General features: G+C 71.6%; 40 protein-coding genes and 1 tRNA gene. 9 read left to right on the top strand and 32 right to left on the bottom strand.

Annotation, left to right across the window (positions count from 1 at the left end):
* Positions 1-172: 172 nt before the first annotated feature.
* Together KK087_RS15130 and KK087_RS15125 are read right to left on the bottom strand one after the other, a co-directional pair.
* On the bottom strand, positions 173-1,282 hold the full coding sequence (locus KK087_RS15130; protein WP_214544103.1) for an aminotransferase class V-fold PLP-dependent enzyme: 1,110 nt from the start codon (positions 1,280-1,282) through the stop codon (positions 173-175).
* A gap of 123 nt (positions 1,283-1,405) precedes the next feature.
* Positions 1,406-2,191 carry an isoprenyl transferase gene (locus KK087_RS15125; protein ID WP_307860091.1) on the bottom strand — a complete coding sequence of 262 codons (786 nt, stop codon included), beginning with the start codon at positions 2,189-2,191 and terminating at the stop codon, positions 1,406-1,408.
* Positions 2,192-2,287: 96 nt separating this feature from the next.
* On the opposite strand from KK087_RS15125, the gene trhA reads away from it, so the two are divergent.
* Complete coding sequence (gene trhA, locus KK087_RS15120; RefSeq protein WP_250892838.1) at positions 2,288-3,007, top strand: PAQR family membrane homeostasis protein TrhA; 720 nt, start codon at positions 2,288-2,290, stop codon at positions 3,005-3,007.
* 220 nt (positions 3,008-3,227) lie between these two features.
* Here the strand turns inward: trhA and KK087_RS15115 are convergent, their stop codons facing one another.
* Together KK087_RS15115 and mca are read right to left on the bottom strand one after the other, a co-directional pair.
* Complete coding sequence (locus tag KK087_RS15115) at positions 3,228-3,533, bottom strand: hypothetical protein (protein WP_214566391.1); 306 nt, start codon at positions 3,531-3,533, stop codon at positions 3,228-3,230.
* The gene (gene mca, locus KK087_RS15110; protein WP_214528965.1) at positions 3,530-4,420 is read right to left on the bottom strand and encodes a mycothiol conjugate amidase Mca; all 891 of its coding nucleotides are present in this window, start codon (positions 4,418-4,420) and stop codon (positions 3,530-3,532) included. Before mca ends, KK087_RS15115 begins: the two co-directional genes overlap by 4 nt.
* 19 nt (positions 4,421-4,439) lie before the next feature.
* Between mca and KK087_RS15105 the strand changes: the two genes are divergently transcribed.
* Together KK087_RS15105 and greA are read left to right on the top strand one after the other, a co-directional pair.
* Entirely contained in the window at positions 4,440-4,931 is a 492-nt protein-coding gene (locus KK087_RS15105) for a DUF4307 domain-containing protein (protein ID WP_214528964.1), read from the top strand.
* A 71-nt stretch (positions 4,932-5,002) separates the two neighbouring features.
* The gene (greA, locus tag KK087_RS15100) at positions 5,003-5,491 is read left to right on the top strand and encodes a transcription elongation factor GreA (RefSeq protein ID WP_214528963.1); all 489 of its coding nucleotides are present in this window, start codon (positions 5,003-5,005) and stop codon (positions 5,489-5,491) included.
* A gap of 195 nt (positions 5,492-5,686) precedes the next feature.
* Here greA and KK087_RS15095 read toward each other — a convergent pair whose 3' ends face one another.
* The gene (locus KK087_RS15095) at positions 5,687-6,514 is read right to left on the bottom strand and encodes an SDR family NAD(P)-dependent oxidoreductase (protein WP_214566389.1); all 828 of its coding nucleotides are present in this window, start codon (positions 6,512-6,514) and stop codon (positions 5,687-5,689) included.
* Between the two features lie 100 nt (positions 6,515-6,614).
* Here KK087_RS15095 and KK087_RS15090 point away from each other — a divergent pair, with 100 nt between their 5' ends.
* On the top strand, positions 6,615-7,232 hold the full coding sequence (locus KK087_RS15090) for a TetR/AcrR family transcriptional regulator (protein WP_214566387.1): 618 nt from the start codon (positions 6,615-6,617) through the stop codon (positions 7,230-7,232).
* A 178-nt stretch (positions 7,233-7,410) separates the two neighbouring features.
* Here KK087_RS15090 and ilvA read toward each other — a convergent pair whose 3' ends face one another.
* Positions 7,411-8,670: a threonine ammonia-lyase gene (gene ilvA, locus KK087_RS15085; protein ID WP_111096026.1), complete on the bottom strand. Its 1,260-nt coding sequence runs from the start codon at positions 8,668-8,670 to the stop codon at positions 7,411-7,413.
* Positions 8,671-8,718: 48 nt separating this feature from the next.
* The gene (locus tag KK087_RS15080; RefSeq protein ID WP_250892837.1) at positions 8,719-9,978 is read right to left on the bottom strand and encodes an AI-2E family transporter; all 1,260 of its coding nucleotides are present in this window, start codon (positions 9,976-9,978) and stop codon (positions 8,719-8,721) included.
* Between the two features lie 92 nt (positions 9,979-10,070).
* On the opposite strand from KK087_RS15080, the gene KK087_RS15075 reads away from it, so the two are divergent.
* Positions 10,071-11,408, top strand: a complete 1,338-nt coding sequence (locus KK087_RS15075) for a winged helix-turn-helix domain-containing protein (protein ID WP_250901169.1) — start codon at positions 10,071-10,073, stop codon at positions 11,406-11,408.
* A gap of 4 nt (positions 11,409-11,412) precedes the next feature.
* Here the strand turns inward: KK087_RS15075 and KK087_RS15070 are convergent, their stop codons facing one another.
* Positions 11,413-12,312, bottom strand: a complete 900-nt coding sequence (locus KK087_RS15070; protein WP_214545401.1) for a M48 family metallopeptidase — start codon at positions 12,310-12,312, stop codon at positions 11,413-11,415.
* Positions 12,313-12,331: 19 nt separating this feature from the next.
* Complete coding sequence (locus KK087_RS15065) at positions 12,332-12,913, bottom strand: LemA family protein (protein WP_214528961.1); 582 nt, start codon at positions 12,911-12,913, stop codon at positions 12,332-12,334.
* A 217-nt stretch (positions 12,914-13,130) separates the two neighbouring features.
* Here KK087_RS15065 and KK087_RS15060 point away from each other — a divergent pair, with 217 nt between their 5' ends.
* Entirely contained in the window at positions 13,131-15,521 is a 2,391-nt protein-coding gene (locus KK087_RS15060; protein WP_214566385.1) for an Ig-like domain-containing protein, read from the top strand.
* 179 nt (positions 15,522-15,700) lie between these two features.
* Here the strand turns inward: KK087_RS15060 and KK087_RS15055 are convergent, their stop codons facing one another.
* The 8 genes from KK087_RS15055 to KK087_RS15020 all read right to left on the bottom strand — a co-directional run bounded on the left by KK087_RS15055 (position 15,701) and on the right by KK087_RS15020 (position 24,264).
* Complete coding sequence (locus KK087_RS15055) at positions 15,701-17,041, bottom strand: threonine/serine exporter family protein (RefSeq protein WP_214566383.1); 1,341 nt, start codon at positions 17,039-17,041, stop codon at positions 15,701-15,703.
* A gap of 290 nt (positions 17,042-17,331) precedes the next feature.
* Positions 17,332-17,405: transfer RNA gene (locus tag KK087_RS15050), tRNA-Leu, on the bottom strand.
* Positions 17,406-17,480: 75 nt separating this feature from the next.
* Positions 17,481-18,956, bottom strand: coding sequence for an NAD(P)/FAD-dependent oxidoreductase (locus KK087_RS15045; protein WP_214528958.1), 1,476 nt, complete (start codon positions 18,954-18,956; stop codon positions 17,481-17,483).
* 40 nt (positions 18,957-18,996) lie between these two features.
* Positions 18,997-19,545 carry a DUF501 domain-containing protein gene (locus KK087_RS15040; protein WP_027464495.1) on the bottom strand — a complete coding sequence of 183 codons (549 nt, stop codon included), beginning with the start codon at positions 19,543-19,545 and terminating at the stop codon, positions 18,997-18,999.
* A gap of 101 nt (positions 19,546-19,646) precedes the next feature.
* Positions 19,647-20,180, bottom strand: coding sequence for an FtsB family cell division protein (locus KK087_RS15035; protein ID WP_214566381.1), 534 nt, complete (start codon positions 20,178-20,180; stop codon positions 19,647-19,649).
* A gap of 466 nt (positions 20,181-20,646) precedes the next feature.
* A complete protein-coding gene (eno, locus tag KK087_RS15030) occupies positions 20,647-21,930 on the bottom strand; it encodes a phosphopyruvate hydratase (protein WP_214545406.1) in 1,284 nt (427 codons plus the stop codon).
* A 123-nt stretch (positions 21,931-22,053) separates the two neighbouring features.
* A complete protein-coding gene (hisS, locus tag KK087_RS15025; RefSeq protein ID WP_214566379.1) occupies positions 22,054-23,298 on the bottom strand; it encodes a histidine--tRNA ligase in 1,245 nt (414 codons plus the stop codon).
* A gap of 270 nt (positions 23,299-23,568) precedes the next feature.
* Positions 23,569-24,264 (bottom strand): MazG family protein, encoded by a 696-nt coding sequence (locus KK087_RS15020; protein ID WP_214566377.1) that lies wholly within the window; start codon positions 24,262-24,264, stop codon positions 23,569-23,571.
* A gap of 90 nt (positions 24,265-24,354) precedes the next feature.
* Here KK087_RS15020 and nhaA point away from each other — a divergent pair, with 90 nt between their 5' ends.
* On the top strand, positions 24,355-25,533 hold the full coding sequence (nhaA, locus tag KK087_RS15015) for a Na+/H+ antiporter NhaA (protein ID WP_214528953.1): 1,179 nt from the start codon (positions 24,355-24,357) through the stop codon (positions 25,531-25,533).
* 187 nt (positions 25,534-25,720) lie between these two features.
* Here nhaA and mfd read toward each other — a convergent pair whose 3' ends face one another.
* The 15 genes from mfd to KK087_RS14940 all read right to left on the bottom strand — a co-directional run bounded on the left by mfd (position 25,721) and on the right by KK087_RS14940 (position 43,948).
* Positions 25,721-29,329: a transcription-repair coupling factor gene (mfd, locus tag KK087_RS15010; RefSeq protein WP_214528952.1), complete on the bottom strand. Its 3,609-nt coding sequence runs from the start codon at positions 29,327-29,329 to the stop codon at positions 25,721-25,723.
* Positions 29,330-29,398: 69 nt separating this feature from the next.
* Positions 29,399-29,983, bottom strand: a complete 585-nt coding sequence (pth, locus tag KK087_RS15005; RefSeq protein WP_214566372.1) for an aminoacyl-tRNA hydrolase — start codon at positions 29,981-29,983, stop codon at positions 29,399-29,401.
* A gap of 45 nt (positions 29,984-30,028) precedes the next feature.
* On the bottom strand, positions 30,029-30,652 hold the full coding sequence (locus KK087_RS15000) for a 50S ribosomal protein L25/general stress protein Ctc (protein ID WP_214528950.1): 624 nt from the start codon (positions 30,650-30,652) through the stop codon (positions 30,029-30,031).
* A gap of 329 nt (positions 30,653-30,981) precedes the next feature.
* On the bottom strand, positions 30,982-31,956 hold the full coding sequence (locus KK087_RS14995) for a hypothetical protein (protein WP_214566371.1): 975 nt from the start codon (positions 31,954-31,956) through the stop codon (positions 30,982-30,984).
* 8 nt (positions 31,957-31,964) lie between these two features.
* A complete protein-coding gene (locus KK087_RS14990; protein WP_214566370.1) occupies positions 31,965-32,621 on the bottom strand; it encodes a response regulator in 657 nt (218 codons plus the stop codon).
* Entirely contained in the window at positions 32,618-33,880 is a 1,263-nt protein-coding gene (locus KK087_RS14985; RefSeq protein WP_214566369.1) for a sensor histidine kinase, read from the bottom strand. The genes KK087_RS14990 and KK087_RS14985 overlap by 4 nt, the downstream gene beginning before the upstream one ends.
* Positions 33,881-33,964: 84 nt before the next feature.
* Positions 33,965-34,879 carry a hypothetical protein gene (locus KK087_RS14980; RefSeq protein ID WP_214566367.1) on the bottom strand — a complete coding sequence of 305 codons (915 nt, stop codon included), beginning with the start codon at positions 34,877-34,879 and terminating at the stop codon, positions 33,965-33,967.
* 104 nt (positions 34,880-34,983) lie between these two features.
* On the bottom strand, positions 34,984-36,336 hold the full coding sequence (gene manD / locus KK087_RS14975; RefSeq protein ID WP_250901167.1) for a D-mannonate dehydratase ManD: 1,353 nt from the start codon (positions 36,334-36,336) through the stop codon (positions 34,984-34,986).
* On the bottom strand, positions 36,333-37,616 hold the full coding sequence (locus tag KK087_RS14970; RefSeq protein ID WP_214566365.1) for a mannitol dehydrogenase family protein: 1,284 nt from the start codon (positions 37,614-37,616) through the stop codon (positions 36,333-36,335). Before KK087_RS14970 ends, manD begins: the two co-directional genes overlap by 4 nt.
* Complete coding sequence (locus KK087_RS14965) at positions 37,613-38,500, bottom strand: sugar phosphate isomerase/epimerase family protein (protein ID WP_214566363.1); 888 nt, start codon at positions 38,498-38,500, stop codon at positions 37,613-37,615. The genes KK087_RS14970 and KK087_RS14965 overlap by 4 nt, the downstream gene beginning before the upstream one ends.
* On the bottom strand, positions 38,497-39,708 hold the full coding sequence (locus tag KK087_RS14960) for a Gfo/Idh/MocA family oxidoreductase (protein WP_214566359.1): 1,212 nt from the start codon (positions 39,706-39,708) through the stop codon (positions 38,497-38,499). The genes KK087_RS14965 and KK087_RS14960 overlap by 4 nt, the downstream gene beginning before the upstream one ends.
* Positions 39,705-40,544, bottom strand: a complete 840-nt coding sequence (locus KK087_RS14955; protein ID WP_214566358.1) for a sugar phosphate isomerase/epimerase family protein — start codon at positions 40,542-40,544, stop codon at positions 39,705-39,707. Before KK087_RS14955 ends, KK087_RS14960 begins: the two co-directional genes overlap by 4 nt.
* Before the next feature lie 73 nt (positions 40,545-40,617).
* Positions 40,618-41,574: a carbohydrate ABC transporter permease gene (locus KK087_RS14950; RefSeq protein WP_214566357.1), complete on the bottom strand. Its 957-nt coding sequence runs from the start codon at positions 41,572-41,574 to the stop codon at positions 40,618-40,620.
* Positions 41,571-42,593: a carbohydrate ABC transporter permease gene (locus tag KK087_RS14945; RefSeq protein WP_214528943.1), complete on the bottom strand. Its 1,023-nt coding sequence runs from the start codon at positions 42,591-42,593 to the stop codon at positions 41,571-41,573. The genes KK087_RS14950 and KK087_RS14945 overlap by 4 nt, the downstream gene beginning before the upstream one ends.
* Positions 42,593-43,948 carry an ABC transporter substrate-binding protein gene (locus tag KK087_RS14940; protein WP_214566352.1) on the bottom strand — a complete coding sequence of 452 codons (1,356 nt, stop codon included), beginning with the start codon at positions 43,946-43,948 and terminating at the stop codon, positions 42,593-42,595. Before KK087_RS14940 ends, KK087_RS14945 begins: the two co-directional genes overlap by 1 nt.
* Before the next feature lie 120 nt (positions 43,949-44,068).
* Between KK087_RS14940 and KK087_RS14935 the strand changes: the two genes are divergently transcribed.
* Together KK087_RS14935 and uxaC are read left to right on the top strand one after the other, a co-directional pair.
* Positions 44,069-45,220 carry a LacI family DNA-binding transcriptional regulator gene (locus KK087_RS14935; protein ID WP_439647699.1) on the top strand — a complete coding sequence of 384 codons (1,152 nt, stop codon included), beginning with the start codon at positions 44,069-44,071 and terminating at the stop codon, positions 45,218-45,220.
* Positions 45,221-45,254: 34 nt separating this feature from the next.
* Positions 45,255-46,694 carry a glucuronate isomerase gene (uxaC, locus tag KK087_RS14930; RefSeq protein WP_214566351.1) on the top strand — a complete coding sequence of 480 codons (1,440 nt, stop codon included), beginning with the start codon at positions 45,255-45,257 and terminating at the stop codon, positions 46,692-46,694.
* Positions 46,695-46,743: the final 49 nt, after the last annotated feature.

The following is a 46,743-nucleotide window of genomic DNA, read 5'->3' as shown; positions in this document are numbered from 1 at the left end:
GTCCGTCCGTCGGTCACGACTCGTCGCGCGGGTGACGCCGAGCGGTCACGAACCGTCGGCGGCGACGGCGCCGGCCGACAGGTGGTGACCATCCGGCGGACGTGAGCGGGGTGTCGTGACCGCTCGCCGGCCCCGGGCGGGCTGCGGACAGGAGACAGCAGCCGCGCCGCTGCTACTGCATGGTGGCGTACGAGACGCAGGCGTCGCGGAACATGTCCAGGGTCTCGTCGGTCGTCGACGGGAACACGGACACGCGCGCCACACCGAGCCGCGTCGTCGCGGTGACGCCGTGGTTGTGCATCGCCGCGGACAGGGCGGTCACCCGACCCTGCGTCGGCCGGAGCACGACGATGCCGGCGCGCTCGGCCGGGTCGCGGCTGGACTCGACCTCGAGTCCGAACTCGTCGGCGATCGCGAACACCCGCTCGACGCGGTCGGCGACACGCTCCTGCACGGCGGCGACCCCGACGGCGGTCAGGCGCTCGAGCGACACCGCGAGCCGGGCCTGCGCGACCGGGTCGATGCGGGACATCTGGAAGCCGGCGGCGCCGGGGCGGACCGCGGGCACCTCGGTGGGCCAACCGGACGTGCCGTGCGGGCCGGACAGCGCGGGGCGGATCCGGTTGAGGGCGCGGTCGCTGAAGGCCACGAACCCGGTGCCCCACCCGGCGTGCAACCACTTCTGACCACCGGTGGCGACGACGTCGGCGACCTCGTACGGGGCGTCCACGACACCGAAGCCCTGGATGGCGTCGACGATGAGCAGGCGGTCGCCGATGACCTCGCGGATGGCGGCGAGGTCGGTCAGGTAGCCGGTGCGCCAGTCGACCAGGGACACCGCGACGGCGGTCACCTCGTCGGTCAGGCGCTCACGGATGAGCTCGGGCGTCACCCAGCCGGCACCCGACTCGATGACGACGGGCTGCACCCGTCCGCCGGTGGCCGAGGCAGCGCTGGCCAGTGCGAGCGGCAGCGACGGGTACTCGTCGGCGGACACGAGCACGCCCCCGGTGAGGCCGAAGGCGGTGTGCAGCAGACCGGGGGTCGTCGCGGCCTGCGAGACGACCTGGTCCTCGCGCCGGCCGACCAGACGCGCGGCGACGGCGCGGACGCGGGCGTCCTGCTCGTCGAGGGTCTCCATCGCGCCGAAGCGCATGTGCGCCTGGATCGTGCCGAGCACACGCTGCTCCTCGAGCACGGCGGTCTGCACGGGGCCGAACGCAGCGTGGTCGAGGTATCCGGGGTCTTCGGCGAAGCCGGCGGCGTACTCGTCGATGTTCACAGGTGGTGCACCTTTCACAGGGTTGAACCCTGAGAGCCTACTGGGACGTGGCTCCGCCGACGAACCGGGTGCGGGAGGTGGCTGGTCGCTGGTGGCTGGGCAGCCAGCCGCGCCCGACCGCCCTCAGCCGCCGAAGCGACGGGAGCGGAGTCCGAAGTCGCGGACCGCCCGGAGGAAGTCGACCTCGCGCAGGTCCGGGTAGAACGCCTCGACGAAGTAGAACTCGCTGTGCGCGCTCTGCCACAGCATGAAGTCGGACAACCGCTGCTCGCCCGAGGTCCGGATCACCAGGTCGGGGTCGGGCTGGCCCTGCGTGTACAGGTGGTCGCCGATGAGCTCGGGCGTCAGCACCTCGGCCAGGGTGTCGATGGTGCCGCCGCCTGCGCCGTGCGCCTGCACGATGCTCCGCATGGCGTCCGCGATCTCCCGACGACCGCCGTACCCGACGGCGAGGTTGACGTGCAGCCCCGTGCGGCCGGCGGTGCGCTGCTCGGCCTGTTCGAGCGCGGTCACCAGGTTCTCCGGCAGCCCCTCGTTCGACCCGACGTGCTGCACGCGCCAGTCACGGTTGTCGGCCAGGACACCGGCCAGGTCGGCGATGATGCCGACGAGTTCCTCGAGCTCCTCGCCGCCACGGCCCGTCAGGTTGTCGGCGGACAGCAGGTAGAGCGTCACGACCTCGATGCCGAGGTCGTCGCACCACGTCAGGAACTCCGGGATCTTCGCGGCCCCGGCACGGTGGCCGTGCGCGGCGGACTCGAGTCCGAGCTGCTTCGCCCAGCGACGGTTGCCGTCCACGATCATGGCGACGTGCTTCGGCTTCGCGGCCCCCTCGAGCTGGCGGCGGAGTCGGCGCTGGTAGGCGCGGTAGAGGATCCCCCGCCCTGTCCATCCCGCCGTCCCGGTCACGCACCGAGCGTAGTGCACCACCGACACCGGATCCCTGAGGCTCCCGCTCTGCGGACACGTGGCTGTCGTTCGGGGTCAGGCCCTATGGTCGGGACCATGCAGGACGAGCACGAGACCGGAACACTCCCCCACGTCCCGTTCACGGAGGAGGCCTCGGCGACGGCGACCACGACCGCCGCCGAACCCCGTCCGGCCTGGCGCGGCTGGATCCACCTCGGTGCGTTCCCGTTCGCGGTCGCGATGGGGGTCGTCCTCATCACCCTCGCCGACAGCACCGCGGCGAAGGTCGGCAGCGCGGTGTTCATGGCGACGTCGCTCGCGATGTTCGGCGTCTCCGCGACCTACCACCGGTTCCCCTGGGGGCCGAAGGTGAAGGCCGTCCTGAAGCGCATCGACCACACGAACATCCTGCTGCTCATCGCCGGCACCTACACGCCCGTCGCGATCTGTGCCCTGCCGCACACGCTGATGGTCGTCGTGCTCTGGGTGATGTGGTCGGGCGCCGCGCTCGGCATCGCGTTCCGCGTGCTCTGGATCAACGCGCCCCGCTGGCTGTACGTGCCGATCTACCTGGTGCTCGGCTGCGCCGCGCTCGGGCTGCTGCCGCAGTTCTTCGCCGCGAGCGTCCCGATGACCGTGCTCATCCTGTCCGGCGGCGTCGCGTACATCATCGGCGCACTGGTCTACGGCTTCAAGCGGCCGAACCCGGTGCCGACCCAGTTCGGTTTCCACGAGGTGTTCCACGCCCTCACGGTCGTGGCCTTCGGTGCGCAGTGGGTCGGCGTGCTCATCGTGGCCCTCGACCCGGTGCGCTGACCGTCGTACGTTCCTTCCCAGAACGCGTGCGATGCCTGGTGGTTCCGGGCGTACTCACCCGAAAGTTCCGACCAGGTACGCCCGATTCGAGCAGGTACGCCCGGTTCCGGCAGGTACGCCCGATTCGACCAGGTACGCCCGGTTCCGGCAGGTGGACACAAGGCGGACTGGAGGCCCGTGGCGGGATCGCCACGGGCCTCCAGTCCGCCTTGTGGTCGCGTCAGCCGCGCTCGGTGTCGTCGCCGACGTCGGCCCGGCCGTCCTCGGCCGCACGCCGGTCGGGCTCGTCGGTCGCCGCGCCGTCGCCCGCGGTGCCGTTCACCTCGGCCTCGAGCCGCTCCCGCACCTCCGCGCGGTAGCGGGTGCGGCGGATGCGTCGGGTCATGTCCAGGACGAGCAGGATCGTCACGATGGCGACGAGCGCGATCGCGATGAACCCGACGACACCCGGGGTGACGTCGACGTCGGGGACGACCGAGGGGCTGGGGCTGGGGGTGGCGGCGAGTGCCGCCGCGATGGTGCTCACGAGGTCGGTTCCTTGTCGGCTGGGATCCCGGCGAACAGGTCGGTCTCCGGGAGCTCGGTCGGCACACGGGCCTCCACGAGCTGGTAGTCCTCGGTCGGCCACACCGTCGCGAGGAGGTCGTTCGGCCAGTAGAAGAAGGCGCTGTCCGGGGCGACCTGGCTGGCGTGCGCGCGGAGGGCGGCGTCGCGCTGGTCGAAGTACTCGTGCACGTCGACGTGGGTGGTGGCGAGGTCGGGTCGGTCGGCGAACCGCTCGACCCACTCGCGCAGCTGCTCGACCGCGGGGCTGTCCGGGTCGCGCTCCTGGAGGGCCTCGAAGATGGTGCTGAAGCGGCGCGGGTTCATCGTGCGCTCGTAGTAGAGCTTCGCGATCGACCACGGTGCTCCGGCCGAGGGGTACGCGGTCGGGTCGGCGGCGGCGGTCCACGCGGCCATCGACACCTCGTGCGTACGGATGTGGTCGGGGTGCGGGTAGCCGCCGTTCTCGTCGTAGGTGACGAGCACGTGCGGGCGGAACCGGCGGACCACACGGACGAGGGCCTCGGTGCTGTACTCGAGCGGCACCGTCGAGAACGTGCCGGGTCGGACCGTCTCGCCCTTCTCGGCGTCGGGCAGCCCGGAGTCGTGGTAGCCGAGCCACACGTGGTCGATGCCGAGCGCTCGCTGCGCGGCAGCCATCTCGGTGCGGCGGTACCCGGCCATGTCGCGGTGCGCGCGGCTCGTCGCGGGTTCGCCGAGCTGGTCGTTCAGGATGTCCCCGGCCTCGCCACCGGTGCAGGACACGACGAGCACCTGGTGCCCGTCGGCCACGTACTTCGCGGCGGTCGCGGCACCCTTGCTCGACTCGTCGTCGGGGTGGGCGTGGACGGCCAGCAGACGGTAGGGCACGTGGGGTTCCTCACTGCGGGTGAGCGGCGTCGGACGCGGGCAGCGCACAGCATGGCGTGAACTACCCTGGGATCAGGATATCCACCCCGGGAGCCCCGAACTGTCCGAACAGCACCAGACCGCCACCCTCGACGAGCGCTACGGCCGCACCCCGGCCCGTAGGCGCCGCAGCCGCCTCATCGCGATCGTCGCGGCCATCGCCGTCGTCGTGGTCTTCGGTGCTTGGGTGATCTGGGCAGGCCTCGACCAGTCCGACCGCGGCCTCGACCACGACGTCATCGGGTACGAGGTGCTGTCCGAGCACAGCACCGTCGTCCACTCGCAGGTGTCCGTCGACCCGGGGGTCGAGGCGAAGTGCGCCGTGCAGGTCCTCGACAAGGGCTACTCGATCGTGGGATGGAAGGAGATCACCGTGCCGGCGTCCGAACAGCGCAGTCGGAGCATCTCCACGCAGGTCACCACGACGACCCGGGGCGTGACCGGCTTGATCCACGACTGCTGGATTCCCTAGACTGTCCTGATTCGCCTCTCGAGACCGACCACTCGGCCGGTCTCGTTTTTTCATGGTCGAAGGGACAGAACATGAGCAACGACACGCAGGTCACCTGGCTGACCCAGGAGGCGCACGACCGTCTCAAGGCGGAGCTCGACGAGCTGAGCGGCGAGGGCCGTGCCGAGATCGCGCGCCGCATCGAGGCCGCGCGCGAAGAGGGCGACCTCAAGGAGAACGGCGGCTACCACGCCGCGAAGGACGAGCAGGGCAAGATCGAGGCCCGCATCCGCGTCCTCACCGAGCTCCTCAAGCACGCCACCGTGAGCGAAGCCGCGTTCGACGGGACCGTCGAGCCGGGCACCGTCGTCACGGCGGTCATCGCCGGTGACGAGTCGACGTTCCTGGTCGGCAGCCGCGAGATCGTCGCCGAGGGCTCCGACCTGACGGTCTACAGCCCGGTCAGCCCCGTCGGCGCGGCCATCGTCGGCCTCAAGGCCGGCGACAAGGCCACCTACACGGCGCCGAACGGCAAGGAGATCGCCGTCGAGGTCGTCAAGATCGAGCGCTACGAGCCGTAGACCCGGCCCACTGCAGACGGGAGGCCCGTGGCGACACCGCCACGGGCCTCCCGTCTGTCCGCTGGTCGCGTGACGGGCGCGGACCGCGATTCCGACGCTCCACGCGTCGAACGACGCGTGGTACGTCGCGGACCAGGCCGTGTTGCGTGGCGCGAGCCTCCTCGCGACACGGGGGCTCCGTCGAGGGGCGGGAGGTCAGCGGGACACGATGCGGTCCATGAGACGGGTCGGCAGGACGCGGTTGAGGGGGAGAGTGGTCGCCGCATCGGGGCCGAGGGCGTACCGGGCCCGGGGACGTTTGGCGGTGGTGATCCGTGCGATCTCGGCCGCTGCCTTCTCGGCGGTGATGGCGTGGCGCAGGAACGAGGACTGGAACTCGACGGTCGACCTGACCAACTCGCCGTAGAGGTTCGCGTGTTCCGTGGTCATGCCGGCGGCCAGCTCGAGGGACAGGGGCCCGCTGCGGTCGGCCATGGGGGTCTTCACTCCGCCGGACTGCACGATCACGACCTGTACCCCCTGCGAGCGGACCTCTCGTCGGAGCGCATCACTCGCGGACTCGAGTGCGGCCTTGGAGCCTGCATAGGCGCCGTAGATGGGGAGCGCGACCTCGGCACCGACGGAGCTGATGTTGACGATGCGCCCTCGGCTCCTCCGCAGAGCGGGCAGGAGTGCCTGGATGATGCGGATGGGCCCGAACAGGTTGACGTCGAACTGCTCGCGCCAGATCTCGAGCGGGAGGACCTCGACGGGAGCGTTGATCTCGATGCCGGCGTTGTTGATCACTGCCCGAAGGGGACGGCGCCGCACGTCGTCGGCGATGCGGGACGCGAGTGCTGCAACGTGATCCTCGATGGTGACGTCGAGGATCACGGGTTCGATGCGTTCGGCACGGATGGAGGCTGCGTCTTCTTCCCGGCGCACTCCGGCCAGGACGTGGTACCCGCGGTACGCGAGCTCGCGGGCGGTCGCCTTCCCGATTCCTGACGATGCTCCCGAGACGACGATCAGCTTCTCGGTCATCGTTGCGCGCCGTCGTTCGAGCCGGAAGGAGTCATGACATCAAAGTAGACACTGACTACTCAAGTTGTCAACGACTACTTCCTCCCCTACGCTCAAGGCCATGAGCGTCCGTTCTGACCAGCCGTCGGAGCAGCGTCGGTTCCATCACGGTGATCTGCGCGCCGCCCTCTTGGAAGCCGCCGAACGCACGCTGCGCGCTCGCGGAGCGGCGCAGTTGTCGTTGCGCGACCTGGCGAGAGAGGTCGGCGTCAGCCATGCCGCACCCCGGCGGCACTTCCCGGAGCGCCAGGATCTGCTCGACGCCCTGGCTGAGACCGGCTACGTCCGGCTGAGGGAGCGCCTCTGTGACGCGGTCGCTCCTCACGATCCGGACTTCCCCACCCGGATCCGGCGGGCAACGTCGGCCTTTGCGCACTTCGCCACGGAGAATCCCTCGCTGCTCGAGTTGATGAACGCGGCGAAGCACCAGCCCCAGGGATCACGTGTACCCCGGTCGGCCGCGAAGGCCTTCGAGCCATTGGTCGATCTGATTCGCGAGGGGCAGGCGAAGCGACTCCTCCGGGAGGGTCCGTTCGAGGACGTCGGGGTCGTCCTCTACGCGACCATCAACGGTCTCGCCACACTCGTCAACACCGGGGCGATCGACGTGGAGCGGCTGGATGAGCTGACCGACATCGCTCTCGACCAGTTCCTGACCGGCGCGATCACGCAACGGTAGCGACGCCCCGGAACCGCCACGCCGTCACATCGACCGTGCGCCCATCACGGGCCGCCGTCCCCGCGTCCCCGCCGGCGGGAACACATCCTGGATCGCCTCCCAGACGTCACGCACGACGAGATCTCGCCGCACACCTCGAGGACCGCCCGCGCCCCGCAACCGCATGCAGCAACACGGCCTAGTGCTCGAGGAGCTCCGGACGGAAGCCGACCTCGTGCAGTCGCTGGATGACCTCCTGCGCATGCTCCGGGCCGCGCGCCTCGATGGACAGGTCGAGGGCGACCTCGTTGATGACCAGACCCTGCCCGTGGCGGGTGTGCAGCACCTCGACCACGTTCGCGCCGGCGTCGGAGATGACCTGCGCGACGCGAGCGAGCTGGCCCGGACGGTCCGGGAGCATGATGCGGATGCCGATGTAGCGGGACGCCGCCACCAGGCCGCGGGTGATCACGCGCTCCATCATCAGCGGATCGATGTTGCCTCCGCTCAGCAGCACCACGGTGCGGCCGGTGTCGCGAACGGCCCCGGACATGATCGCCGCGACGCCGACGGCCCCCGCTGCCTCGACCACGAGCTTGGCGCGCTCGAGCAGGACGAGCAGGGCGCGGGCGGTGTCGTCGTCGGAGACGGTGACGATGTCGTCGACCAGGTCGCGGATGATCGGGAAGTTCAGGTCCCCCGGCCGTGCCACCGCGATGCCGTCGGAGATGGTGGGCTTCGTGGTGATGGTGACGGGTTCACCGGCGGTGATCGACGACGGGTACGCCGCGGCGTTCTCCGCCTGCACCCCGATCACCCGGATCGGCCGGCCGAGTCGCTCGGCCATGCCCTTGACGGCGAGTGCGATGCCCGAGATGACGCCGCCGCCACCGATCGGCACGACCACGGTGTCCACGTCCGGTACCTGGTCGATGATCTCGAGGCCGAGGGTGCCCTGGCCGGCGATGACGGCCGGGTGGTCGAACGGGGGGATGAACACGGCACCGGTGTGCGCGGCGAAGTCCTTCGCGGCGCTCAAGGCCTCTTCCACGGAGTGGCCGCGCAGCACGACGTCGGCGCCGTAGTGGCGGGTGGCCTGCAGCTTCGGCAGGGCGACCCCGACCGGGGTGAAGATCGTCGCGGGGATCCCGAGCTCGCGGGCGGCGAGGGCGACGCCCTGCGCGTGGTTGCCCGCGCTCGCGGCGACGACGCCCTTGGCACGCTGTTCTGCAGAGAGGGTGGAGAGCCGGTTGTAGGCACCGCGCACCTTGTACGCACCGGTGCGCTGCAGGTTCTCGCACTTCAGGTGCACCGGGGACCCGAGCAGTTCGGCGAGGAACTGCGACGTCTCCATCGGGGTCACCCGCGCGACGCCCTTGATGGTCTCGCGCGCCGCCTCGATGTCCGCGAGGGTCGGGATCGCGGTGAGCGTGTGCGGGGAGGCGCTGGTGTCGGTCACTCCCCCATCATCGTCGTTCCGGGGCCCGGCGGCGAACTCGTGTGACGCTCAGTTGGTGCTGGCGGTGCCTTCTTCGGCGGAGGGCCCGGCGTCCACGCCGGGAGCCGGGACGTCGTCACCGACCTTGTGCCGTCGCCAGCGGAGCAACTGGATCTGCCCGTGCTGCCCGCGCTTCGGCGTCGCTTCGAGCACGTGGTCGGAGTCGAGCCGCCGCCAGCGTCCGCTCGCGATGGTGGTGACCATGGCGTTCAGCGTCGCGATCAGCGGCACGGCGAAGAACGCCCCCGCGATGCCGGCGAGACCGGAGGCCGCGGTGACCCCGAGGACGACCGCCAGCGGGTGCACCTTGACCGCGTTGCCCATCACGAGCGGCTGCAGGATGTGCCCCTCGATCTGCTGGACGAGCAGCACGACACCGAGCACCAGGACCGCAGCGAGCGGACCGTTGAAGATCAGGGCGACGAACACCGCCAGGAAGCCCGTGACGATGGCACCGACGACCGGGATGAAGGCGCCGAGGAAGACGAAGGCGGCGATCGGGATGACGAGCGGCATGCCCCCGAAGAAGAGCCCGACGATGAAGGCGCCGAGCCCGATGCCGACCGCGTCGACGAAGGCGACGAAGATCTGCACCCGGATGAAGCTCGTCAGGGTGATCCAGCCGGCGACACCCGCACCGTCGACCGCCGCGCGGGCCTTCTTCGGGAAGAGGCGGACGGACCAGCGCCAGACGTTCTTGCCGTCGATCAGCAGGAAGATCGTGGTGAACAGGGTGATGAAGAGCGCCGCGAACACGTGCGTCGCGCCCGAGCCGGCGCTGGCGACCCCGGACAGGATCGAGGCGGAGTTGTCCTGCAACCACTTCGTGCCGTCGTCGAGCCAGCCGTTCACGTCGGACTGGCTGATGCCGAACCCGGAGTTGAGGACGAAGTCCTTGATGTTGGCGTACTGGTCGATCGTCCGGTCACGCAGGGACGGGTACGACGCGACGATCTGGTCGACGACGAGCCAGATGAGGCCACCCAGGGCCGCGACGCCGCTGAGCAGGCTCAGCACGACGGCGAGCCACTTCGGCACGTGGTGCCGCTGCAACCAGTTCGAGACCGGGACCAGGAGCGCCGACACCACGATGCCCACCAGGAACGGGATGAGGATCTCGCTGAAGACCGTGACCAGCCAGATGAAGACGGCGATCACGCCGACGACGACGAGCGCCCGCCACGACCACGCACCGGCGATGCGGACGCCGATCGGGACCGATTCCTCGACCACGGGGTCGGGGTGTGTCTGCTTGCTTCCCCATGCCATGGCCCGAGTGTAGCGATGTGCCTCCCGTCAGGTGCCAGATGCGGCATACGTTCGTGGACGCTCATGTCGGCGGCGTTCGGTAGCGTCGCGGCATGCCCAGGTCGACGCTCTCCGCCGCCGAGGCCCGCCGGGTCGCACTCGCCGCACAGGGGTTCGGGCGACCGCCGACGGACCCCGTCTCGACCCGTGCCCTGAACACCGCGTTCGGGCGGCTCGGGTTGCTGCAGATCGACTCCGTCAACGTGTTCGAGCGCAGCCACTACCTGCCGCTGTTCGCCCGCCTCGGCGCCTACGACCGGACCACGCTCGACCGGCTGACGCTCGGTCGTTCCGGGCCGTACACCGAGTACTGGGCACACGAGGCCGCGTTCATCCCCCGCGACGACCTGCGGCTGTTCCGGTGGCGGATGGACGCCCTGCGCGAGCGTGACGCCGGACCGACGCGGGTCGACGGGGTGGCCCGGACCGCTGCCGTCCGACGCGAACTGCACGCGCTCCTCCGCGCCGAGGGGCCGATGCCGGCGAGCGCGGTGGAGCACGAGTCGAACGTGCGACGTGGTCCCTGGTGGGGCTGGAGCGACGTGAAGCTCGGGCTCGAGCAGATGTTCCGCTGGGGCGAGGCGGTGAGCGCCGGACGTGCCGGGTTCGAGCGGGTCTACGCCCTGCCCGAGCACGTGCTGCCCGCCGGGTTCCTCGAGACCGCCCCGCCACGCACCGATGCGGTGCTCGAGCTCGTGCGCCGGGCCACCCGTGCGCTCGGCGTCGGCACCCGTGCGGACATCGCGGACTACTACCGGCTGCGCGCCGACGACACCGCGGCCGCGATCGCCGAGCTCACCGCCGCCGGCGAGCTCGTGCCGGTGCAGGTGGAGGGCTGGGGCGAGCGGGCCTGGCTCGACGTCGGCGCTCGGGTCCCCCGGCAGCTCAGCGCCGATGCGGTCCTCAGCCCGTTCGACCCGGTGGTGTGGTTCCGGCGCCGGGCCGAGCGGATGTACGGCTTCCACTACCGGATCGAGATCTACACGCCCGCACCGAAGCGGGTGTTCGGCTACTACGTGCTCCCGGTGCTGCAGGACGACCGGCTCGTCGGTCGGATCGACCTCAAGAGCGACAGGCAGCGCGGGGTGCTCCGGGTCCGGACCGCATGGCAGGAACCCGGCGAGCACCTCGACGCAGAGCGGCTCGCCGAGACCCTGCGGCGGACCGCGGCCTGGCAGGGCCTCGGCGGGATCGAGGTGACCGACCGCGGCACCGCTGTGGCGTCCGTCGCCGGAGCACTCGGGCTGCCGCTGGTGCCGCACGTGTCCGCCGACGACGCGGACGCACCCGAGCCGGTCGCGACCCCGGAGGTCGAGGGCGCAACCGAGGTCGAGGGAACAGCCGAGGTCGAGAGCGCAGCCGACGTCGCGGCCGCCGGCCCCTCCAGCTGAGCCGTCAGAAGCGGTCGGCGTCGGCCCGCAGGCGCGCGATGCGGTCGGGCAACGGCGGGTGCGTCGAGAAGAGCCGGTCCATGACCCCGGGGCGCATCGGGTCGGCGATCCACAGGTGCGCCATCGAGGAGTTCTGCGTCTGCATCGGTCGGCCGTGTGCGCCGAGCTTCTCGAGCGCGCGGGCCAGCCCCTCCGGGTACCGGGTCGTCATCGCCCCCGTCGCGTCGGCCAGGTACTCGCGCTGCCGGGACACCGCGGCCTGCACGCCGGCCGCCGCGATCGGTGCCACGACGACGGCGACGATCCCGGCGACGAGCAGCACCGGGTTGGCGCCGCCGCTGTCGGAGTTGCGGTTCCGTCCGCCGGACAGGCCGCCGAAGATCGAGATGCGCAGCAGGACGTCTGCGATGAGTCCGACAGCCACGACGAGACCGAAGACCATCGTGGAGACCCGGATGTCGTAGTTCCGGACGTGCCCGAGCTCGTGCGCCATCACACCCTGTAGCTCCTGGTCGTCCATCAGCTCGAGCAGTCCGGTCGTCGCCGCCACCACCGCGTGCTCGGGGTCACGGCCGGTGGCGAAGGCGTTCGGGGACGGGTCGGGGATGACGAACACCCGGGGCATCGGCATGCCGGTCGCGATGGCGAGGTTCTCCACGGTCCGCCAGAGGCGCGGCTCCGAGTTCCGGTCGATCTCGACCCCGCCGGCGATGGCTGTGGCCTGCCGTGCCGCCAGGAAGTACTGGAGCACCGCGTAGCCGAGGGCGACCACGAGGACGATGAACCCGATCGAGACGTTGCCGGCCAGGTACCCGCCGAGGAACCCGAGCCCGCCGATGATCAGCAGGAAGACCAGGACGATGACGACGGTGTTCCGTTTGTTCCGCGCGATGGCGCTGTACACGTCGGCTCCGACGCTGGGGTCAGAACTGGACGCGCGGCGGCTCGGCGATGGCCGCCGGCTCGTTCGTCTCGAAGAACGGTGCCTCGGTGAAGCCGCGGTTCTTCGCGAACGTGGAGTTCGGGAACACCCGGATCTTCGTGTTCAGCTCGCGCACGCCACCGTTGTAGAAGCGACGGGCGGCCTGGATCTTGTCCTCGGTGTCCACGAGCTCGGACTGCAGCTGCAGGAAGTTCTGGCTCGACTGCAGCTGCGGGTACCCCTCGGCGACCGCGAACACGCTCTTCAACGCCTTCTGCATGTGTCCTTCGGCCGCGGAGGCCGTGTCCGCGTCTCCGGCACTCAGTGTCTCGGCGCGGGCCTTCGTGACGTCGTCGAAGACCGCCTTCTCGTGCGTGGCGTACCCCTTGACCGTGTCGACGATCGTCGGGATGAGGTCGGCGCGCCGCTTGAGCTGCACCGAGATGTCGCTCCAGGCCTCGTCGACCCGCACCTTGAGCGTGACGAGCGAGTTGTACGTCACCCAGAGGTAGATCCCGATGATCACCAGGACGACCACCACCACTCCGACGACGATGAGCGTCGTGACGAGTCCGGTGTCCATGGGGCGTACTCCTTTGCGCGTCGGGATCCGCGGTGCTGCGATGGCCTGAACGGCCATCGTGAAGTCTATCGACGCGCTGACCGTCCTCCGTTCCGTGAGCACTGTTCACGGGCGATTCCCGAGTCACGCACACCGGGCATTCGGACTGCGATCCGATCCGCAACCTCATCCGCGAGGTGTATTGACCCGGGGCCGCCGATCCCGTGGGATGGGTCCGGTGAACGCGCGCGGGGAGAACGTGGACGGGGCCGTCGGGGGCGACGGCCCCCGTCGTCGTCCCCGCTCCGCCCTGCTCGCCGCGGCGACGATGCTCCTCACAGCGACCTTCCTCGGCACCGTCGCCGCTCCGGCCGCCGCCGCAGGCGCAGCCGCAGCCGCTCCGACCGTCGCAGCCCCAGCCGTCGCCGCGGCCGGCACCACTCACACCGCCACACCGGCGCCGAGCGAGATCGCCCCGCCGAGCACCGGCCGACCGGGCGCTCCGACGCCGACACCGACCCGTCCGGCCGTGCGTCCCACCATCGCCGACCCCGGCGACGTCACGACGGGCACCACCCGCTTCCACGGCACCGGTACCCCCGGGCACGCGGTCCAGGTGACCGGTCCGGCAGCGGCCGGAACCTCCGGGTGCACGACCCGGGTGGGGTCGAACGGCTCGTGGGCCTGCCTCGGCACGGTGCGCTCGGGTCCGCAGCAGGTCTTCACGGTGCACGACCTCGTCGCCACGACCCTCCCGCCCGCGAGCGCACCGGCCTCGGACGTCATCGTCCCGCCGACCATGGTGGCCGGCGGCCCCACCGGCGGCACGGTCTCGGGCACGGGGTACCCCGGATCGACGGTGACGCTGTCGGTGTCCGGCTCCTCGACGCAGCAGACCGCCCGCGTGGGTGCCGACGGCCGGTGGGTCGCGGCCCTCGGCGCCCGTGCCGACGGCCGGGTCACCGTCACCGCGACGCAGACGGCCAGCACCGCCCGCGGCTACCGGTCGGACCTGCGGAGCGCTGCCTCCGCGCCCGTGTCGATCACGGTCGACCGCACCGCCCCGGCTGCTCCGCGCATCACGGCTCCGGACGACGGCCAGCGGATCGGCGCACGCGCGACGACGGTGCGCGGCACCGGCGAGCCCGGCTCCCGCGTCACGGTGTACGTCGACCGGGCTCCCGTGTGCGGCGTCGTGGTCGCGGCCGATGCCTCGTGGTCGTGCTCCACCGCGGGGTCGACGTTGCGCACCGGCGGGCACCAGCTGACCGCGACGCAGCACGACCCCGCGGGCAACTACTCGCGGTCCTCGGCAGCCGTGCGGGTCACGGTGTGGTCGACCACCTCGGCGCCGGCCGGCACGGCGACGCCGGACGCCACGGACGGCCCCGGCACGCCGGGCGCCTCGACGCCGGAGTCGGGTGCCTCGGCGCGGACCCCCGGTGTGACCGACAACGACGGCGGCACCGACGACTCGGGCGACGGCGACGCCGCGAACGGCACCGACGCGAACGGCGGCGGGGGCGACACCGGCAAGGGCAGCGGAGACGACGGCGGAACCGCAGCCGGCACCGGCAGCAGCCCCGGCACCGGCGGCAGCGCCCCGGCAGGCGTCGGCAGGTCCGGCGGTCACCCGGACTGGTCCGGCCCCGCCGGCGACTGGACCGCCGCGACCACCTACGACCGCACCGTCCCGACCATCCAGGCCGCGTTCTCCTGGCGCACCGTCCTGATCGCCACCGCCGTCGCCGCCGGCTTCCTCGTGCTGATCGCCGCACCGCTCGCCCTCGTCGCCGCCGTTTCCCGTGGCCGCCTCCGGTCACCCTTCGCCGGGCTCCTCGGCCGGAACCGCTCCCGGTCCGACCGTGCCCGCGGCGACGACGTCCTGCCGACCTGGGCGTCCATCGCCATCGCTGTGTCCGTCGCCGCGCTCTGCACCCTGCTCGGCGTCGGTGTCGAACTCGAGGCCCGCTACGTCCGACTCACGATCGCCGTCCTGCTCGGCACCGCGGTCCTCACCGCCGCGGTCGTGTTCGCGACCCGCTGGGCAGCCGGAGCCGACCACCGGACCGTCGGCTTCCGGGTGTCGCCGTGGCTCGTGCTCGCGGCGCTCGTCGCGTGCGGCATCACGCGTGCAGCCGACCTCTCCCCCGCCCTCATCGTCGGGGTCGTCCTGGTGCCGTCCGCCCGCCCCGACCTCGGGACCGGCCCGCTCCGCCTCGGGTCCGGGATAGCCCAGAGCGCCCGCGGGGCGACCTGGCGGGTCCTGGCCCTGCTCGGACTCGCAGCGGCCGGCTGGGTGCTGCACAGCCTCCTGTCCGGCGGGGGCTTCTGGGTGTCGCTCGGCTCGGAGTTCGCCATCACCCTGTGCGTCGGCGGCCTCGGTGCCGTCGTCGCGACCCTGCTGCCGGTCGCGGGGTCCGCCGGCAGCGCGCTCCTCGCCGCCTCCCGTGGTCGGTACGTCGCGCTCGCGGTGGTCGCCGTGGCCCTGACCACCGCCGTCTACTCGGGCACGACCGGCACACACGCCGCTCCGGCCCTGCTCGTCGGCATCGCCGCGACCTGCGTGGCGGCCGCGATCGCCGCCATGGTCTGGGCGCGCACCGCGCGACGGGCGACGGGCGCCTGAGCCGCACCGTGCCTCCAGGCCGTCCGTCGGCGGATCCGTGACCTGCCGGACGACCGGCACTCCAGGACGAAGACCGCGGCCGACGGGCAGACGGCCGGCTCATCGGGCCGGAGCAGGCCCGACACCTGGCCGGGTGGCGGTCGGGAGGCCCGTGGCGGCGTCGCCATCGGCCTCCGGTCTCAGCCGGTCGCGTCCACCGCGCGCCGGGGCGCGTTGCGGGCGAACAGGCCGGGCAGGAGCCCGCCGATCTTCGTGCCGATGCACAGGCTGACGAAGGTCGCGAGCGGGGTCGCGAGCGCCTCCGGGTCGAAGGTCGCGACCGCCACGAGCCCGACCGTCCCCGGCACGAGGAGCAGGAACGCCGGGAAGAACGACACCGTCGCCGGGATCGCCGGCACGAGCCGCTCGAGCAACCGTGTCGCGACGAACAACAGCGCCGCTGCGGCGCCGGTCGCGACGACACTGCCCCAGAGCGGCGTCGTCACGCTCACCACGGCGTAGGCGGTGACCATGACCGCCACCGACACGAGCGTCAGGCGCCACCCGGACCGGAAGACCAGGCCGAGCCCGACCGCCAGCACCACGACGGCGACCCACGACACCCAGTAGACCGGGACGGACTCCCACCCGGCCAGGTCGGTGCCGACCCCGGCGACCTCGCCGACGAGCGCGGCCGAGGACGGGTCGACGTGCAGACCGGTCAGGGCGCTGCCGGAGGCGATGCCCGCGGCCATGAAGCCGAGCATGATGAGCCCCTGCACCAGCCGTGAGGACCCGGTGACGATGTCGGCGGCGGTGAGCTCGAGGAGCGCGTTCGTGATGAGCGCGCCGGGGACGAACACCGCGACGGGGGCGCAGACCGCGAACAGCGGGACCTGCTCGAAGCCGCTGCCCGCCGCGACCAGGCCGACGATCGCCGTCGACACGAACGCGGCCAGGAACGGGATGATCGCGACGGCCTCGCGGAAGCGCCGGAGCAGCAGGCCGATCACGCCGACCAGGGCGCCGACGACCAGCGCCAGGACGATCGCCCACCACGGGCAGCGGAAGACGACGGCCAGGCCGGCGGAGGTCAGGGCGTTGCCGAGGATCCACGGCAGGGCGGGCGGCGGGACGGTGCCGGCGCGGATGGCCCGGACGCGGGCGGGGATCTCGGCGAGGGCGATGGAGCCGCTCTCGAGGCCGAGCACGACGCGGTTCGCGCGGGCGGCCTGACGGGAGGACAGTTCGACGCCCTCGGCGTTGACGATCGTGGCCGCACCGGTCGAGACCTCGCTCACCATCACCAGGGCGGGCAGGACGCCGATCGCGAGCGTCGGTCCGACCCCCGCGGCGTCACGGGCCTTCTCGAGCGCCGACCGGACGTCGGTGACGGAGCTGCCGGCGTCGAGGAGCAGGGCTCCGAGGGTGCCGAGGAGCATGCCGACGGGGACGCTCTCGCCGTCGACGACCTCGACGTGGGCCTCGGGTCGGCGGAGGGCGTTCTGCAGGTTGGCGAGTGCGCTTCCGAGTCCGACCACGATCGTCGATGCTACTGGGCTGCGAGCCGGTCGTGGCGTCGGGCCGTCTTCGCGGGAAGGCGACGGTCCGCGGGCCGGGAGGCACGTGGCGGGCCGGTCCCGCGCCTCCAGTCCGATGCCCAGGGCGACCCGACCGCACCGTCGAAGCGACAGATGGCAGGACCAGCGCTCGGTCTGTGCGGCCGGAGCGACAGGACGACGCGAACGGTTCGCGGAGTTCTGTCGCTTTCGCAGCGGCACGCGTCGGGCGCCGCGCCGCGCAGCGCCGTGCGCGTGCCGGGTCTCGGCGGTACCCCCGGTGGGACTCGAACCCACAACTCGGCGATTTTAAGTCGCGTGCCTCTACCGATTGGGCCACGGGGGCGGGCCGCAACAGCCTACCGATGCACGAAGGCGGCCACCCGTCGCAGGTGACCGCCTTCGTGACGAACGCGTGGTGCTACTTGGCGTCGGCCGGGGCCGTCACCGGCTCCGCGGCGTTGGAGACGTCCTTCGCGGGCTCGCCGTACACGGGGCCGGCGGCACCGGCGACCTTGCCCTCTTCCGGAGCCTGGGCAGCGGCGGGCGCGGCCGGGGCCTCGGCAGCGGGCTTCGGACGCGACGCGAACGCCTCGAACGCGGCACGAGGGGTCTCGCGGTCGTCGAGCGACACGATGTCGCGGCCGAGGAAGAAGCCACCGACCCAGTCGCCGATGACGCGCCACTTGCGCTCCCACGACGGCATGGCCAGGCCGTGGTAGCCGCGGTGCGCGCCCCAGGCCAGGAAGCCCTTCATCGCGAACTTGCCGGACTGGAACACACCCGTGCCCAGACCGAGGCCCGCGACGGCGCCGAGGTTCTCGTGCTTGTAGTCGGTCGTCGCCTCGCCACGGATGGTCGCGACGACGTTCTTCGCCAGCTGCTTGGCCTGGCGCACCGCGTGCTGGGCGTTCGGCACGCAGAACCCGCCGACACCGCCGCCGGTGAGGTCCGGGACGGCTGCGACGTCGCCGCAGGCCCATGCGTCGGCGATCACGCCGTTGTCGTCGACCACGCGCAGGTCGGGCTGCACACGGATGCGGCCACGCTGCTCGAGCGGGAAGTCGGTGCCCTTGACCATCGGGTTCGCCATGACGCCGGCGGTCCAGATGATGAGGTCGGACGGGATGGTCTCGATGGCGCCGTCGCTCGTCTTGAGCTCGCAGACACCGCCGACGGCCGAGGCCAGCTGGGTCTCGAGGTGCACGGTCGCACCGCGCTCGGCGAGGTTCTTGAGCACCCAGTGCGAGGTCTCGAGCGAGACCTCGGGCATGATGCGGCCCATCGCCTCGACCAGGTGGAAGTGCGTGTCGTCGAAGGACAGCTGCGGGTGGCTCTTCAGCAGGTCGGTGACGAAGGAGCGGAGCTCGGCGAACACCTCGATGCCGGCGAAGCCACCACCGACGACGACGACGGTGAGCAGGCGGTCGCGCTCGGGACCGGCCGGCAGGTTCGCCGCCTTGTGGAAGTTGCTGAGGATGCGGTCGCGGATCGACGCGGCTTCCTCGATGGTCTTCAGGCCGATGGCCTCGTCCGCGACGCCCGGGATCGGGAACGTGCGGGACACCGCACCGGCCGTCATGACGATCTGGTCGTAGGACTCCTCCCACGCCTCGCCCTCTGCCGGGGTGATCGTCGCCGTCTTGGTGGCGTGGTCGACCTTGGTGACCTTGGCCGTGACGACGCGGGTCTTCTTGAGGTGACGACGGTGCGCGACGACCGCGTGACGCGGCTCGATGGAACCGGCGGCGACCTCGGGCAGGAACGGCTGGTACGTCATGTACGGCAGCGGGTCCACCATGACGACCTCGGCTTCGCCCTGGCGAAGGTGCTTCTCGAGCTTCCATGCGGTGTAGAAACCGGCGTAACCGCCGCCGACGACGAGGATCTTGGGCACGGGGGATGATCTCCTTGGATGGGGGTGTGCGGGAGTCGAGTCAGACTTCGCCGCCACCCGCCCCGACTCCAGCGTCTGCACCGTCATCATACGCCCGGCATGCACACCGGGAGGGCGACCAGTCCGCGCGCTCGAGCGCGAGGTCGCCGATGGGGTTGACGCCGGGTCCGGCGGCGAGGGCGTGGCCGACGAGGGCGTGCAGGCACTTCACGCGGGTGGGCATGCCACCGGCGCTGATGCCGTCGATCTCGTCGACGTGTTCGATCGACTCGCGATCGGCCAGGTAGGACTCGTGGGCCGCGCGGTACTGCGCGGCGACTTCGGGGTCCTCGAGCAGGGCTGCCAGCTCGGGCATCACCTGGTTGGCCTCGAGGGTGCTGACCGCAGCGGTGGCCGCGGGGTGGCACAGGTAGTAGAACGTCGGGAACGGGGTGCCGTTCGACAGCCGGGGCTTCGTGGAGACGACGGTGGGGTTGCCACAGACGCAGCGTGCCGCGATCCCGATGACGTCACGTGCCGGTCGGCCGAGCTGCGCCGACACGACCTGGACGTCGCGGTCGGAGGGCGGGTCGAAGGGAGGGGTCGTCACGGGAACGTGAGCCTACCGGAGAAGCGGAACCCCTCGCACCGTCGGGCCGGACGGCGCCGCGCCCTGCGGTCCCCCGGGCTCCTTGCTCTCGGCTACCCGCGCTACTTGCTCTCGCCGGTGCCCGAGACGTCGGGGGCGACGAGGTCGGCCGCGCGCTCGTCGGTCAGCCCGGACTGCAGCACCGACGAGAGCATCGCCTGCACCCAGTCGACCTTCGGCGTCTGCACCTTGGCGCTCACGGGCGTGCCGGAGTCGGTGGTCGGGGTCTTCTCGGCCTGCTTGTCCTCGGCGCCCATCACGAGGTAGCTCTCCTCGCCCGGGTAGACGTAGAGCAGTCGGTCACGGGCCTGCGCCTCGATGTACGCCGGGTCGTCCCAGCGGGCGACGTCCTTCTTCTTCTGCGCGACGTCGGCCTTCTGGCTCGCCACCTCCTGCTGCTGCTGCGCGATCTGCTCCTGCTGCTGGATGAGGGTGCGGAGCGACGGCGCGAGCACCACCACGAACAGCACGATGATCGCGAGCATGAGCAGGCTGAACCCGGAGAAGTGGATCGAGCGGTACCAGGGCTGTGCGGGTGCGGTGCCGTCGGGCATCGCCACGGGGACGCGGCGGACGCGGGGCTTCTGGCTGGGCACGCTCCGACGATAACCCGACGCCGCCGGACGGGCCGCCCGGCACGCGGCCGTTCGGCGCCCTCCCAGCGTCTCGCGTTCGACGGTTCTGCCCGCCAGAAGACGCCGTCGTCTCGTCGAGACGCCTCCGCATTCGGCGGCGTCTCACGGACATCGCGGCGTCAGGCTGACACGACGGCGTCCCGCAGACGGCGGGCGGGTCCGGGTCCGGTCGAGGCAGCCGGGAGGCACGGTCTCCGTCCGCCCGTCCGTCCCGCACCTGGAGTGGTCACCGCACACCGCCCGGCGCACGTCCGGTGGGCACGTCCTGTCGGCCAGGCCCGAGCCAGCCGACGACTCGTGACCACTCGACGCCGCGCGAGCGGCACGTCCTGACCGCTCGGCACCTCGGGGCCGCGCACACGACGAGACGCCGCCCTCCCGGAGGAGGACGGCGTCTCGGTGGTGCGGGTACTGCTGGCCCGGCTGGTTACAGCGACGCGGCGCGCGGGAAGGCCGAGCGACCGGCGTACACCGCGGCGTCGCCGAGCTCTTCCTCGATGCGGAGCAGCTGGTTGTACTTCGCGACGCGGTCCGAGCGGGCCGGGGCACCGGTCTTGATCTGGCCACCGTCGACCGCGACCGCGATGTCCGCGATCGTGGTGTCCTCGGTCTCGCCGGAGCGGTGCGACAGGATCGAGGTCAGGCCGTGACGGTGCGCGAGCGAGACCGCGTCGAGCGTCTCGGTGAGCGTGCCGATCTGGTTGACCTTGACGAGGATCGAGTTCGCGGCCTTCTCGTCGATGCCCCGCTGCAGACGCTTCGGGTTCGTGACGAACAGGTCGTCGCCGACGATCTGGACCTTGTCGCCGAGCTCGGCGGTCAGGTGCGACCAGCCTTCCCAGTCGTCCTCGGCCAGGGGGTCCTCGATGGTGACGAGGGGGTAGTTCGCGGCGAGCTCAGCGAAGTACGCGGTGAACTCTGCACCGGAGAGCTGCTTGCCCTCGAACTGGTACTTGCCGTCCGAGAAGAACTCCGTGGCTGCGACGTCGAGGCCGACGGCGATGTCCTTGCCGGGCGTGTAGCCCGCCTTCTCGATCGCGGTCAGCAGGAAGTCGAGCGCAGCACGGTTCGACGCGAGCTCCGGCGCGAAGCCGCCCTCGTCGCCGAGGCCGGTCGCCAGACCCTGCTTCTTCAGCTCGCCCTTGAGGGCGTGGTAGGTCTCGACGCCCCAGCGGAGGGCCTCGGAGAAGGACTCGGCGCCGTAGGGCACCAGGAAGAACTCCTGGATGTCGACGTTGGTGTCCGCGTGGGCACCGCCGTTGACGACGTTCATCAGCGGGACCGGCAGCGTGTGCGCGTTCGGGCCGCCGAGGTAGCGGAACAGCGGCAGGTCGACCGAGTCGGCTGCGGCACGGGCGACGGCGAGCGAGGCACCGAGGATCGCGTTCGCGCCGAGGCGGGACTTGTTCTCGGTGCCGTCGAGCTCGATGAGCGCGGCGTCGACGAGACGCTGGTCGGTGGCGTCGAAGCCCTCGAGCGCCGGGCCGATCTCGTCGAGGACGGCGTCGACGGCCTTGAGCACGCCCTTGCCGCCGTAGCGCGAGGCGTCGCCGTCGCGGAGTTCGTACGCCTCGAAGGCGCCGGTGGATGCACCGGACGGGACGAGCGCGCGGGACACGACGCCGTCGTCGAGGAGGACCTCGACCTCGACCGTCGGGTTGCCTCGGGAATCGAGGACTTCGCGTGCGCCTACGGCATCGATCAGGGCCACGGGGTACTCCCTACACATTGGTTGTGGTGATTGCGGTGTCGATCCTAGCGAGCGGAGGTGAACACGACGTCGGCCGTGACGCCGGGCTGTGGACGAGTCCGCGCTGGATCGGGGACTGGGTGCTCAGTCGAGCGGGCGGAACTCGACACCCTCGAGCGACGCGGTGTCCGCCGAGACGGTCGCGAACGCCGTGAACCCCTGGGCGGCGAGGCCGGCGAGCAGGTTCTTCGTGTTCTTCGTGCGGCGCTCGAGCCGGACGCGTCGGTGGGACGCCAGCGCCTCGGTCTTCAGCGCGGCGAGCCGGACCGGGTCGGTGTCCTTGTCGTACACGAGCACGACGGCGTCGGCCTCGGCGGACTCGGGGAGGGTCACGAGGTCGACGAGCCGCTCGAACCCGAGCGAGAACCCGACCGCCGGGACGTCCTGCCCGAGGAACCGGCCGATCATCCCGTCGTAGCGGCCGCCACCACCGAGGCTGTACCCGAAGTCGGGGTGCGCGACCTCGAAGATCGTGCCCGTGTAGTAGCCCATCCCGCGCACGAGCGTCGGGTCGAAGCGCAGGTCGACACCCGGCAGCGCCGAACGGAGTCGGAGCAGGTCGGCGAAGGCCTCGGCGTCGAGCCACGCCGCACCCTCGACCGAGGTCCAGTCGGCGGCCTCGAGCGCGCGGATGGTGTCCTCGAGCCCGGGCAGGTCGGCGCCCACGGAGCTGCGGAGTTCTGCGGCGACACCGTCCGCGCCGATCTTGTCGAGCTTGTCGATCGTGATGAGCGCGCGGTCGGCGGCGGCTGCTTCGGTGATGCCCCAGGACGCGAGGAGTGCCAGCAGGATCCGGCGGTCGTTGATCCGGATCGTCGTGCCGCGGACCCCGAGGGCGTCGAGGGCCGCGGTCGTCGCGCGGATGAGCTCGATCTCGGCGAGCTGCCCGGGCTCCCCCAGGATGTCGATGTCGCACTGCACGAACTGGCGGTAGCGGCCCTTCTGCGGGCGCTCGGCACGCCAGACCGGCGCGATCTGCACGGACCGGAACACCGACGGCAGCTCCGCACGGTGCGAGGCGTAGAACCGGGCCAGCGGGACCGTCAGGTCGAACCGGAGACCGAGGTCGGCGAGGTCCAGCGGCGCTTCGGCCGCCTGCAGGTCCTCGGTCGTCAGCCCGCGCTTCATCACCGCGAACGCCAGCTTCTCGTTGTCACCGCCGAGCCCGGAGTGCAGCCGCGCAGCGTCCTCCACCACCGGAGTCTCGATCTCGTCGAAACCGTGCCGCGAGTAGACGTCCCGCACGACACCGAGCACGTGCTCGCGCCGGGCCTTGTCCGCCGGGAGGAAGTCACGCATGCCACGGGGTGTCGTCACGGTCGTTGCCATGCGGTCAATTCTGGCAGACGGGCGTCTCCGGCTTGCGCGCATGCCGACCCACTGGCATACTGCATGCAGAACCTCGGTCCGGAACGTGCCTGATCCACGCTCCGGACCGATTCGCGGGGCGACGTGCTGCAGTGCGTCCCGCGGTTCGAGCGGGCTTCCCTGTCGGCCCCTCTCCCTGGTGGAGCCGACGCCCGCTCACGGGCGCCCTCTCTTTTTCGGGTTGGGAGGGCGCCCGTTCTCACCTGCCCGAACGACGACGAGCGGTCGACTTCACTCCGCGGCGCGACCGGCTTCCTCGAGCGCCGACACCGCGGCCCGCAGACTCGCGACCGGGTCCACCCCGCGTCGTGCCGCAGCGGCGACCTCCCCGAGCACCGCTCGCCCCCACACGGCGTCCACCGTGCCGGCCCCGTCGTCCGCGGCCGGCGCGGCGGACGCACCACGGGCCTCCAGGCCGACGCCGGAACCGGCACCGACGACGGACGCGACGACCACGTCGGCGTCCCCACGTTCCTCCAGGCGCTCCAGCAGCTTGACCGCCCGCTCCAGCGGCGGCATCGCCCGGGGCACCCCGTCGAACGCGCTCCGCCGGCTCGCCTTCTCGGCCGCCTTGGCCGCGCGCCAGACCCGCACGACGTCCTCGACGGTGTCCGCCGTCTCGTCGCCGAACACGTGCGGGTGCCGTCGGGTCATCTTGTCCCGCACCCCGGCGGCGACGTCCTCGAGGGTGAAGTCCCCCGCGCGGGCGGCGATCCCCGCGTGCAGGACCACCTGGTAGAGCAGGTCGCCGAGTTCCTCGCGGAGGTCGTCCGGGTCACCGTCGTCGATCGCGTCGACGAGTTCGTACGACTCCTCGACGGCGTACCGCGCGAGCGAGGCGTGGGTCTGCGCCCGGTTCCAGACGCACCCGCCGTCCTCGGCGAGCAGGCGGTCGACGACGGTCACGAGGTCCGGTACGGCGGTCATCTGGTCATCGTGCCACCCCGGTAGACTGGCCGTGGTGTGTCGGGAAGTCTGGTCGACGGACACTCACCCGACCCCTCGAGACGGAGATCCATGTCGTCCCTCGTCCGCTCCCCCCGCTTCAGCGCCATCGCGCTCCTCACCGCCGCCGTGCTCGGCCTGGTGGTGGCGAACTCCCCGGTCGGCCCCGGCCTCGAACGGCTGCTCGACGCGCACCTGCCGCTCGGTGCCCTGGGCCTCGACCTGTCGATCGCGCACTGGATCAGCGACGGTCTGCTCGCGGTCTTCTTCCTGCTCGTCGCGATCGAGCTGAAGCAGGAACTCGTCGACGGCGAGCTGTCGAACCCCAAGACCGCGATCATCCCCGCCATCGCGGCGGTCGGCGGCGTGCTCGTCCCGGCCGGCATCTTCCTGCTCGTCACCGCGGGCACGCAGTACACGCACGGTTGGCCGATCCCGACGGCGACGGACATCGCGTTCGCGCTCGGGGTGCTCGCCATGTTCGGTCGCGGGCTGCCGAGCGGCATCCGGGTGTTCCTGCTCGCGCTGGCCGTGCTCGACGACCTCATCGCGATCATCATCATCGCCGTGGTGTTCGCCCACGACACCGACTTCACGGCCCTCGCGGGCGCTGTCGTCACCCTCGCGGTGTTCTGGCTGCTCGGCCGGATGCTCCGTCCGGGGCGCAGCGGCCAGACGCTGATCATCGTGGCGATGGTCGTGGTCGGGCTCCTGACCTGGTGGCTCGTCTACCACTCCGGCGTGCACGCCACGATCGCCGGCGTTGCCCTCGGGCTCGTGCTCCCCCGCCGTCCTGGCCACACCCTGCACGAGAACGTCGAGCCGTGGTCGAACGCGATCGTGCTGCCGGTGTTCGCGTTCGCATCGGCAGCGGTCATCATCCCCGCGGTCGGCATCAGCGAGCTCTCCCCCACGTTCTGGGCGGTCGTCATCGCCCTGCCGGTCGGCAAGGTGATCGGCATCACGCTGTTCGGCACGATCGCGACGCGGATCTTCCGCTCGCCCGGCCGTTCGTCGCTGTCGTTCTTCTCGATCATCACCGTCGGCGTGCTCGGCGGCATCGGGTTCACGGTGTCGCTCCTCATGAACGAGCTGGCGTTCGCCCGCAACGAAGAGATCCTCGACGAGGGCGTCCTCGCCGTGCTCGTCGGTTCGGGCATCGCCATCGTCGCGTCGGCGGTCGTCGTCACCCTGCGGGCGCGGGCGTACCGTGCACGCCGCGAGCTGTCCGAGGCCGAGGACACCGAGTAGCGGCTCGCCTGCGGCCCAGCCGACGCGGAGCGACAGAGTCGACGTCGTACGACGTCGACTCTGTCGTTCCGCATCGGCAACCGCGTGGTCCGTCGCGAACAGCGTGTCGCGCCATGGACGCGGCCACGGACGGACTGGAGGCACGGTGCGGGCCCGCACCGTGCCTCCAGTCCGTCTCCGCTCGCGTCTACGCGGCCGGCGCCTCCGCCGGGGTCGTCGCCCCGTACACGGCGGTCAGGATGCTCTCCACCCACTGGATGAGGGCATCGTCCGGCAGGGCCTGGTCGTGCGGACGCGGGATCGGGATGCTCGTCGCGTTCTGCTGCGGGAACCAGCGCGCGCCCGGGAACATGCGCTTGAGGCGCACCTGGGACGAGTCGGCGAGCTCCTTGCCGGCGACCCGCAGGTTCGACCCCATCACGACGACGTCGGACAGGCCGACCTGCTGCGCCATGCGACGGAGGCGAGAGACCTCGACCAGTGTCTGCACGGCCTGCGGCGGCTGCCCGTAGCGGTCGGTGAGCTCGTCGAGCACCATGTCGATCGCGTTCGGCTGCGCCGTCGGGGCCGAGGCCGCCGACAGCTTCTGGTACGCCTCGAGCCGGAGTCGCTCGGACTCGACGTAGTCCTCGGGGATGTGCGCGTCGACGGGGATCTCGAGCCGGAGCTCCGTCTGCCCCTCGGCGACGTCACCGCGGAACTGCGACACCGCCTCGCCGATCATCCGCAGGTACAGGTCGAACCCGACGCCCGCGATGTGGCCAGACTGCTCGCCACCGAGCAGGTTGCCCGCCCCGCGGATCTCGAGGTCCTTCATGGCGACCTGCATGCCCGCGCCGAGCTCGTTGTTCGCGGCGATGGTCTCGAGGCGGTCCTGCGCGGTCTCGGACAGCGGCTTGTCGGAGTCGTAGAGGAAGTAGGCGTACCCGCGCTCCCGCCCGCGACCGACACGACCGCGCAACTGGTGCAGCTGCGACAGGCCGTACTTGTCCGCCTTGTCGATGATGAGCGTGTTCGCGTTCGCGATGTCGAGGCCCGTCTCGATGATCGTCGTCGACACCAGGACGTCGAACCGGCGCTCCCAGAAGTCGACCATGACCTGCTCGAGGGCGGTCTCCGACATCTGCCCGTGCGCCACGGCGATGCGGGCGTCCGGCACGATCTCGGCCAGGTGCGCGGCCACCGACTGGATGTCCTTCACGCGGTTGTGCACGTAGAACACCTGGCCCTCCCGCAGGAGCTCGCGGCGGATGGCCGCCGCCACCTGCAGGTCGGACTGTGGCCCGACGAAGGTCAGGATCGGATGGCGGTCCTCGGGCGGGGTGGCGAGGGTCGACATCTCGCGGATGCCCGTGACCGCCATCTCGAGCGAGCGCGGGATCGGGGTCGCCGACATCGCCAGGACGTCCACGTTGGTCTTGAACTTCTTGAGCTGGTCCTTGTGCTCGACGCCGAACCGTTGCTCTTCGTCGATGATGACGAGCCCGACGTCCTTGAAGGTGATGCCCTGCGACAGGATCCGGTGGGTCGCGATGACGATGTCGACCGTGCCGTCGGCGAGCCCGGCGATGGTCTCCTTCGACTCCTTCTCGGTCTGGAACCGGCTCAGGGCGCGCAGGTGCACGGGGAACCCGGCGAAACGCTCCTGGAAGGTCTCCATGTGCTGGCGGACGAGCAGGGTCGTCGGGACGAGCATGACGACCTGCTTGCCGTCCTGCACGGCCTTGAACGCGGCGCGGATCGCAACCTCGGTCTTGCCGTAGCCGACGTCGCCGGAGAGCAGGCGGTCCATCGGGATCGGCCGCTCCATGTCGCGCTTGATCTCGTCGATCGTGGTGAGCTGGTCGGCCGTCTCGGCGAACGGGAACGCCTCTTCCAGCTCGCGCTGCCACGGGGTGTCCGGGCCGAACGCGTGGCCCTTCGACGCCATGCGCGCCGAGTACAGCTTGACCAGGTCGACGGCGATGTCGCGGACGGCCTTGCGGGCCTTCGACTTGGCGGCGGACCAGTCCGAGCCGCCCATCTTCGACAGGGTCGGGGATTCGCCACCGACGTAGCGTGACAGCTGGTCGAGCTGATCGGTCGGCACGAAGAGCTTGTCGCCCGGGTAGTTGCGCTTCGACGGCGCGTACTCGAGCACGAGGTACTCGCGCTGCGTCTTCACGGCGTTGCGGCCGCCGCTGGAGACCTCGCGGCTGACGAGCTCGACGAACTTGCCGATGCCGTGGGTCGTGTGCACGACGACGTCGCCCGGCTTGAGCTGCAGCGGGTCGACGACGTTCTTGCGGCGGCTCGCGAGCTTCTTGACGGTGCGGGCGCCCTGCTGGACGCTGCGGCCGTAGAACTCGGCCTCGCTCAGGACCGCGATGCGCGGGTCGGGGATCGCGAAGCCGTGCTCGACGGTCGCGGTCGTCACGACGGCGACACCGGGCTCGGGCGGCGCGGTCACGGCATCGGCGCGGGCGGCGACACCGGCGTCGGCGAGGACCTGCACCGCACGCTCGACGAGGCCCTGGCCCTGCGCGGTCACCACGACGGCCCACCCGTCGTCGGTCAGCGACTTCACGTGCGCGATCGCACCGTCGGCGCTGCCCGCGAAGCTCGGGACGGCCTCGGCGCGGACGCGGATGTACTCGCCGGCCTCGGCAGCCGCCTCGGCATCGGTGAGGACGCGCTCGGTGTCCCCCTCGTCGAGGCCGGAATCGAACGGCGACACCGTCCACCAGGTGCGCTGGCCGCGGGTGTTCTTGAGCTGCTGCACGGTCAGGAAGTTGCCCGCGTCGAGGTCGATCGGGGCCTGGGCACCGGCGACCGCTGCGCTCCAGGCCGCCTGCAGGAACTCGGTGTTCGTCTCGGCGAGGCTGTTCGCGCGGCCGTTCACCCGCTCGGGCGAGAACACCGCGATGGTGGCGTCGTCCGGCAGGTAGGAGGTCATCGGCACGAGGTCCTGCACGAGCGCGGGGGCGAGGGACTCCATGCCCTCGACCGGGATGCCCTCGGCGATCTTCGCGAGCATCTGGGACAGGTTCGGGAACTCGTGCAGCATCTCGCGCGCCCGCTGCCGGACGTCGTCGCTGAGCAGGAGTTCGCGCGAGGCGGTGAGCTCGACCGAGCCGAGGTCGTCCTCGGTGGTGCGCTGGTCGGCGACCGAGAACGCCTTGATCGCCTCGATCTCGTCGCCGAAGAAGTCGACGCGTGCCGGGTGGTCGGCCGTCGGCGGGAAGACGTCGAGGATGCCCCCGCGCACCGCGAACTCACCACGGCGGGTGACGAGGTCGACGCGCGAGTAGGCGAGGTCCACCAGCTGGGACGCGATCGCCGCGAGGTCGTTGCCCCGCGAGTCGGTCCGCAGCACCACGGGCGCCAGGGACGTCAGGTTGCTCGCGATCGGCTGCAGCGCGGCGCGGACGCTCGCGACGACGATGGTCTGCCGCCGCTCGGCCGGGTCCGCCGCCTGCCACGCAGCGAGCTTCCGGAGCGTCGCGATGCGCGTGCCGACGGTCTGGGCACTCGGGCTGAGGCGTTCGTGCGGCAGGGTCTCCCACGCGGGGAACTCGAGCACGTCGGCGTCGGGGACGTAACTGCCGAACGCTTCACGGACGGCCTCGGCTTCACGCCCGGTCGCCGTGATGACGAGGACGCACTGCGGACCGTTTCGCTCGGCGAGCAGTGCGCCGAGCAGCGGCACGCGCAGGCCGTCCACGACGGAGAAGTCGGCGTCGCGCGGTGCGGCGCGCAGCACGCGATCGAAGGCGGAGGCGCGCGAGAGCGCAGGGATGATGCCCGAGATCGTCACTCAGGAGATGGTACCGGCCGCCACCGACACCGACCGCGGCGTGCGCGACGGGCGAACAGCGCCAGGCACTCAGGACGGAGCGTGCACGCGCTGCTGCGCGGCGAGCAGCCCGACCTCGGCGATCGCCTCGACCGCGTCCGCGGCGTCGGCCAGCAGGATCGGCAGGGTCTTCTTCTCGGCCGCGGAGAAGTCACGCAGCACGTAGTCGGCCGGGTCCTGCCGACCGGGGGGACGACCGATGCCGACCCGCACGCGCATGAACTCGTTCGTGCCGGTGGCCTTGATGATGTCGCGCAGGCCGTTGTGCCCGCCGTGCCCCCCACTGCCCTTGAGGCGGACGGTGTCGAACGGCAGGTCGAGCTCGTCGTGCACGACGACGAGGTCGGCCGGGGTGGCGCTGTAGAACCCGAGCACCGAGGAGACCGGCCCGCCCGAGGTGTTCATGAACGACCCGGGCTTCGCCAGCACGAGTCGCGTGCCGCCGGGGACCAGACGCCCCTCGGCGACCTGGTTCGGCGTCTTGTGCTTCTTGAACGTCGCCCCCATGCGGGAGGCGAGTTCGTCGAGGACCATCTGGCCGACGTTGTGGCGGTTGCCGGCGTAGCCGGGCCCGGGGTTCCCGAGCCCGACCACGACGAGCGTGTTGCCCGTCATCAGCACTCCGCCATCAGCGTCGACCAGATGTCCTGCGAACGGTTGTTACTCGGAGTCCGCGGCGCCCTCGGCACCCGACTCGGCGCCGGCCTCGGCCGAGGCCTCGTCGGCGGCGTCGTCGTCAGCGGTGCCACGCGGGGTGACGATCGCGACGACCAGCGCCTCGGCGTCGGTCTCGAGCTCGGCACCCTCGGGGAGCTCGAGCTGCGAGGCGTGGATCTGCACGCCGTCCTCGAGGCCCTCGACGTTCACGGAGACGTGCTCCGGGATGTCGGTGGCGAGCACGAGCAGCGAGATCGTGTTCAGGTCCTGCACGTGGATGGTTCCGGAGAAGGACTCGCCCTCGATGACGACGGGCACGTCGACCGTGACCTTCTCGCCGCGGCGGAGGACCACGAGGTCGATGTGCTCGATGATCTGGCGCACCGGGTCACGCTGGACGTCCTTGACGAGGGCGAGCTGTGCGGCACCCTCGATGTCGAGGTCGACGACCGCGTTGGCGGTACGGACGAGCAGCATGGTCTCGTGACCGGGCAGCGAGATGTGCTTCGGCTCGGTGCCGTGGCCGTAGACGACCGCGGGGATCTTGTCGGCCGCGCGGAGCTTGCGAGCAGCGCCCTTGCCGAACTTGGTGCGGACTTCCGCTGCGAGCTTGGTGTAGTCGGCCATGGTGCCTCCTGGTGTCGGGGACGACGCCGGAGTGCCGGCATCGTGGGGGTCTGTGGTGTTGCAACTCGAACGCGTGCACGCGTGAGGAACGATCCCAGGGTCTTGCCGGGTATCCCACCGCGTCGATCACGGCCGCGCGTACGCAGCCCTCGCCGAAGTCAGGGACTGAGTCTAGCAGGAGCGTCCGGGCGTGTCGCGCGTCATGGTCCGGACGCACACCCGGGACGGACGGGAGGCCCGTGGCGGTCCCGCCACGGGCCTCCCGTCCGTCGTCCACACGCGGCGGGCGCGGGGCGCTCCCCCCAGGACCGCTCCCCGCGACCGCCGCGTCAGTCGACGTCCGTCGGTGCCGCCGGCGCGAGCCGCGCGATCACCCGGTCGAGTCGGGCGTCCACCTGCGGCTGCCGCGTCGAGCCCTTCCGGAGCACGGCCGCGTCGGTCGCGGTGACGTGCAGCAGCCGTTCCCACTCCGCCGCGTACAGCGCGCTGCGGTAGCCGGAGGACTCCTGGCACGCGACGTCCCGTTCGGCGACGGCGACCTCGGCCTTCCCCGGATCGTCCGAGAACAGGACGACCCGGTCGCCGTCACGGGCGCTGACGTGCATCGAGGGCGTCGGCATGCCCTCCGGACCCTCCGGCAGGTCGGGCACACCGGACGGCGCCATGCAGGTGCGCCACCCGGCCGCGGCTGTGCGGACCGCGTCGTCCTGGCGTGCGTCCAGCGCCGCCAGGTACGTCAGGCGCTGGGCCAGCTCGGACGCGGTCTGCTCGGTGCCGCGCAGCGAGGTACCGAGGGTCTTCCGGGCTGCTTTCCAACAGCGGGCTGCCACGTCGTCCGGGAGCGCGGCGAACTCGGCCTGACGGTCCGGGTCGTACCCCCACTGCCGCATGCCCTCCTGGTTCGCACCGGCGGCGGACGGCCCGTGGTAGCCGCGGGTCTCGGCGAGCGCCGCGGTCAGGGGCCGGGTGGTCCCGAGCGCGGGTGACGGGTTCGCCCGAGCGGCGGTGTCGGCCGCGTCGTCGTCGGCCTGCAGCCCGGCCGCGGTCGCCCAAGGAGGCGGGTCGTCGATGCCGGCCTTCCGCAAGCAGGGCTGAGCCACCAGGTCCTCGGCGTACGTGGACTTCGACGAGGCCGGTGCGAGGAAGGCGTCGAGGGGCATCGCCCACGCCGTGCTGTCCTGTTCGACGGTGGGCGCGACCGCGACGTCGGCGCGTTCGGGCAGCCCGTGGACGACGGCGGCGGCCAGTCCGGCGAGGACGACGACGAGGGTGCCGGTCTTCGCGGCCCGGTTCGTGATCTGCATGGTTCCCCCTAGGCGCGGACCAGGCCGCGTTCGTGTGCGGTGATGACGACCTGGATCCGGTTCCGGAGCCCGAGCTTCGTGAGGACGGCGCGGACGTGGGTCTTCACGGTGGCGTCGCTCAGGAACACGGACTCGGCGATCTCGGCGTTGCTGAGCCCCTTCGCGACGAGCAGGAAGACCTCGCGCTCGCGGGCCGTCAGCGCGTCGAGGACCTCGTCGCGTCGATCGGTCACGGCCGGGGTGCCCTGCGCGCGCAGCAGGTCGAGCGCCTCGGCTTCGGTCGGGGCCGGTCGGCCGGCGTGCACGTCGCGGATGGTCGCGGTGACCACTTCGGGCAGCGCGTCCTTCGTCAGGAACGCGGCGGCGCCGGCACGGAGTGCGGTGAGGACGGCGTCGTCGCGGCGGATGGTCGTCAGCGCGACGACCCGCGGGCGCTCGTGGGTCGACGCGGCGAGACGTGTCAGGGTCTCGATGCCGTTCATGACCGGCATCCGTAGGTCGAGCAGCAGCACGTCGGGGTGTTCGGCGGCGCAGAGCTCGAGGGCGGCGGCACCGTCGCCGGCGGTCCCGACGCAGGTCATGTCGTCCTGCGCGTCGACGAGCATCTGCATCCCGGTGGCGAACAGTCGCTGGTCGTCGACGACGGCGACACGGACGGCGGTCATCGGACGTGCTCCGGCAGGACGGCGTCGGTCTCCGCCGTCGCTGCGGTCGGCACCGCATCGGTCGGCACCGCAGCGGTCGTCGGCACCCACGCGGTGACGACCCACTCGTCCGGGGTGTCGCCGACACCGGCACGCAGCCAGCCGCCGACCAGACGCGCACGCTCCTGCATCCCGGCGACACCGGACCCGACACCGTCGAGCTCGACGAGGGGTTCGCTCCCCCGTGACGTCACGACGACGCCGAGCCCCGGGCCGCGCCAGTCGAGCGCCACCCGGGCCGTCGCGGTCCGCCCCTGGTGCTTCAGCACGTTCGTCAGGCTCTCCTGCACAATCCGGTGCACCGCGCCGGCGCTGTCCGCGGGCAGCAGCCCGGCGCCGTGCTCCTCGAACGTCGCGGTCATCCCGAGCTCCCGCATGTCCTCGACCAGGTCGGGGACGTCGAGCAGCCCGTGACGGTCGGCGTCGTCGCTCGCCTGGATGCGTTCCACCAGGGCCCGGACGTCACCCAGTGCCGAGCGGCTCACGTCGGCGATGTCCTGCAGCGCCCGGGCGGCGTGTTCGTCCCGCACGGCGATGGCCGCGGCACCCTGGGCCTGGGACACGACGACCGCCAGTGAGTGGGCGAGCGAGTCGTGCACGTCGCGGGCGATCCGTGCGCGGTCCTGCTCGGCCCGGAGCTCGGTCGTGGTCACCTCGGTTCGACGTTGCGCCTCGACCACCCGGACCCGGGCGAGGCCGATCCGCCACGCGGCACCGATGGCCACGCCGACCGCCCACGCGACACCGCTGACCCCCGCGAACGCGAACGTGATCGTGACGAGGTCTGACCGGGTCCCGCCGGAGTTCCCCACCCAGCTGCCCCAGACGTCCTGGTCGGCAGCGGTCGGGACCGCCATCGCCCAGGCGGCAGCCGCACTCGCGAGCAGGAGCACGGGGACGGCGAGGTAGCGGAGCAGGTCCGACCGACCGGCACCGACGACGCCGACGACGATCGCGATGGCCAGGTACTCCGGCCAGGTCGTGTCGGTCGGCCGGGTGAGCAGCCGGGCCGCCTGCAGGAGCGGGATGCCGACGACCAGTCCGAGCGCGGTCGCGGGCATCCACGCGGCGAGGCCGATGGCGACGGCGAAGGCCGACACCACGACGACGTGGTCGGCGAGCCCCGCGCGTCCGGCCTCGGCGACGATCCAGAGCACGAGGTACACGGCGCCGGCAGCCGGGGCCAGCAGGTGCCGGTACCGGCGGAGGAAGGAGGTCATGACGCGAGCGTATGGGCCGTGCCGGACGGGGACCGAGCCGTGCGGCCGCTTTTCATCCGAGGTGATGAGGTCGCCCCGGACGGCTCAGCGACCGACCTCCCGACGGTGCTCCTGCGCGGCGTGGAGGACGTCCCGCGCGCGGTCGCTCGCCGCCTCGGCCTCGTCGCGGGCTGCCTCGAGCCGGGTGATCTCGGCCTCGGCCTGCTCGAGGGCACGCTGGAACTCGGCGCGGCGCTCCTCCGCCTGTTCGAGGTCTGCCTCGGCGGTGTCGAGTGCTGCGTCGGCGTCGCGGGACTCCGTGCGCGCTGCCGTCTCGGCCTGGCGTGCGGCCTTCCGGTCGGCCGCCGGGTCGCGCTTCCGTTCGGGTGCGGGTTCGGAGTCGGGTTGCGTCGCCGCGTCGTGGCGCTGCGCGGGCCTGGAGGCACGACTCGCCTTGCGCGCGCCCCTCGCCTGGGAGATGGGGATGGGTGGGGCATCGCTGCCGGACCAGGCATCAGGGACCGCATCCGGATCCGCGAGGGCCCCGTCGAGGTCCACCGCGTCGAACCCGACGCTCTCGAGCGCCGTCACGAGCAGCCCCGACCGGACGGCCGCGCCGGCGTGCGGGTCCGCCATCGCCGCCTCGATCGTCGACCGGACCTGCTCGAGCACCGCCGGGGTGACGGGGTGTCCGGCGTCGGACGCCAGGTCGGCACCGGCCTGCGCGAGGGCGTCGACGACCTCGGCGCGCTGCCGTCGGAGCGTGCGGATCGCGTCGGGGTCGGCGTCGGCCTGGGCCTTGCGGAGCGCCGGTCCGAGGTCGACGGCGTCGTCGAGCGCGCCGTCGTGGGCGAGCAGGTCGATCACCCAGGCGGCCGGGGCGGGCTTCCGGAGCTTCCCGATCGCCGTCGCGAGCGCACGGTCGTCCTTGCGCACGGCCCGCTGCCGTGCGGTGCGCTCGGCGACGAAGTCCTGCGGCGCGACGAGCAGCAGCTCCCTGGCGACGTCCGCGAACTCCATGCCCCCAGCTTGCCCCGTCGCTTCCCGCAAAACACCGGTGTTCGCGCTCCGAGCCGCGGGATGCAGCGGTTCAACCGACGAACACCGGTGTTTTGCGAAGGGGGCTACCAGTCGTGGACGGTGCCGTCGGCCAGGCGGTTGAACGGCAGGTACGCCTGCTCGTAGGGGTACTTGCCGGCTTCGTCGACGTCGAGGCTGACCCCGAGGCCCGGCTCGTCACCCGGGTGCAGGTACCCGTCGGTGAACGTGAAGGTCTGGTGGAACACCTGGTTCGTCTGCGGTCCGTGCTGCATGTACTCCTGGATGCCGAAGTTGTGGATCGCGAGCCCGAGGTGCATCTGCGCGGCGAGGCCCACCGGGGAGATGTCGGTCGGCCCGTGGAACCCGGACTTGACCTGGTAGAGCGCCGCGTACTCCATCGTCTTCTTGAGCGGGGTGACGCCGCCCATGTGCGTGACGGCACCGCGGACGTAGTCGATGAGCTGGTCGCGGATGATGTCCTTGAAGTCCCAGATGGTGTTGAAGACCTCGCCGATCGCGAGCGGCGTCGTGGTGTGCTGCCGGACGAGCTTCAGGGCCTCCTGGTTCTCGGCCGGGGTGCAGTCCTCGAGCCAGAACAGGTCGTACGGCTCGAGCGACTTGCCGAGCTTGGCGGCCTGCAGCGGGGTCATCCGGTGGTGGCCGTCGTGCAGCAGGGGCAGTTCGGGGCCGAACTCGTTGCGGACCGCCTCGAACACGGTGGGCACGTGGCGCAGGTAGGCGCGGGTGTCCCAGTCCTCCATCGCCGGGTTCGCACCGCGCTGGGCGGGCTCGAAGTCGTAGCGGACGCCGGCGTTGCCCTCGGTGGTCCTGTTCGAAGCGATGCCGTAGATGGACTCGAGGCCGGGCACACCGGTCTGCACCCGGATGGAGCGGTAGCCCTCCTCCTGGTGTTCGCGGATGGAGTCGAAGAGCTCGGGCAGCTCCTTGCCCGAGGCGTGGCCGTACGCCATGAGCCCGGTGCGCGATGCCCCGCCGAGCAGCTGGTAGAGCGGCATCCCGGCGACCTTGGCCTTGATGTCCCAGAGGGCCATGTCGACGGCGGCGATCGCGGCCATCGTGACCGGACCCCGGCGCCAGTACGACGACCGGTACAGGAACTGCCAGGCGTCCTCGATGCGGCTGGCGTCACGGCCGACGAGCAGCGGGACGACGTGCTCGGACAGGTACGCGGAGACCGCGAGCTCACGGCCGTTCAGGGTGGCGTCGCCGAGCCCGGTGACGCCGTCGGCCGTGGTGAGCTTGAGCGTCACGAAGTTCCGGTTCGGGCTGGTCACGATGACCTCGGCCCGCTCGATCAGCTGCCCGCGGTCCGCCGAGGCCCAGGTGTCCGGACGGCCGGCGGTGGTCTCGGCCGGCCCGCTGTCGGTGGCACCGGGGACCGGGGCCGCGGGGTTCGTGGTGTTCGTGTCGGTCATGCGTGGACTCCTCCGTTGGAGCGTTCGCGGGCGCGTGCCGCGGCGGTGCGGATGCGGTCGGCCGCCGCCGTCACGGCGGCGACCACGGGGGTCGTGTCGAGTTCGGGGGCGATGACGGCCAGGACGTCGTGCACGTCCGAGTCTGGCCCGGGGGCACCGGGGTCGTCCACCAGGTCGGGCTGCCCGGTGACGTGCAACCACCACGCGGCGAGGGCGGTGGCCGCTCCGGTGCCGATGCCGGCCGAGGGGTCGCGGGCGAGCCGGTGCCGCACGACGTCGACGACGCGGACGGGCAGCTTCTGCGAACCGCCGGACGCGATCTGCCGCAGGGTGTGCCGGATGCGCGGGTTGGCGAACCGCTCGACCAGGGCAGCGCGGGCCTCCGCGACCTCGGCGTCGGGCAGCGGTAGCTCGAGCGCGGCTTCGTCCCAGAGCTGCTCGACCGCGGTGCGGCAGACCGGGTCGTCCAAAGCCTCGGCCACGGTGTCGTGCCCGAGCTGCAACCCCAGGTAGGCGAGGAGCGAGTGCGAGCCGTTGAGCAGCCAGAGCTTCCGCTGCTCGTACGGGGTGACGTCCTCGACGATGCGCACCCCGGCGGTCTCCCACGCGGGTCGGTCGATCCCGTCGAAGGCGTCCTCGAGCACCCACTCCGCGAACGGCTCGGTGACGACCGGGACCCGGTCTCCGGCGAGCGCACCCGGCAGTTCCGACAGGCGCGCGACGTCGTCGTCGGTGGTGGCCGGGGTGATCCGGTCCACCATCGAGCTCGGGAACGTGACGTTCGCCTCGATCCAGTCGTGCAGGGCGTCGTCGGTGACGGCGTCGAGCACGGCGTCGCGCAGCACCGCCCCGTTGTGCGTCAGGTTGTCGAGACTGACCAGCGCGATGCGTCCGGACCCGGCGGCACGGCGGGCGTCGAGCCCCGCGACCAGCCGCGCCGGCACGTCGGAACCGGGCCGGTAGCCCTGCTCGGTGACCGTCAGCGTGACGATGGTCGTCGCAGGCGACGCGACCACGTGCCTCCAGGCCGTGTCGTCGCTGCCCGGGTGGGCGGCCACGATCGTGTCGACCACCTCGGCTCCGTCGCCGGACGCGGCTCGGGTGACGAGCGTGTACCGGCAGTCCTGCGCGGTCAACGCGTCCGCGGCCGCGGGCGAGCGGCCCGTGAAGGCGGTGATGCCCCACGGCTCCCCCGTGGTGTGGGCGGTGTACCAGGCGAGGTGGGCGCGCGCGAAGGCCCCCACCCCGAGGTGCACGATGCCGGGTCGTCGCTCCGTCATGCGGTCACCGGGACGAGGGAGCGCAGGTACGCGAGGTTGTCGGCGGTGCGGGCTTCGAGCGGCAGGTCGGTGGAGAAGTCCTCGATGGTGACCCACCCGTCGTACCCGACCTGGCGGAGCGCGTCGAGGTACTCGGAGACCGACGCCTGGCCGGTGCGCAGGGGTGCCCACTCGTGCTGCCAGATCGAGCTGCCGTCGGCACGGGTGTCGCCGGTGTCGACCCAGTGGGCGTTCTTCACGTGGGCGTGTGCCAGGTACGGCCCGAGCAGTTCGAACGCGGCGAGGTGGTCCTCGTACCCCTCGATCACGAGGTTGCCGAGGTCGTGGATGACGCCGACGTGTGCGGGGTCGAGACCGTCGATCAGTCGCAGTGCCGCGGAGGCCGACGGCGTGATCGTCATGTGGTGCAGCTCGACCAGCACCTTGACGCCGAGTTCGGCCGCGCGGTCCGCCGCCCACTCGAGGTCGGCGCGGGTGCGGTCGAAGAGCTCGGGGTAGGTCTCGCCGGTGCGCTCCCGCTCGGCTCGGTAGTGGGGCATCGTGACACGGACCTGGCGGGCACCGAGTTCGCTCGTCACGCGCAGCATCGTCTCGACGCCGTCGTGGTCGGCCGCCGGCTGGTAGCCGCCGATGCCCGAGTACTCGAGCCCGGCGGCGTCGGTGACCCGGGCGATCTCGCCGACCCGGTCACGGATGCCGGTGTACTGCCACGTCGAGTTGTTGCCCGCCCAGAACGAGCGAGCAGCCGGGACGCTCTCGCCGGACACCGGGCGGTCGTCGACGATGCGCCACTCGATGCCGTCCCAGCCCTGCGCCGCCAGGGTCTCGGCGGCCTCGGACGGGGTCCAGTCGGGGGTGGAGGCAGTGAACACGGAGAACTTCATCGGGCTGCTCCTTCGGTCGCGGTGGCGGTTGCGGGTGTGCCGACGACCGGCACCACGTCGTCGTACTTCCCGTCGATCACGTCGTCGATGCGCACGGGCTGACCGAGCGTCGCGCTGACGTAGAGCCCGCGGACGGTGGCGAGCGACACCAGGGCCGCGTCGACGGTGACGCCCGGTTCGCGCCCCTGCCGGATCGCGTCGACGATGTCGGTGTACTGCCGCGCGTGCCCCGCGGCGAAGTGGTCGGGTTCAGCCGGGCCGCCGACGACGTGCTCGGGCGGGACGACCTGGTCCTTCTGGTCGACCGCTCCGGCGACGGCGCTGGCGTTCGACGTGGTCGCGGCGGACTCGAGCGTGGCGGTGTCCGGGGCGATGTGGAAGTACGCGAGCCGGTCGTCGTCGACGATGGCGGACCCGTGCGTGCCGTACACCGCGTACCGGGCGGAGAGCCCCGGGTACGCGGCGGTCGTGCAGTGGACGACGCCGAGCGCCCCGCCGGCGAACCGGACGGTGGCGACCGCGGTGTCCTCGACCTCGATGCGGTCGTGGGCGAGCAGGCCGGTCTGCGCCGAGATCTCGACGGGACGGCCGAGCGCCCAGACGAGCAGGTCGACGGTGTGCACGCCCTGGTTCATCACCGCGCCGCCGCCGTCGAGCGCCCAGGTGCCGCGCCAGTCACCGGAGTCGTAGTACCCCTGCGACCGGTACCAGGCGACGCTCGCGAGCCCCGAGGTCACGGTGCCGAACTCGCCGTCGTGCGCGGCCCGGGCGACGACTGCCGACGCCGGGTCGAAGCGGTGCTGGCTGATGACGCTCGTGACGAGCCCGCGGTCGCGAGCGGCTGCGGCGAGCGCTGCGATCTGCCGGGCCCGGGGCATCGTGGTGTCGAGCGGCTTCTCGATGACGACGTGCTTGCCGGCGGCCAGGGCGGCCTCGGCGAGCTGCACGTGCATGCCGGACGGCGAGCAGATCGCGACGACGTCGATGTCGGTCTGGTCGATCGCCTCCTCGATGGTGGACGTCGTGATCGGGCGGGCGACGCCCATCGCCTCGATCGCGTCGGCTGCGCTCGTGGCGGCTTCGGGCACGGCGTCGACGAGGGCGACGACCTGCAGGTCGGGGTGGTGCACCGCGACGGTGGCGTGGTGGCGTCCGATGACACCGGCGCCGACGACGGCCAGGCGGAGCGGGTTGGTGGGTTCGGTCATCGCAGGGTGACTCCGATCTGGTCGGTGAGGGTGCGGAAGGCCCGGCCGGCACGACCGAAGGCCGCGGGGCCGGAGAACCCGCCGAGGGAGGTGACGTCGCTGAGGTGCGGCTCGAGCGAGGCGTAGCCGGAGTACCCGGCGTCGCGGAGTGCGGTGAGCGTCTGGAGCAGTTCGCCGTCACCCTCGCCCGCCGGCACCACCGACGAGTCGGCGGCGAGGGCGTCCTTGACCTGCAGGTAGTCGACGTAGGGCGCGAGCTGTGCCCAGCCGTCGGTGAACGGCCGGACGCCGCACTGCACGTAGTTCGCGTTGTCCCAGGCGAGGCGGAGTGCCGGGGACCCGACGCTCTCGACGATGTCGAGCACCCGCGTGGGGACGTCGCCGTAGATGTCCTTCTCGTTCTCGTGCAGCAGGGTCACCCCTTCGCGCTCGGCGAGGTCGGCCAGCGCCCGCATCCGGACGAGGACGTCGTCGCGGACGTCGTCGGGCGTGCGGCCCTCGAAGTAGAACGAGAAGATCCGGATGTTCGTGGTGCCGAGGGCGTGCGCGGCACGGATCGCACGGGCGAGCCGCGACACCTCGTGTTCGACGGGTTCGTCGACGGGCACCTTGCCGATCGGCGAGGCGATCGCGGACACGGTCTGCCCGCGCTCGTCGAGCAGCCGGTGGAGGCCGGCGAGCTGGTCCTCGTCGAGGTCGACGACGTTGACGCCCCAGGCGCTGCGGACCTCGATGGCGCTCGCGCCGAGCGCCTGGAGGACCGCGACCTGGACGACCGGGTCGGCGTCGATCTCGTCGCCGAAACCGGAGAGTTCCCAACTGGGCTGGTCGGTCATGGTGTCCTTTCGTTCGGACGGGAGGCGCGTGGCGGGGCCGCCACGGGCCTCCCGTCCGGTTCTGGGTTGCGGCCTACTTGACGGAGCCGGCGGTGAGCCCGCCGATCAGGTAGCGCTGGAAGATCAGGTACAGGGCGACGACGGGGACCGCGCAGACGATCGAGGCGGCCATCATCTGGCCGTAGATCGGGACGGCGCCGCCCTCTTGCGTGGTGCCGAGCACCTGCAGGACCACGGCGACCGTCCGGGTGTTCGGGGTCGTCATGATCGTGGAGAACAGGACGTCGTTCCAGCCGAGCAGGAACGCGAAGATCGCGGACACGACGATGCCCGGCCACGACAGTGGGAGCACGATCTTCGTCAGGATCTTCGTCGAGCTGGCGCCGTCGATCCGCGCCGCTTCTTCGAGCTCCTTCGGCAGGCCGCGCAGGTACGTGACCATCACCCACGTCGAGAACGGCAGGGCGAAGGTCAGGTAGGTGACGAACAGGCCCCAGCGGGTGCCGATGATCTGCACCCCGGTCGCACTGGCGATGTTCGAGAACACCACGAAGACGGGCAGGAGCAGCAGCGTGCCCGGGATCGACTGCAGGGCGAGGAGCCCACGCAGGATCGTCAGACGCCCGAGGAACCGGAACCGCACCAGCACGTACGCCGTGGAGACGGCGAGCGCGGCACTCGCGACGGCGACGGCTCCGGCGGTGAGCATCGAGTTCACCAGCCCCTCGCCGAGGGCGACGGTGGACCAGATCTCGACGTAGTTCGACAGGGTGAACTCGGACGGGAAGTACTCGCCACGGGCGACCGCGACGTCCGAGTTGACCGATCCGAACAGGATGTAGAGCACCGGGACGGCGATGAACGCGATGATCACCGCGATGACGGTGACGAGCAGCCAGCGCGGCAGCAGCCGGGTGACGTCGGTGTCGTATGGACGCTTGCTCCGTCGCCCGCCGCCGGTCGTGATGCTCTCGGTGAGCGTCGCGGTGGGGCGGGTGCGGGTGCTGAAGGACGTGCTCGGGGCGCTCATGCGCGGGCTCCGTCGAGGTCGGCTGCGGTCGGGGCGGCGGCGAGCGTGGCGCGGTCGGCGCGACGCTGCTTCCGGTTGGGGCCCGCGTCGTCACCGGTGTCGAGCTTGACCGCCCGCAGGTAGACGAACAGCGGGATCGCGACGATCACGAGCGAGCAGATCGCCATCGCCGCGGACAGGCCGAAGCGGAACGACTGGAAGCTCGCGATGTACGTCAGGACGGGCATCACCTCGACGCTGGACGGCAGCGGGATGCCGAACAGCACGAACGGCAGCGTGAAGTTGTTGATGTTGTGCAGGATCGAGATGATCACCGCGAGGCTGAGGGGTCCGCGCAGGTACGGGAAGATGATGTACCGCAGCTTCGCCCACCAGGTCACCCCGTCGAGCGCGGCGGCCTCGTGCACCTCGTTGTCCACGGCCTGCAGTCCGGCCAGGGACAGCAGGTAGACGAAGGGCCAGCTCGTCCAGATCATCACGCCGGCGAGCGCCCAGTACGACGCCGAGCCGTTCAGCCACAGCACGTCGGTGTGCAGGATCGAGTTCACGACGCCCTGCGGCTGCAGCATCGTGCGGAAGAACGTCCCGACGACGAACGCGGGGAGCACGTACGGGATCAGGTAGATCGAACGGACGAGTCCGCGGCCGGGGAACCGGTTCTGCGTCGAGATCGCGGCGGCGACCCCGATCGGCACGGTCACCGCGGTGACGAGCACCGACAGCGACACCGAGATCCAGATGGAGTGCAGCAGCGGCGAGTTCGTGAACGCCTCGGTGAAGTTGGCGAACCCGACGAACGGGGCGCTGAACCACTGGCGGAGCGTGTACTGGTCGAGGTCGAGCATCGCGATCCAGAAGCCCACCAGGAGCGGCACCACGATGACGGCGAGCATGAGGACCCCGCCGGGCAGGAGCATCCAGAGCGGGCGTTCGCGTTTGTAGAGGGGCGTCTTGCCGGCCGGACGCACCGGCCGCGGCGGCGCCGCATCGGTGCGGGGCCTGGTCTGCGTGCTGGTCATCACAGACCTCCGTTCTTCTGACGGTCGAGGGTGGCTTGGGCGTCGCGTTGTGCTGCTTCGAGGCGTGCCCGCAGCTGGTCGTCGGAGACCTCGCCGGACTTCAGCGACGGGATCGACTGCACGACGACGTCGACCAGGGCGAGCTGGATGTCGGACCATGCACCGGTGAACGCGGTCGGCTTCGAGAGCCGGCCGGCGTCGATGATGGGCTTGAGTTGCGGGTTGTCGGCCGCGAGGTCGGCAGCGGCGGACGCGTTCGTCGGCAGGTTGCCGAACAGGTCGTAGTACTCGAGCTGCGCCTTCGGAGCGCTGAGCTGCTTGACGAACGCGAACGACAGATCCTGCTTGGTCCCGTAGTCCGCGACGACCCAGTTGTCGCCGGACAGGATGCTCGCGGCCTCGATGCCGTCCGCCGGCCGTTCCGTGGCACCTGGCGGGACGGTCGGCAGCAGGGCGAACTCGTACTTGCCGTCGACCTTCGTGCCCTCGAACGAGTTGATCGCGGTGGTGGTCGTCATCGGGAAGAACGCCGCCTTGCCCTCGGTGAACTGTGCGAGGGCCTGGGCGTTGTTCCAGCCGATCGCGGCCGGGTCGACGACACCGTCCTTCGTGACCCAGTCGAAGTAGGTGCGGTAGGCGTTCGCGACGGCCTCGCTGTCGATCTCGGCCTCCGAGCCGTCGACGATCGTGTTGCCGGCGTTCTGCGACATCCCCCACACGAACTTCCAGGGGTCGAAGCCGTCGGCGTAGGCGATCGCCATCCCGTGGCGGCCGTCACCGGTGGTGGCCTTCGCGTCGGCGGTCAGCTCGTCCCACGTCGTGGGCATGTCGGTGATGCCGGCCTTCGCGAGCAGGTCCTTGTTCACTGCCATCACGAACGGGCGGCTGGCGAAGGGGATCCCGATCTGCTTCGACGGGCTCGGGCCCGAGATGCCGAACGACGCGGGGTCGAACTGGTCCTTGCCGCCGATGGCCTTCCACTCCTTCGCCCCCATCTCGACGAAGGCGCCGGTGGCGTAGGCGGTCGGGGTGAAGGTGGTGCCGATCGCGTACACGTCGGGCCCCTGGCCGGAGATGACGCTCGTCTGGATCGCGGTCAACTCCTCCTGCGCGGACGAGTACGTCTCCCACTGGATGTCCGCGCCGGTCGTGCGCTTGAACTCGGCGGCGGTGTCCCGCTGCCACTGCTTGCGTTCCTTGGGGTAGGTGGTGTCCGCGCCCATCATCACGCGGAGGGTGTTCGGGTCGTCGCCGCTGCCGTTCACCACGGCACATCCCTGCAGGGACAGTGCGGCGAGGGCGACCACGGCGACGGCACCGACGAGGGTGCGGGCTGGCAGTCTTCTCGTCTTCACGGGGGTTTCCTCCTCGAGACCTCCTCCGAGCGGCGCTGCTCGGTGGCACCACTGTTCCGCCGTTGGCAACAGGCGGCAACCGGTTGCCACTTGTTGCCAGACGCGAATACGTTCGGCCTCGTGAGCGGACGGACGACGGACGACGGACGCGGCACGCGCACCGGTGCCGCCGCTGGCGCCAGCACGCGCGCCGGTGCCGCCGCCGGTGCTGTCACGCGCGCCGGTGCCGCCGCCGCCGGTGCCGCTGGTGCCGCGCGTCGCGTCACGATCCGCGACATCGCCGACGCGACCGGGGTCGCCGCGTCCACCGTCTCCCGCGCCCTGTCCCTGCCCGACCGGGTGAACCCCGTCACGCAGGAGCGCATCCAGCGGGCAGCACGCGAACTCGGCTACGTCGCCAACTCGCAGGCCCGCGCGTTGACCTCCGGCCGCACCCGCGCCGTCGCCGTGCTCGTGTCCGACATCACGAACCCCTTCTACTTCGACGTCATCCGCGGCACGCAGCACCAGCTCGCCGGGGCCGGGTGGACGCAACTGCTCGTCGACACCGAGGAGTCCGCCGACGCCGAGATGGCCGCGCTGAGCGCCGTCGGGGCGAAGGCCGACGGCGTCGTGCTGACGGCGTCGCGCCTGTCCGACGCGCAGATCGCGCGGTTCGCCGAGCGGGTCCCCCTCGTCGTGGTGAACCGCCGGCCGGCCGGTGTGCCCTCGGTGCTCATCGACACCCCCGGCGGGGTGGAGCAGGCGGTCCAGCACCTGGTGTCACTGGGCCACCGGGAGATCCTCTACGTCGCCGGGCCGGACAGCTCGTGGTCGAACGAGCGGCGGTGGCGGGCGCTCGTGCAGGTCGCCAAACGCCTGGGCATCCGGGTCGGCCGCGTCGGGCCGCACGCGCCCTTCGTCGACTCCGGGGCCGCCGCCGCCGACGCCGCCGTGCACGCCGGCGCCACCGCCTGCATCGCCTTCAACGACCTGATCGCCATCGGCATGCTCGCCCGGCTGCGGGAGCGCGGGGTCCGCGTGCCCGAGGAGATGAGCATCGTCGGCTGTGACGACATCTTCGGCGCCGACTTCTGCAACCCACCGCTCACCACGATGACGTCGCCCATCGAGCGGGCCGGCCGGGTCGCGATCCGGATGCTGCTCGGACGACTCGGCGCGCTCCCCGCCGACGAGCTGCCCGGCGAGCACATGTCCGGTGCCGTCGCCCTGCCCACCCACCTGACCGTGCGGGAGTCGACCGGTCCGGCGCCCCGCTCCGACACCGCCTGATCCTGCGATCGCCGTCCCACCGAAGGAGTCGATGATGACCCAGACCAGCACCACCACGCGGCTCGCGCCGCACCCCGACCGTCTGTTCCCGGCCGACCCCGGAGCGCGAGCCGTGGCACGGACCGTGTACGACGCGGTCAAGGACGCCCCGATCATCTCGCCGCACGGGCACGTCGACGCAGCGCTCATCGCGGCGGACCAGCCGTTCCCGGACCCGGCAGCGCTGCTCATCACGCCCGACCACTACGTGCTCCGCCTGCTGCACGCGAACGGGGTGGGACTGGAGGCGCTGGGACGCGCCGACCTGTCCGGAACGCACCACGAGCCTCCAGGCCGCACCATCTGGCGGCAGCTGGCGGAGCACTGGGACGACTTCCTCGGAACCCCCGTGCGGTACTGGTTCGAGACGGAGCTGCACGACGTGTTCGGGCTCGACCAGGCACCGTCCGCCGGGAACGCGGACGCACAGTACGACCACATCGCCGACCTGCTGGCGTCCCCCGCCTTCCGTCCGCGCGCCCTGTTCGACTCCTTCGGCATCGAGGTCCTCGCCACCACCGACGGCCCGGCGGACGACCTCGCTTCGCACGCGCAGCTCACGGCGGACCCCGGCTTCACCGGTCGGGTGCTCCCCACCTTCCGCGCCGACGCCGTGTTCGACCCGACGCGGTCGGACTGGAGGCCCGTGGTCGCGTCGATCGCGGAGGCGTCGGGCATCGACACGGGCACCCACGCAGGCCTGTTGGCCGCGCTCCGAGCACGTCGCCGGTACTTCATCGAGCACGGCGCGACCGCCACCGACACCGGGGTGCTCGACGCCGGGTCCGCTCCCCTGTCGGCGGGCGAGCGGGAACGCATCCACGCGGCGGCGCTCCGAGACCCCTCGTCGGTCACCGAGTCCGAGGCGACGGCGTACCGGCACGACATGCTCTACCGCTGGGCGGAGATGAGCGTCGAGGACGGCCTCGTCATGCAGCTGCACCCTGGCGTGATCCGGAACCACCACACCCCGACGCTCGAGCGCTTCGGGCCGGACACCGGGCACGACCTGCCGGCCGTCGGGTCGTTCACGGAGCCGCTCCGGCCGCTGCTCGAGGCCTTCGGCACCGCACCCGGCTTCCACCTCGTGCTCTTCACCGTGGACGAGACCGTCTTCTCGCGGGAGATCGGGCCGCTCGCGGGCTTCTACCCCGCCGTGTACGCCGGGGCACCGTGGTGGTTCATCGACACCCCGGCAGCGATCGGGCGGTACCGCTCCGCCGTCACCGACTCGGCGTCGTTCACGAAGACCTCCGGGTTCATCGACGACACCCGCGCCTACTGCTCGATCCCGGCACGGCACGACATGGCACGTCGAGCGGACGCCGCGTACCTGGCGTCGCTCGTGGTCACCCACCAGATCTCGGAGGAGGACGCCGTGCACACCGCCCGGCGGATCGTGTCCGGCATCCCGCGGGCGACGTTCAAGCTCTGAGGGCCGGGGCCGGGGCCGGGGCTGGGCCGGGCCCCGGCCCCGGCCCTCA

The organism is Curtobacterium aurantiacum, from assembly GCF_018598555.1.
Taxonomy (GTDB): domain Bacteria; phylum Actinomycetota; class Actinomycetes; order Actinomycetales; family Microbacteriaceae; genus Curtobacterium; species Curtobacterium aurantiacum.
The sequence above is the reverse complement of the archived record's forward strand: the minus strand, read 5'-3'. Positions and strand labels throughout refer to the sequence as shown.

Coding starts and splice junctions, on each gene's coding strand:
- KK087_RS15020 (WP_214566377.1), bottom strand. CDS start 24,264: ATGACCGCCGTACCGGACCTCGTGACCGTCGTCGACCGCCTGCTCGCC.
- manD (WP_250901167.1), bottom strand. CDS start 36,336: ATGACCGACACGAACACCACGAACCCCGCGGCCCCGGTCCCCGGTGCC.
- KK087_RS15080 (WP_250892837.1), bottom strand. CDS start 9,978: ATGGCATGGGGAAGCAAGCAGACACACCCCGACCCCGTGGTCGAGGAA.
- KK087_RS14985 (WP_214566369.1), bottom strand. CDS start 33,880: ATGACCTCCTTCCTCCGCCGGTACCGGCACCTGCTGGCCCCGGCTGCC.
- KK087_RS14990 (WP_214566370.1), bottom strand. CDS start 32,621: ATGACCGCCGTCCGTGTCGCCGTCGTCGACGACCAGCGACTGTTCGCC.
- KK087_RS14955 (WP_214566358.1), bottom strand. CDS start 40,544: ATGACCGACCAGCCCAGTTGGGAACTCTCCGGTTTCGGCGACGAGATC.
- KK087_RS14950 (WP_214566357.1), bottom strand. CDS start 41,574: ATGAGCGCCCCGAGCACGTCCTTCAGCACCCGCACCCGCCCCACCGCG.
- trhA (WP_250892838.1), top strand. CDS start 2,288: ATGCAGGACGAGCACGAGACCGGAACACTCCCCCACGTCCCGTTCACG.
- uxaC (WP_214566351.1), top strand. CDS start 45,255: ATGACCCAGACCAGCACCACCACGCGGCTCGCGCCGCACCCCGACCGT.
- KK087_RS14970 (WP_214566365.1), bottom strand. CDS start 37,616: ATGACGGAGCGACGACCCGGCATCGTGCACCTCGGGGTGGGGGCCTTC.
- pth (WP_214566372.1), bottom strand. CDS start 29,983: ATGACGGGCAACACGCTCGTCGTGGTCGGGCTCGGGAACCCCGGGCCC.
- greA (WP_214528963.1), top strand. CDS start 5,003: ATGAGCAACGACACGCAGGTCACCTGGCTGACCCAGGAGGCGCACGAC.
- KK087_RS15075 (WP_250901169.1), top strand. CDS start 10,071: ATGCCCAGGTCGACGCTCTCCGCCGCCGAGGCCCGCCGGGTCGCACTC.
- KK087_RS14980 (WP_214566367.1), bottom strand. CDS start 34,879: ATGGAGTTCGCGGACGTCGCCAGGGAGCTGCTGCTCGTCGCGCCGCAG.
- KK087_RS14960 (WP_214566359.1), bottom strand. CDS start 39,708: ATGACCGAACCCACCAACCCGCTCCGCCTGGCCGTCGTCGGCGCCGGT.
- KK087_RS14965 (WP_214566363.1), bottom strand. CDS start 38,500: ATGAAGTTCTCCGTGTTCACTGCCTCCACCCCCGACTGGACCCCGTCC.
- KK087_RS14995 (WP_214566371.1), bottom strand. CDS start 31,956: ATGCAGATCACGAACCGGGCCGCGAAGACCGGCACCCTCGTCGTCGTC.
- KK087_RS15090 (WP_214566387.1), top strand. CDS start 6,615: ATGAGCGTCCGTTCTGACCAGCCGTCGGAGCAGCGTCGGTTCCATCAC.
- KK087_RS15000 (WP_214528950.1), bottom strand. CDS start 30,652: ATGGCCGACTACACCAAGCTCGCAGCGGAAGTCCGCACCAAGTTCGGC.
- KK087_RS14945 (WP_214528943.1), bottom strand. CDS start 42,593: ATGACCAGCACGCAGACCAGGCCCCGCACCGATGCGGCGCCGCCGCGG.
- hisS (WP_214566379.1), bottom strand. CDS start 23,298: ATGGCAACGACCGTGACGACACCCCGTGGCATGCGTGACTTCCTCCCG.
- nhaA (WP_214528953.1), top strand. CDS start 24,355: ATGTCGTCCCTCGTCCGCTCCCCCCGCTTCAGCGCCATCGCGCTCCTC.
- KK087_RS15065 (WP_214528961.1), bottom strand. CDS start 12,913: ATGGACACCGGACTCGTCACGACGCTCATCGTCGTCGGAGTGGTGGTG.
- KK087_RS15095 (WP_214566389.1), bottom strand. CDS start 6,514: ATGACCGAGAAGCTGATCGTCGTCTCGGGAGCATCGTCAGGAATCGGG.